Origin of the sequence: Tardiphaga sp. vice154 (assembly GCF_007018645.1) — a bacterium.
In the GTDB taxonomy this organism is placed as follows: domain Bacteria; phylum Pseudomonadota; class Alphaproteobacteria; order Rhizobiales; family Xanthobacteraceae; genus Tardiphaga.
This window is the reverse complement of record NZ_CP041399.1, coordinates 1,444,552-1,502,222: the sequence shown is the minus strand read 5'-3', so window position 1 is coordinate 1,502,222 and position 57,671 is coordinate 1,444,552. Positions and strand designations below refer to the sequence as shown.

General features: G+C 62.6%; 45 protein-coding genes, 1 tRNA gene and 1 pseudogene (2 of these 47 only partly in view). 29 read left to right on the top strand and 18 right to left on the bottom strand.

Annotated features, from left to right (window positions below; translation table 11 throughout):
* A protein-coding gene (locus tag FIU28_RS06950; protein ID WP_168202874.1) for a phasin family protein crosses the window boundary here: on the top strand, positions 1-132 show its 3' portion. It extends 117 nt beyond the left edge of the window; 132 of the gene's 249 nt are visible here — the last part of the coding sequence; the start codon falls outside the window, past its left edge; it ends in the stop codon at positions 130-132.
* Between the two features lie 108 nt (positions 133-240).
* Here FIU28_RS06950 and FIU28_RS06945 read toward each other — a convergent pair.
* The 8 genes and pseudogenes from FIU28_RS06945 to FIU28_RS06910 all read right to left on the bottom strand — a co-directional run.
* Positions 241-834 (bottom strand): annotated as a pseudogene (locus FIU28_RS06945) (hypothetical protein); the annotation flags it as partial.
* 36 nt (positions 835-870) lie between these two features.
* Entirely contained in the window at positions 871-4,179 is a 3,309-nt protein-coding gene (locus tag FIU28_RS06940) for a carboxyl transferase domain-containing protein (RefSeq protein ID WP_143572261.1), read from the bottom strand.
* 75 nt (positions 4,180-4,254) lie between these two features.
* Positions 4,255-5,970: an AMP-binding protein gene (locus FIU28_RS06935; RefSeq protein WP_143572260.1), complete on the bottom strand. Its 1,716-nt coding sequence runs from the start codon at positions 5,968-5,970 to the stop codon at positions 4,255-4,257.
* A 23-nt stretch (positions 5,971-5,993) separates the two neighbouring features.
* The gene (locus FIU28_RS06930) at positions 5,994-6,869 is read right to left on the bottom strand and encodes an ABC transporter permease (protein WP_143572259.1); all 876 of its coding nucleotides are present in this window, start codon (positions 6,867-6,869) and stop codon (positions 5,994-5,996) included.
* Positions 6,866-7,822, bottom strand: coding sequence for an ABC transporter permease (locus tag FIU28_RS06925; RefSeq protein WP_143572258.1), 957 nt, complete (start codon positions 7,820-7,822; stop codon positions 6,866-6,868). The genes FIU28_RS06930 and FIU28_RS06925 overlap by 4 nt, the downstream gene beginning before the upstream one ends.
* Before the next feature lie 61 nt (positions 7,823-7,883).
* Positions 7,884-9,437, bottom strand: coding sequence for an ABC transporter substrate-binding protein (locus FIU28_RS06920; protein WP_143572257.1), 1,554 nt, complete (start codon positions 9,435-9,437; stop codon positions 7,884-7,886).
* Positions 9,438-9,454: 17 nt separating this feature from the next.
* On the bottom strand, positions 9,455-10,495 hold the full coding sequence (locus tag FIU28_RS06915) for an ABC transporter ATP-binding protein (RefSeq protein WP_143572256.1): 1,041 nt from the start codon (positions 10,493-10,495) through the stop codon (positions 9,455-9,457).
* Positions 10,495-11,544 carry an ABC transporter ATP-binding protein gene (locus tag FIU28_RS06910; protein WP_143572255.1) on the bottom strand — a complete coding sequence of 350 codons (1,050 nt, stop codon included), beginning with the start codon at positions 11,542-11,544 and terminating at the stop codon, positions 10,495-10,497. Before FIU28_RS06910 ends, FIU28_RS06915 begins: the two co-directional genes overlap by 1 nt.
* A 329-nt stretch (positions 11,545-11,873) precedes the next feature.
* Between FIU28_RS06910 and FIU28_RS06905 the strand changes: the two genes are divergently transcribed.
* Complete coding sequence (locus FIU28_RS06905) at positions 11,874-12,662, top strand: GntR family transcriptional regulator (RefSeq protein ID WP_143572254.1); 789 nt, start codon at positions 11,874-11,876, stop codon at positions 12,660-12,662.
* An 8-nt stretch (positions 12,663-12,670) separates the two neighbouring features.
* On the opposite strand, the gene FIU28_RS26660 is transcribed toward FIU28_RS06905, so the two are convergent.
* Positions 12,671-13,306 carry a hypothetical protein gene (locus FIU28_RS26660; protein ID WP_210247756.1) on the bottom strand — a complete coding sequence of 212 codons (636 nt, stop codon included), beginning with the start codon at positions 13,304-13,306 and terminating at the stop codon, positions 12,671-12,673.
* On the opposite strand from FIU28_RS26660, the gene FIU28_RS06900 reads away from it, so the two are divergent.
* On the top strand, positions 13,296-14,615 hold the full coding sequence (locus tag FIU28_RS06900) for a site-specific DNA-methyltransferase (protein ID WP_143572253.1): 1,320 nt from the start codon (positions 13,296-13,298) through the stop codon (positions 14,613-14,615). The two genes, FIU28_RS26660 and FIU28_RS06900, sit on opposite strands and share 11 nt — an antisense overlap.
* A gap of 7 nt (positions 14,616-14,622) precedes the next feature.
* Complete coding sequence (locus FIU28_RS06895) at positions 14,623-15,381, top strand: DUF5681 domain-containing protein (RefSeq protein WP_143572252.1); 759 nt, start codon at positions 14,623-14,625, stop codon at positions 15,379-15,381.
* Positions 15,382-15,435: 54 nt separating this feature from the next.
* Here the strand turns inward: FIU28_RS06895 and FIU28_RS06890 are convergent, their stop codons facing one another.
* Positions 15,436-16,188 carry an HNH endonuclease gene (locus tag FIU28_RS06890; protein WP_143572251.1) on the bottom strand — a complete coding sequence of 251 codons (753 nt, stop codon included), beginning with the start codon at positions 16,186-16,188 and terminating at the stop codon, positions 15,436-15,438.
* 136 nt (positions 16,189-16,324) lie between these two features.
* Here FIU28_RS06890 and FIU28_RS06885 point away from each other — a divergent pair, with 136 nt between their 5' ends.
* The 11 genes from FIU28_RS06885 (at position 16,325) to FIU28_RS06835 (ending at position 29,136) form a co-directional block, all read left to right on the top strand.
* Complete coding sequence (locus FIU28_RS06885) at positions 16,325-16,570, top strand: helix-turn-helix domain-containing protein (protein WP_143572250.1); 246 nt, start codon at positions 16,325-16,327, stop codon at positions 16,568-16,570.
* A gap of 175 nt (positions 16,571-16,745) precedes the next feature.
* On the top strand, positions 16,746-16,967 hold the full coding sequence (locus FIU28_RS06880) for a hypothetical protein (RefSeq protein WP_143572249.1): 222 nt from the start codon (positions 16,746-16,748) through the stop codon (positions 16,965-16,967).
* An 85-nt stretch (positions 16,968-17,052) separates the two neighbouring features.
* Complete coding sequence (locus tag FIU28_RS06875; RefSeq protein ID WP_143572248.1) at positions 17,053-17,424, top strand: DUF3489 domain-containing protein; 372 nt, start codon at positions 17,053-17,055, stop codon at positions 17,422-17,424.
* Entirely contained in the window at positions 17,424-17,999 is a 576-nt protein-coding gene (locus FIU28_RS06870; protein ID WP_143572247.1) for a DUF2924 domain-containing protein, read from the top strand. The genes FIU28_RS06875 and FIU28_RS06870 overlap by 1 nt, the downstream gene beginning before the upstream one ends.
* Positions 17,989-19,545: a recombinase family protein gene (locus FIU28_RS06865; RefSeq protein ID WP_143572246.1), complete on the top strand. Its 1,557-nt coding sequence runs from the start codon at positions 17,989-17,991 to the stop codon at positions 19,543-19,545. Before FIU28_RS06870 ends, FIU28_RS06865 begins: the two co-directional genes overlap by 11 nt.
* Before the next feature lie 369 nt (positions 19,546-19,914).
* On the top strand, positions 19,915-20,328 hold the full coding sequence (locus FIU28_RS06860; protein ID WP_210245627.1) for a very short patch repair endonuclease: 414 nt from the start codon (positions 19,915-19,917) through the stop codon (positions 20,326-20,328).
* Positions 20,325-21,821, top strand: a complete 1,497-nt coding sequence (locus FIU28_RS06855; protein ID WP_143576075.1) for a DNA cytosine methyltransferase — start codon at positions 20,325-20,327, stop codon at positions 21,819-21,821. The genes FIU28_RS06860 and FIU28_RS06855 overlap by 4 nt, the downstream gene beginning before the upstream one ends.
* A gap of 2 nt (positions 21,822-21,823) precedes the next feature.
* Entirely contained in the window at positions 21,824-23,317 is a 1,494-nt protein-coding gene (locus FIU28_RS06850) for an ATP-binding protein (RefSeq protein WP_143572245.1), read from the top strand.
* Positions 23,314-26,088 carry a Z1 domain-containing protein gene (locus FIU28_RS06845; protein ID WP_143572244.1) on the top strand — a complete coding sequence of 925 codons (2,775 nt, stop codon included), beginning with the start codon at positions 23,314-23,316 and terminating at the stop codon, positions 26,086-26,088. Before FIU28_RS06850 ends, FIU28_RS06845 begins: the two co-directional genes overlap by 4 nt.
* Positions 26,088-27,065 (top strand): PD-(D/E)XK motif protein, encoded by a 978-nt coding sequence (locus FIU28_RS06840; RefSeq protein ID WP_168202873.1) that lies wholly within the window; start codon positions 26,088-26,090, stop codon positions 27,063-27,065. Before FIU28_RS06845 ends, FIU28_RS06840 begins: the two co-directional genes overlap by 1 nt.
* Positions 27,058-29,136 (top strand): AIPR family protein, encoded by a 2,079-nt coding sequence (locus FIU28_RS06835; protein WP_143572242.1) that lies wholly within the window; start codon positions 27,058-27,060, stop codon positions 29,134-29,136. Before FIU28_RS06840 ends, FIU28_RS06835 begins: the two co-directional genes overlap by 8 nt.
* Here the strand turns inward: FIU28_RS06835 and FIU28_RS06830 are convergent.
* Complete coding sequence (locus tag FIU28_RS06830; protein WP_210247755.1) at positions 29,079-30,350, bottom strand: restriction endonuclease; 1,272 nt, start codon at positions 30,348-30,350, stop codon at positions 29,079-29,081. The two genes, FIU28_RS06835 and FIU28_RS06830, sit on opposite strands and share 58 nt — an antisense overlap.
* A gap of 322 nt (positions 30,351-30,672) precedes the next feature.
* Positions 30,673-30,747: transfer RNA gene (locus FIU28_RS06825), tRNA-Gln, on the bottom strand.
* 201 nt (positions 30,748-30,948) lie between these two features.
* On the opposite strand from FIU28_RS06825, the gene FIU28_RS26330 reads away from it, so the two are divergent.
* The 3 genes from FIU28_RS26330 (at position 30,949) to FIU28_RS06805 (ending at position 35,319) form a co-directional block, all read left to right on the top strand.
* Positions 30,949-32,724, top strand: a complete 1,776-nt coding sequence (locus tag FIU28_RS26330) for an acyl-CoA dehydrogenase (RefSeq protein ID WP_168202872.1) — start codon at positions 30,949-30,951, stop codon at positions 32,722-32,724.
* A 34-nt stretch (positions 32,725-32,758) separates the two neighbouring features.
* Positions 32,759-33,520: a crotonase/enoyl-CoA hydratase family protein gene (locus FIU28_RS06810; protein WP_143572241.1), complete on the top strand. Its 762-nt coding sequence runs from the start codon at positions 32,759-32,761 to the stop codon at positions 33,518-33,520.
* Positions 33,521-33,669: 149 nt separating this feature from the next.
* On the top strand, positions 33,670-35,319 hold the full coding sequence (locus tag FIU28_RS06805; protein ID WP_143572240.1) for a bifunctional metallophosphatase/5'-nucleotidase: 1,650 nt from the start codon (positions 33,670-33,672) through the stop codon (positions 35,317-35,319).
* A gap of 101 nt (positions 35,320-35,420) precedes the next feature.
* Here the strand turns inward: FIU28_RS06805 and FIU28_RS06800 are convergent, their stop codons facing one another.
* Positions 35,421-37,838, bottom strand: a complete 2,418-nt coding sequence (locus FIU28_RS06800) for an EAL domain-containing protein (RefSeq protein ID WP_246660896.1) — start codon at positions 37,836-37,838, stop codon at positions 35,421-35,423.
* 409 nt (positions 37,839-38,247) lie between these two features.
* On the opposite strand from FIU28_RS06800, the gene FIU28_RS06795 reads away from it, so the two are divergent.
* The 8 genes from FIU28_RS06795 (at position 38,248) to FIU28_RS06760 (ending at position 47,168) form a co-directional block, all read left to right on the top strand.
* On the top strand, positions 38,248-39,174 hold the full coding sequence (locus tag FIU28_RS06795) for a histone deacetylase family protein (protein ID WP_143572238.1): 927 nt from the start codon (positions 38,248-38,250) through the stop codon (positions 39,172-39,174).
* Between the two features lie 61 nt (positions 39,175-39,235).
* Positions 39,236-39,487 carry an exodeoxyribonuclease VII small subunit gene (locus FIU28_RS06790; RefSeq protein ID WP_143572237.1) on the top strand — a complete coding sequence of 84 codons (252 nt, stop codon included), beginning with the start codon at positions 39,236-39,238 and terminating at the stop codon, positions 39,485-39,487.
* A 69-nt stretch (positions 39,488-39,556) separates the two neighbouring features.
* Positions 39,557-40,861 (top strand): hypothetical protein, encoded by a 1,305-nt coding sequence (locus FIU28_RS06785; protein WP_143572236.1) that lies wholly within the window; start codon positions 39,557-39,559, stop codon positions 40,859-40,861.
* Positions 40,862-41,215: 354 nt separating this feature from the next.
* Positions 41,216-43,141, top strand: coding sequence for a 1-deoxy-D-xylulose-5-phosphate synthase (gene dxs / locus FIU28_RS06780; protein ID WP_143572235.1), 1,926 nt, complete (start codon positions 41,216-41,218; stop codon positions 43,139-43,141).
* Positions 43,142-43,288: 147 nt separating this feature from the next.
* Complete coding sequence (locus tag FIU28_RS06775) at positions 43,289-43,843, top strand: nucleoside 2-deoxyribosyltransferase (RefSeq protein ID WP_143572234.1); 555 nt, start codon at positions 43,289-43,291, stop codon at positions 43,841-43,843.
* On the top strand, positions 43,840-44,595 hold the full coding sequence (locus tag FIU28_RS06770; protein ID WP_143572233.1) for a TlyA family RNA methyltransferase: 756 nt from the start codon (positions 43,840-43,842) through the stop codon (positions 44,593-44,595). Before FIU28_RS06775 ends, FIU28_RS06770 begins: the two co-directional genes overlap by 4 nt.
* A complete protein-coding gene (locus tag FIU28_RS06765) occupies positions 44,588-45,826 on the top strand; it encodes a class I SAM-dependent RNA methyltransferase (RefSeq protein WP_143572232.1) in 1,239 nt (412 codons plus the stop codon). Before FIU28_RS06770 ends, FIU28_RS06765 begins: the two co-directional genes overlap by 8 nt.
* A gap of 169 nt (positions 45,827-45,995) precedes the next feature.
* A complete protein-coding gene (locus FIU28_RS06760) occupies positions 45,996-47,168 on the top strand; it encodes an alpha/beta hydrolase (RefSeq protein ID WP_143572231.1) in 1,173 nt (390 codons plus the stop codon).
* On the opposite strand, the gene FIU28_RS06755 is transcribed toward FIU28_RS06760, so the two are convergent.
* The 3 genes from FIU28_RS06755 to FIU28_RS26325 form a co-directional block, all read right to left on the bottom strand.
* Complete coding sequence (locus tag FIU28_RS06755; protein WP_143572230.1) at positions 47,165-48,844, bottom strand: methyl-accepting chemotaxis protein; 1,680 nt, start codon at positions 48,842-48,844, stop codon at positions 47,165-47,167. The two genes, FIU28_RS06760 and FIU28_RS06755, sit on opposite strands and share 4 nt — an antisense overlap.
* Before the next feature lie 200 nt (positions 48,845-49,044).
* Complete coding sequence (locus tag FIU28_RS06750) at positions 49,045-51,069, bottom strand: methyl-accepting chemotaxis protein (RefSeq protein WP_143572229.1); 2,025 nt, start codon at positions 51,067-51,069, stop codon at positions 49,045-49,047.
* A gap of 92 nt (positions 51,070-51,161) precedes the next feature.
* Complete coding sequence (locus FIU28_RS26325) at positions 51,162-51,314, bottom strand: hypothetical protein (protein ID WP_168202809.1); 153 nt, start codon at positions 51,312-51,314, stop codon at positions 51,162-51,164.
* Positions 51,315-51,827: 513 nt separating this feature from the next.
* Between FIU28_RS26325 and hemN the strand changes: the two genes are divergently transcribed.
* The gene (gene hemN, locus FIU28_RS06745) at positions 51,828-53,177 is read left to right on the top strand and encodes an oxygen-independent coproporphyrinogen III oxidase (RefSeq protein WP_143572228.1); all 1,350 of its coding nucleotides are present in this window, start codon (positions 51,828-51,830) and stop codon (positions 53,175-53,177) included.
* Between the two features lie 97 nt (positions 53,178-53,274).
* On the top strand, positions 53,275-54,741 hold the full coding sequence (locus FIU28_RS06740; RefSeq protein ID WP_256365923.1) for an amidase: 1,467 nt from the start codon (positions 53,275-53,277) through the stop codon (positions 54,739-54,741).
* Between the two features lie 148 nt (positions 54,742-54,889).
* Here FIU28_RS06740 and FIU28_RS06735 read toward each other — a convergent pair whose 3' ends face one another.
* Positions 54,890-56,668 carry an acyl-CoA dehydrogenase family protein gene (locus FIU28_RS06735; RefSeq protein ID WP_143572227.1) on the bottom strand — a complete coding sequence of 593 codons (1,779 nt, stop codon included), beginning with the start codon at positions 56,666-56,668 and terminating at the stop codon, positions 54,890-54,892.
* A gap of 227 nt (positions 56,669-56,895) precedes the next feature.
* On the opposite strand from FIU28_RS06735, the gene FIU28_RS06730 reads away from it, so the two are divergent.
* Positions 56,896-57,378: a CinA family protein gene (locus FIU28_RS06730; RefSeq protein WP_143572226.1), complete on the top strand. Its 483-nt coding sequence runs from the start codon at positions 56,896-56,898 to the stop codon at positions 57,376-57,378.
* A 126-nt stretch (positions 57,379-57,504) separates the two neighbouring features.
* Here FIU28_RS06730 and FIU28_RS06725 read toward each other — a convergent pair whose 3' ends face one another.
* Positions 57,505-57,671 carry the end of an ABC transporter ATP-binding protein gene (locus tag FIU28_RS06725; RefSeq protein ID WP_143572225.1) on the bottom strand. It continues 817 nt past the right edge of the window, so 167 of the gene's 984 nt are visible here — the last part of the coding sequence; the start codon falls outside the window, past its right edge; it ends in the stop codon at positions 57,505-57,507.

Here is a 57,671-nt window from a genome sequence, read left to right as displayed (position 1 = left end):
AAGTCCCCGCAGACTTTTATGGAAGCGACTAGTGAATATACCAAGTCCGCATACGAAAATTTTGTCTCCGAAGCGACCAAGATTGGCGACCTTTACAAAGAGGCTTTCAAGCCGGTCGCCCCTAAAAGTTGAACAACTACCGACGGTGAACGAGAAACCCGCCTTTTTGGCGGATTTTTCTTTGACTACGTTTCTGTCTGACCGGATACGCTTCGGCTACACGTTTGCTCGATGGGTTGCGTAATAGGACGACGGCTCGGTGATGACCTTCAGCTTCTCGGACAGCGAGAACGGATATAAATCTCCCATGTGCTGATCGACATCCATTCGCACCACCTGCGGCGCGGTGGTCATGCCCACCGTGACGTCGCGCAGGATGACAGCGTCGGTCAGCGGCTTCAGCTCCGTCAGCCGGATATCGAGCGCCGACGGCGGCGCATCCAGCCCGACAGAGACGCTACCGCGCAACACCTCGGTGCCGTCGCGCTTCAGCATCCGGATCGCGCCATACTGCTTGCCGCTCGTCGGCTTCTCGACGGTAGCCTGAACCGCCTCGCCCTCATATACGACGCTTCGGTAGTGCGCCGAAATGCAGCCGGTCTCGAACCATTGCCGCCCCCACACCCGCTCGCACAGCGGCGCGAACTGGCTGAAATGCGTCGGCCCCTCGATGGTGCCGCCCTTGAAGCCAAGCTTCTGCGCCGTCGCATCGTCATGGATCGATGCATGGGAATCGTAGACTTGCGCGTTGAGCATCTGGCGCGGCCGACGCCACGGACCAATCAACGCGTCCGCCGTGTCTTCGATTTCCGTTTCGAATGCGTCTGATGTCATCACGGTTACTCCGTCAGGGTCGATCAAGCGTGTGTCTTACCAGGTATCGATGTTGGGCCGTTTGCGGCCCACTCGCTCCGGCGGCTTCGGTACGGAACGCAGGCCGGCCATCACCCAGCGTCGCGTCTCGGCGGGATCGATGACGTTGTCGATTTCGAAGACCGACGCGATCGACGTCGCCTTTCCGCTGGCATAGAGCTCGGCGACCTTCTTCTTGTAATAGGCCTCGCGCTCGACCGGATCGGCAATCGCCTCCATTTCCTTGCGGAAACCGAGCCGGACGTAGCCTTCCAGCCCCATGCCGCCGAACTCGCCGGTCGGCCACGCCGCAGTGAAGAACGAGGCATGGAAGCCGCCGCCGATCATCGACTGTGCGCCGAGGCCGTAGCCCTTGCGTAGCACGATGCCGAACAACGGCACCGTGATGCTGGCGCCGGTCACGAACATGCGCGCGACGTGACGCACGATCGCGGTCTTTTCGGCTTCGGGCCCCACCATGAAACCTGGCGTATCGCACAGCGAAACGATCGGAATGTCGAAGGCGTCGCAAAGCTGCAGGAAGCGCGCCGCCTTGTCGCCGGCATTGGCGTCGATGGCGCCGCCGAGATGCTTGGGGTTGTTCGCGATCAAACCGAACGGCTTGCCTTCGATCCGGATGAAGGCGGTCACCATGCCAATGCCGAACTCGCGACGGATCTCGAGCACGGAGCCTTCGTCGGCAATCAGGTCGATCACCGCGCGCATATCATAAACTCTCAGCCGGTTTTCCGGGATCGCGCGCCGCAGCAGCCTTTGATCGGGCGCGCGCCAGTCGGCAACCGGCCCCTGGAAATACGACAGGTATTTCTTGGCAACTTCCGTTGCCTCCTCCTCGTCCTCGACGAGAATATCGACAACACCGTTGGGCGACTGGAACGACACCGGCCCAACCTCAGCCGGATGATAGACGCCGAGGCCGCCGCCCTCGATCATGGCTGGCCCGCCCAAGCCGATCGACGCGTTCTTCGTGGCGATGATCACGTCGCAGCAACCGAGCATCGCGGCGTTGCCGGCGAAGCAATAGCCGGAGACCACGCCGATCACCGGGACCAGTCCGGAGAGTTTCGCGAATTGCACGAAGGACGGACCGTCAAGGCCGGTCAGGCCGAGCCGGTCTGTGTCGCCGGGACGGCCGCCGCCACCTTCGGCGTAGAACACCAGCGGCAGCCGCCATTGCTCGACCAGAGACAGCATGCGGTCGATCTTCTTATGATTCATGTGGCCCTGAGTGCCGGCCAGCACGGTGTAGTCATAGGAGATCACCATGCAGCGCGCGTCGTGCTCGCCGAATTGCGCGGTGTTGACCGTGGCGACGCCAGAGACCAGGCCGTCGGCCGGCGTGTTCTTGATGAGATCGTCGACCGCCCGTCGGCGGCGCTGGCCGGCGATCGCGAGGCTGCCATACTCCATGAAGGAGCCTTCGTCGACGAGTTGTGCGATGTTCTCGCGCGCGGTGCGCTGGTTGGTCTTGCGGCGGCGCTCGACCGATTGCGGACGGTTCTCGTCATAGGTATGAGCCTGGCGGGCCAACATCTCGGCGAGGTCCGGCCGGATATGATCGAGGTCGACCTCAGCCTCCTCGGCCGCCAGGTCGCCAGCAACGTCCTGCGGCTCGATGTAGAGAATGGCGTTGCCCTGCATCAGCGTGTCGCCATCGGCGGCGGCGATCAGCACCACGCGCCCGCCCTGCTGCGCGGTGACCAGATGCTCCATCTTCATCGATTCGATAATTGCCACTTGCTGACCGGGACGCACCACGTCGCCTTCGGCAACGGGGATTGACACGATCGTGCCCTGCAACGGCGCAGCTACCGCCACAGCGCCCTCGGGTGCCGCGCGCACAACGTCCGCAGACGCAGTGACCAGCGCGGGGGCACTTATCGCGGCGAACAACGGCGTGCCGGTGGCTTGAGCAGCGCCGACCAAAGCCGCCACGTTGCGATCGATGAAGCTGGTGCTGATCTGGTTGGCCTTGAAATCGGCATTACCCAGGATCGCCTGGATGAACGAGATATTCGTTGCAACCCCCTCGATGCGGAACTCGCGCAGCGTGCGCGCGCCCTTGGCGACGACGTCTGCCCACACGGAGGGCGTATGAACAATGACCTTGGCCAGCAGCGAGTCGAAAGCCGCACTCGTTTTGTAGCCGGCGTAACCGAACGTATCGACGCGCACTCCGGGACCCGACGGCGGTTCGAATACGGCGAGCGTGCCGCCGGTGGGCTGCGTCGCACCGGTCGCGTCCATCGTCTCCATGTTGATGCGCAATTGCATGGCGAAGCCGCGCGGGCTCGGCACCGCGGCCTGATCTAGGCCAAGCGATGCCAGCGTGGCGCCATCGGCCACCGCAAGTTGCGAACGCACCAGATCGATCGACAGCACTTCCTCGGTCACCGTATGCTCGACCTGCAGCCGCGGATTGGCCTCGATAAAGGCGAAGGCGCCATCGCCGTCGCCTGCTTCGTTATCGACCAGAAACTCGAACGTGCCGAGGCTGTCGTAACTCGCTTCCGCGGCCAATTTCTTGGCGGCATCCAGAATTCGGCCACGCAGCGCGTCGGAAAGCGACGGGCTCGGCGCCACCTCTACCAGCTTCTGGTGGCGGCGCTGCACGCTGCATTCGCGCTCCCAAAGATGACTGATGTGGCCGTGACGATCGCCGATGATCTGCACCTCGATGTGCCGCGCATCGCGGATCAGGCGCTCGACGTAGACGCCGTCGCTGCCGAACGCCGCCTTCGCCTCCGACTGGCAGCGCGCATAGGCGTCGTCGAGATCCGCCGCATTCTCGACCATCCGCATGCCGCGGCCGCCGCCGCCGGCCATCGCCTTGATCATGACCGCGCCCTTGCTGCCAAGCGAGGCAAAGAAGGCCTTGACCTCCTCCAGCGTCGAGGGGCCCGTGGTGCCCGCGATGATCGGCACACCGCAGCGCATGGCGAGGTCTTTAGCCGCGACCTTGTCGCCAAACAGTCGCAGTGCTGAAGGCGACGGGCCAACAAAGGTGATCCCCTCCTCGCCGCAACGACTCGCGAGTTCGGCGTTCTCACTGAGAAATCCATAGCCGGGATGCAGCGCGTCGCAGCCCATCGCCTTCGCCGCTTCGACGACGCCTTCAATATCGAGATAGGCCCGCGCACCGCGCCCGGGAACTTCCCTGGACTCATCGGCGATGCGCACATGCAGTGACATCGCATCATCGGCCGGATAGATCGCGACAGTCGCGAGGCCCGCATCGGCGGCGGCGCGCGCGATGCGAATAGCAATCTCGCCGCGATTGGCGATCAAGAGCTTGCGGAAGGGCATTGAATTCTCCGTGACAACAGACGCGGTCGGGGTAGCGGCATCCGCCGCTCCCCCGTGGGACATGGCGAGTTTCGACTAAAGGGGCGCGCTGGCGTCGAGTTCCTGCTTCTTCACCTTGCCGGTGGCGGTCATCGGCAGTGCTGTGATGAAGCGGACTTCCGGCACCTTGTAGACGGCCATCCGTTCGGCGCACCACGCCTGCACCTCTTCCGGGGTGATGGTACCGATCATCTCCGGCTTGAGCTGTATGAAGGCGACCGGCACCTGCCCCTTGCTGGTATCCTCGCGTCCGACAACGCCGGATCCGAGAACCTTGGGATGTTGCCCGAGCAGCGCCTCGATCTCCGGTGGAAATACGCTCATGCCCTTGACCTTCAGCATCTCCTTGCGGCGGCCCAGAAAGTGCAAGAACCCTTGGGGATCGATGGTGCCGATGTCGCCGGTGCGCAGCCAGCCATCGACCAGCGCCTCCGCGGTCGCCTCCGGCTTATTCCAGTAGCCCTTCAGCAGCGACGGCGTACGCACGCGAATTTCACCGTCGCTGCCAAGCGGCACGAGGTCGCCTGTCTCGAAGTCCGTGATCTTGAACTCCGCGCCCGGCACCGGCAAACCGACGAAGATCGGCCGCGAGGTCAGGTCATAATCGTCCCCCTGAAAGCCTACCGTGAACGTGTTCGAGGTATGGGTTTCGGTCATGCCCCACGATGATTCCGTAAGGATCGTTCCCGTGAGGTCCTTCCAGCGTTTACGGTAGTCGGGATTGAGCTTTTTCACGAACGAAACGACGCGCACCTGATTGAGCGACGACAAATCGAATTCCCCGAAACGCGGATGCTCCATCAGCTCGATGGCGCCGTCGACCGGCATCGCCGTGACGTTGACCTTGTAGCGATCAATCGCCGACAACGTGCCGACCGCGTCCCAGCGCGCCAACAGAACCAGAGTGGCGCCGGTGAACAACGGAAAAATCAGGCCGAGATTTTCGCCGGCAATCCAGAACTCCGGAAAGAACGACAGGAAGACACTGTCTTCGTTCGCAACGACGGAGATGCCGTGATTGGCCGCCGCGGTATAGACCATGTCGCCCTGGGTATGCACGCAGCCCTTCGGCATGCCGGTGGTGCCGCCGGTATAGTTCAGCGCGGCGACGTCATCGAGCGACGCCGGCGGCAGCGGCTTCGGCGCAGGCATGGCCGCCAGCGCGGGCAGCAGATCGGTGGCGCCAGGCACAGGGACGCGCGGCGCGCGCACCGATTCCGGCACCGGAATAGTGGGCGCCTCCGGAATCACCTCGGCAAGACTGGTGACGATTACATCACGCAGCTTGGTCTCGCCCCTGACCTGCGCGACCACTGACGCCAGATGGTCGAGCGCGACGATCACCTCGGCATCGGTATCGTTCAGTTCGTAGGCCAGTTCGAAGGCACGCGACAGCGGGCTGACCGGCACATGGATCGCACCGAGCTTCAGGATGCCAAAGAACACGATATGGAATTGCGGGCAGTTCGGCAGGAATACGGCGACGCGGTCGCCCTTGCCGACGCCCTTCTGCATCAGCAGCGCCGCAAACCGATCGCTCTGCGCATCCAGCTCGGCATAGGTGGTGACGTGGCCGTAAAAGATCACCGCGGGGTGATCGGGCCGCGTCTTTGCCCAAGCCCGCAGATATTCGGTCAGCGGGATCTCGCCATGCGGATATTGTGGCTTGCGCGGCGTTCGCTCGGGCCATGCCTTGTCCCACAGGTCATGCAGGGCAGCGAGATAGTCGGCTTCCTCGGTACTTGCGGTCATGACCGTCTTCCTTCTTGATTGGATCAGTTGCGCTTCATGGTGGGATCGAGCGCGACGCGCAGCGACTCCCCTAGCGTATTGAACGCCAGCGCCGTAACGAGGATGGCGATGCCCGGCGGATACATCTGTTCCGGTGCGATCTCCATGTTCTGATAGGCACGCGCGAGCATTGCGCCCCAGCTCGGGTCCGGTGACTGGATGCCGAGCCCGAGAAAGCTGAGGCTCGCCTCCGCCAGCAGCGCCGCGGCAAGCAGCAGCGTCACCTGCACGATCACCGGCTGGATCGCGTTCGGCAGAACGTGGCGCCACAGAATGCGCTTGGTCGATCCGCCGAAGCAGCGCGCGGCATCGACGTAAAGTTCGTTGCGCACCACCAGCGTGCGGGCGCGGACCAGCCGCGCCAATTGCGGAGCGAACACGATGCCGACCGAGATCATGCCGTTGGTGAGCCCGATGCCCAGCGCGCCGGTGACGGCGATGGCCAGCACGATCGCTGGAAACGACAGGAAGCTGTCGATGATGCGGCTGATCACGGTATCGACCCAGCCGCCGAGATAGCCGGCGAGGATGCCCACCGGCACGCCAATCAGAACGGCAATGATCACCGCGAGGAAGCTCGCATAGAGAGAAGCCATGCCACCATAGATCAGTCGGCTTAGCGTATCGCGGCCGAGATCGTCGGCGCCGAGCCAGTGCTCCGCCGACATCGGCGCCATCGCGGCGTCAAGGTCCTGCGCCGCAGGCGCATAGGGCGAGATCCACGGGCCGAGTAGCGAAATCAGCAACAACGTGACCAGCATAGCCAGGCTGAGCGCACCGCGAATGTCGTTAACGAGCCAGCCCGCAAAGCCGGAGAGACGCCCGGGCCGGCGCCCGGCGGGGATGCCGGTGTCGGTCATGAGGAGATCCTCGGATCGAGCACGCTATAAAGAATGTCGGTCAGGAGGTTGAGCGTGACGACGATCAGCACCATGGTGAACACCACGCCCTGAACGACGGGAAAATCCCTGTGCATGGCGGCGTTGACGATCAGCCCGCCCATGCCGGGAATCGCGAACACGGCCTCGACCACCACGGTCGCCGCAAGCATGCGGTTTGCCAGCAGGCTGACAACGGTGAGCAGGTTGACGCTCACGTTCTTCAAGCCGTGGCGCCACAGGATCGACGACGGCGGCAGACCCTTGGCATGCAGCGTCCGCACCTGCTGGGAAGAGAGGATCTCGACCAGCGAGGAGCGAAGCTGCCGCGCCACTTCAGCGACCCCGCCGGACGCCAGCGCCAACGCAGGCAGGATGGCGTGGCTGAGCGCAGCCCACGGATCCGTCATCAGCGATACCGCGCCGGTCGCCGGCAGCCAGTTCAGTTGCAGCGAAAAAAACGCAACCAGCAACATGCCGAGCCAAAAGTTCGGCACCGCGACGCCAAGTGACGCGATCGCCATCACGGCACCGTCGATCCACGAGCCCGGCTTGACTGCCGCGGCAATGCCGAGCGGAATCCCGATCACCAGCGCCGTCAGCAGTGCGAGCGACACGATCAACAGCGTGTGAGGCAGGCAGCGCTGGATCGAGGTCAGCACCGACTCGTTGGAGATCAACGAATGCGCCAGATCGCCATGCGCGGCTTTCCACAGCCACGATCCGTATTGCAGGAAGAACGGCTTGTTCAGACCGTAGAGCTCGCGGATCTCGGCGATGCGCTCGTCGGACGCATTGTCGCCGGCCAACGTCACGGCAACGTCACCCGGCACCAGCTTGAGCAGGCCGAACACGATGAAAGTCGACAATACGACTACGGGGATCGTCTGCAGCAGGCGCCGGCCGACGATGCGGAAACGTGCGGAATTCAACATGCAGATTTTACATCCGAATGAGGCGCCGCGAGATCGCGGCGCCCAGAGATTAACCGAGGATCTACCCGAGGGAGATGTTCTCGAACTTCGGCTTGCCGAGCAGGTTCGGCGAGAAGCCCTTGACCTTGGCCGACAAGGCATCAAGCTCGAACTGGAAGGCGAGCGGCGCCGACAGGGCGTTTTCAACCGTGAAACGCTGGATCTTGGCGAACACTTCGGCGCGTTTGGCGAGATCCTCGCTGATGCGGCTTTCTTGGATCAGTTTCGAAAGCTCCGGGTCACCGGTGCGCCCGGCATTGTAGTATGCGCCTTTGTCGAAGCTCAACCCGTAGGTCATGCTCGGGTCCGGACGACCGGTCCATGCCGACACAAGGAGGTCGAACTTCTTCTCGGTAGCGAAGAACTGCGCGCTGATTTCGGCGATCGTCCCTCGGGTGAACTTGAGACGGATGCCGGCCTTGCCGAGTTGGTCCTGGATCACCTCGCCGCGGCGCACGGAATCCTGATCCATGTAGCCGCCGATCGTCAGTTCGAGGCCGTCCTTGTATCCGGCCTCGGCGAGCAGTTCGCGCGCCTTGTCGGGATTGTGCGGATAGGTCCCCGCCACATCCTTGTTGAAGGCCCAGTGCGAACTCGGCAGCGTCATGCGGGCGGGCTCGCCCAGTCCGCTCAAGGTCGCCTTGACGAAGGCATCGCGGTCAAGCGCGAAATTGATCGCCTGGCGGACCTTGAGATTGTCGAGCGGCGAACGGCCATAGTTGAGGTAGAGCTGGATGCAGTACAGCGTCGGTGAACTTACGACGGAAAGGCTCTTTGCGCGTTCGATCACCGGCTTCAGCCGCGCCGGCAACTGGAACGCCATATCGTTCTGCCCGGCCACCACGGAGCGCAACGCCGTGGCGTTCTCGGGAATGATGTTGAACTCGATGCCATCGAGATAGGGCCGGCCCTTCTGCCAGTAATCCTCGTGACGTGTCACCACGATGATTTCGTTGTCGTTCCAACGAACGAATTTCCACGGGCCCGCGCCCACCGGCTTGCGATCGGTGTCGTTGCCGAGCGCCTTGATGTTGGTCGGCGACACCATCATGCCCGCACGATCGCTGAGGATCGCGGGCAGCGCGGTATCCGGGTTCTTCAGCTTCAGGGTGACCTGCAGCGGGCCGGTCACCTCGACCGCTTCGATGCTGGACACGTCGGGCTTGATATTTGAACGCTGGTCGGTGCGGCTACGGTCGAGGTTGAACTTGACCGCCTCGGCATCGAGCGGGGTTCCATCGTGAAATTTGATGCCGGCCGTGATGTCGAGCACCATGATCTTCGGATCGGGAAACGACCACTTCGCCATGCCGGGCTTCGGCTTCAGCGTCTCGTAATCCCAGATGACCAGCGTGTCATACATCGTCCACAGGATGCTGTGATCCGAACCGGCGCCGCCGGTCGCCGGATCGAGCGAGGACGGATTGGCGGGCGCTGCGACCTTCAACACGCCGCCCTTCTTGGCGTCCTGCGCCAGCGCCGGCAATCCAAGCGCGCCAGTCGCCGCGGCGCCGCCCATCAGCGCGAGAATATCGCGGCGACGCAACGTCGCGTTCCCGAGGTCGATCGTTCGCATGGTGTCTCCTCCCAGTTTTATGATGCGCGTTGCGCTTTTTGATTGTCGGGCGGCGGCCCGTCGGCCGTCGCAAAGTGGCAGGCCACACGATGACCCGGTTTCACCTCGCGCCAGGCGGGCATTTCCTCCGCGCAGCGCGGCTGCACCGAGGGGCAACGCGTACGGAAGCGACAGCCCGAGGGCGGCGAGACCGGGCTCGGAATCTCGCCTTCCAGGATAATGCGACGATCGACGCGCATGCTTGACGGCAGCGGGATCGGCTCGGCCGAAAGCAACGCCCGCGTATAGGGATGCAGCGGCCGCTCCACGACATCCTTCGCGTCGCCAAGCTCCATCAGCTTGCCGAGATAGGTAACGGCGATGCGGTCCGAGATATGCGAAACCACAGCAATGTCATGGGTAATGAAAACGTAGGTCAGCCCAAATTCGCGCTGTAGGTCGGCGAACAGGTTGAGCACGTCGCCGCGGATCGAAACGTCGAGGGCTGCCACAACCTCGTCGCAGACGATCACCTTCGGCCGCAGCGTCAGCACGCGCGCGATATTGACGCGCTGTTTCTGGCCACCGGATAACTGATGCGGATAGCGGTCCGCTACCTCGGGGGCGAGGCCGACGCGCTCCAGCACCTTGATGCCGCGGCGACGACGCGAAACATGGTCGCCGTCGCCCATGATCTCGAGCGGCTCGACCACACTGTCGATGATCGTCATGCGCGGATTGAGCGCCGCGTTCGGATCCTGAAAGATGATCTGGTAGTCGCGGCGATGTTTTCGAAATGCGCCGGTGCCGAGCGTCGCCGGATCGGTGCCGTCATGCAGGATATGGCCGTGCGTTGGCGGCAACAGCGATACCAGCGCGCGCCCGAGCGTGGTTTTTCCGGAACCGGACTCGCCGATCACGCCAAACGTCTCGCCGCTGCGTACCTCGAAATCCATCCCGTCGATGGCCTTGACCGTGTCGCGCCCGTCACGCGTCGGAAACAGGATGCGCAGGTCCCGCACCGCAAGAACCTCGCGGCGGTCCTTGACGACCGGGTTGTCATGCGTAAGCGACGACATCAGTTTACCGCCCCTGGCAATTCGAGTTCGGGCGCGCGCCAGCAACGTGCCGCACGATCCTCGTCGATATCGAGCAGGAGTTGCTCCTGCTCACAGCCTGCGATGGCATGCGGGCACCGCGACCGAAACCGGCAACCGGGGGGCATGGCGCTAGGCGACGGCACGCGGCCCGGGATCGACGCGAGGACGCCACGGCGCTGGCTGAGCCCCGGCAGCGAGCGCAGCAGGCCGGACGTATAGGGATGCCGCGGTCGCGTCAGCACGTCATCGACCGGCGCATCTTCCACGACCTCTCCAGCATACATCGTGATCATGCGGGTGCAGGTCTCGGCAACGACGCCCAGATCATGGGTGATGAAAACCAGCGCCGTTCCCGTCCGTTCGCTGAGCGAGCGCAACAGGTCGGTGATTTGGGCCTGCACGGTGACGTCGAGCGCCGTGGTGGGTTCGTCGGCGACAAGAAGCTTAGGCTTGCAGATCAGCGCCATGGCGATCATGACCCGCTGCAACATGCCGCCCGACATCTGGTGCGGATATTCGTCGCAGCGACGCTCCGGCGCGGGAATGCCGACTTCGCGCAGCGCGGCGATGGCACGCTCGCGCCCTTCCGCCCGGCTGACCGGGAAATGCGTACGGTAGGCTTCGCTGATCTGTTCGCCGACGGTGAAAACCGGATCCAGCGCGCTCATCGGCTCCTGGAAGATCATCGCGATGTCGCGACCGCGCACCGCGCGCAGTTGGCGCGGCGACAGCGTCGCAAGGTTGACGCCGTTGAACAGGATATCTCCCTCGATGCGGGCGGATGGTGGCAACAGTCGAAGCAGCGACAGGCCGGTCACCGTCTTGCCGCAGCCGCTTTCGCCTACAAGCCCAACGCGCTCTCCGGGTGCTATCGAGAAACTGACGTCTCGCGTGATCGACAGCGCATTTCGGCCCGTAGCAAAAGACAGCGAGAGATTACGTACCTCGAGGAGCGACACCGCGTTGACTGACGCCTGAGCTGCGTCAGCTGGCAGGGCGGTTAGAGCAATATCGGCAAGGCCTGTCATTGCGGCACGTCCAACCGGCGTCTTGCAACATCCATAAGGCGACAAGTGCGCAACAAGGCCATAAGCCGGCGCGCGGGGTTGGCCGCGGCGCTCCCGGTCAACGATGGGTTTGGCGACGCAAACGTCAGAGCTGACGTCATCTCCATGTTCACCTCCCTGGCGATTCCCGATCTTGTGCCGGGAACGTCGATCGCAGCCCGGCTTTGGCCGGAGTCTTGCGCGTCAGCCCAACGATGAAACGGCATGAACTGTCAATTGTCAACAATAGACTAATGCGCTAAAATGAACCATATGATGGATGAGCAGACATCAGCGACCGGGAGGAAGTCATGGACGCGACGCTCCGCACGCCATTGACGGGCCACGAGGAAGATCAGGCAAAGCGGTTTGAACCGCGCACGCTTCCCGATCAGGTCGCGGAAGAACTCGGTGCCGAAATCGTGTCAGGCCGGCGCAAAGCCGGCGATCGACTGGTCGAACTTGATCTGGCGCGCGACTTCGGCGTCAGTCGCGGGCCAATCCGCGAAGCCATCCGTATCCTCGAGCGCCGCCGCCTCGTCGATGTTCGTCCGCGCCGTGGCGCGTATATCCGGCCCTTGTCGCTGAAGTCGGTTGCCGACCTGTTCAATGTCCGGGCCGCGCTGTCGATGCTGGCGGTGCGCACGATGGCGACCTCGCCGGTCGAAAGCTTTGTCGACACGCTGGAGCGCCGTTGCGACGAACTGAAAGCAATGGTGGAGGTCAATGATCCTGTCGCCTTCGCGTATATTACGACGCGCGCCGTGAAAACGATCGCGCGCGGTTCGGGGAACGAGTTGCTGGTCGAGCTTCTCACCGATCTCGCAAATCAGACGGTCTGGGAAACCATCTGGAAGACGCCGCTGGATTATCAAACGGGTGACATCCGCCGCATGAGTGCCGACCTCATGGTCGCAACATTGAGGACCATACGGCAGCGCAAGCCGAACGCAGCCGTGACCCACCTCGGCCAACTCCTCGAAGGCGACCGAGACCGCGCGCTGGCCACACTGTCGTTGCTGCGCGGGGAGTCGTTCGATCTCACCGCAATCTCGCCGGTCGACGGACAAGAGCCCAAGCTCTCAGAAGCTGGCAGGTAAGAGCGAGATTAACTTGGGATTCTAAAGACGGACGAATGCACCAAGTTCGATGCAGCGTGCGGAGAGTTTTCTGGAAACAGATCCCGATGGCCGCTTGGCGCCGATACTGTTGAAAAAGTCGAAAATTGATCGACCTCAAAAATCTTGCCAAAACCCGCGTTCAGTCTCATCCGTCGTTGGACGCTGCTTCTGCCAACTCTCGATGACCCGTGATCGATTTTGCGGGATGCGATGCGGTCCCTCAGGTCACTATGAGCGAGGCACACCAGCGAGGCTAGGAAATTTCGAACCGGAGCGGAAAGCGACTTTTTCAACAATATCCGCCATGAGCCGCCGTTCCATATCGCTCCATTACGCGAATCTTTACTCACGCAAAGAGAGTAAAGATCATTCGTTGCACCTTTTAGAAAGAACTTGTATCGTAGGTTTGTAAGCCACAGTGCGATAGCCAACGGCTCCGCTGCTAACTCGCTTACCAGGTCTGCCGGCAATGCCGGGCCCCCTTCTAATTCGCGAGCGAAGCGCTCCGATAAAGAAGCCGTCGAGCCGCAATGCGTGGCGATGAATTCGGGCTGACTTTCACCCTTTGCAATTAACTCGCAGCGCAGAGCCTTCTGCGCCGAAGGAGCGGTTATGTCTGCCATCACCTATAAGGCTGAGACGTCAATTTTGGCATTGACCCTGAATGAGCGGAATGCCCGTACGCACTCCAAGAAGCAGCTGGGCCAGATTGCCCGCAGCATCGCCGAGTTCGGCTTCACGAACCCGATCATTGCCGACGAACACGGCGTCATCGTTGCCGGTCACGGAAGGCTGGAGGCTGCTCGGAGCCTTGGGCTGAGCGTTGTACCGGTCATCACCGTGACCGGTTTGTCGGATGCCCGCAAGCGGGCGCTTATGCTGGCGGATAACAAGATTGCCGAAAATGCCGGCTGGGATCGTCAGAAGCTGGCTTTTGAGATTCCCGAACTTAGCGCACAGCTCGAGATTGAGGGCAGCGATATCACGCTAACGGGTTTCGATATCCCCGAGATCGATCAGCTGATGGTCGACTTCGGCGGCCCCGAGCGCGACCCCGACGACGAATTTCACAATGTCATTTCGAAGCCGATTAGCCGGCTTGGCGATCTTTGGCTTCTCGGTCCTCACCGCTTGCTGTGCGGAAATGCCCGGAATGAGACGGATCTTGATCGCCTCATGGGTGGTGCGTGTGCGTCGATGGCCTTCCTGGATCCGCCCTATAACGTCTCGGTTGCCAGCGTTGTTGGCCGCGGGAAGACGAAGCATCGCGAATTCGCCGAGGCCTCCGGCGAGCAGACGCCCGCGGAATTTCGCGAGTTCTTGACCTCTTGCCTGTCCAACGCAGTGCGGGTCTCAAGCAACGGCTCTCTTCATTATGTGTGCATGGATTGGCGAAACCTCGCTGAACTGACGATGGTCGCGAATGGCATCTATGGTGCTCACATCAATACGGCGGTCTGGACCAAGACCAATGCCGGCCAGGGTAGTTTTTACCGCAGCCAGCATGAGGAAATCCTGGTCTTGCGGGTTGGCGATAAGGGGCACTTGAACAACGTTGAGCTGGGGCGCCATGGTCGTTCCCGCAGCAACGTTTGGCCGTATGCCGGCGTCAACACCTTCCGCAAGGGGCGCATGGACGATCTGCGCGATCACCCTACCGTTAAGCCCGTCGCACTGGTGAGCGACGCGATGCGGGACTGCACAAAGCGTCGCGATATTGTGCTCGATACGTTTTGTGGGTCAGGCACGACCATCCTGGCGGCCGAGCGCGTTGGCCGGCATGCCTATGGCCTGGAACTTGATCCCGCCTACGTCGACACGGCTATTCGCCGTTGGCAGGCAATTACTAAAAAAGATGCGGTCCACGCCGACACCGGCGTTACGTTCGACGAGTTGGCGCCCGAGCGGCTTGCCGCTCTCAACGTTCTGTGAGCGCGCCATGAAGAAGAAGGGCTCCAGAACGCCGCCGACATCCAGCGATTACGAAGTCGGTTATGGGAAACCGCCGAAGGACCATCAGTTCAAACCGGGAAAGTCACCGAATCCGAACGGTCGGCCAAAGGGCGCGAAGAACAAGGACCCTGCCCCGGACGACCTTGCGCAGATTTTTGAGGAAGAGGGCGCTCGGTTTATGGCAGTCAAAGACAATGGAAAGGAGACATCGATGCCGACGGCGCGCGTAATTGTTAGGAAACTGAACCGTCAGGCAGCGAGCGGTGATACGCGCGCTCAGAAAATTGCACTTGAAGGCCTGTCCCTTGCTCAGGAAAGGCGCGCGAAAAAGAAGGCGGAGCGCTTCGCGCTGGCTGTAGAATATAAGATGTCTTGGGAAAAGCGCTTCACGGAGGCTGGAACTCGCAGGTTAAAATTGCCGCCTGGGTGTCCTCACCCTGATACGATCGTGCTCGATTTCGAAAAGGAGGAGTATGCGTGCATTTCAACCACGCCGGACGAAGACGAATTGTTGTCTCTCATGCTCAGCCTGCTCAAATGGTGGCAGACGATGATGAATGACATTCTGGCCTCCGATACGAGTGACACCGATCTGCGTGATACCCACGAGGAGCTGAAGTTCGTCTGGAAGATGATTGGGACTATTTCGCGGTCTCTTGGTTTACCGTGGGACATCGATTTTCGATCAGAGGTCGACGACGACAGGATCAAGGCGCTGAAAACAAAGCTGCTCGGTAAGAAATAGACATGGCAAGTGATGCTGACATCAGCGGCGGCGCTTAAAGCGCCGCCGAATCTTCTATAACAGACCCGCATTTTTGCGGATCACCTCGATCAATGGTGCTGTCACGAAGCGCTTTGCTTCGGCCTCCAAAACTGTGCGCTTCCGAGCAGACGCACTTTTCGCCTTTAGAAACTTTGCCAGTGTATTTTCATTGTCGCGCGTGCATTTCAGCAGTTGCTTGTATATTTTCCCCCATTTTTCATATGGGGCAGAGCAAAGGCTAAGCATCAAATTTATATCTTCGGCATCTGGGAAACGCACAAGCCCTCGTGATTCGAACGAGGAAATTGCGCTAGTCATTTTCTTCCAGGTTTCGATCCGCTTGCGGGCTGAGGTCAACCAATACTCGCGGTCGCGCGTTGCGTCTACTTTGGCAAGGTCATTCTGGATGGCAACCATCACATTGTAGATCGCTCTATTGAAGTACCAGTCGGGGGCCGTGATATTCTTATGGCTGTTCAGTAGCGAGGCTTGCTGGGATGAAAGCTCTCCGTGTGTAAAGTAAAAGATTTCGGTCGGTGCGCCCTCGCTGAAAAGATATTGGCAGTCTGATCCATTGTTGAGCTTCTTGCAGTTGTAGAAAAATGAAGCGCAGACCAGATTTTCTAAGGTGTCCTTTCCACCTCGCGACTTCGGTTTGACATGATCGACCCAGTCGGCGTGCGAAAAAGGCGCCGTGCCATGATCGAGATACCAGACGGAAAGACCGGAAAACGAACAGATAGCTTTATCACGTGCGAATACAGCGGCTCTGAGTGCATCGTTCATTGTACGCCCAAGTTTGTGCCAGCCCAATTGCGTGGTCGACGCAGACAATAATGCTTGTGGGCCGCACTATCCAGTTTTGGGATAATCCTATTCTAGGATCAAATTTGCCGCCGCCGATTCTCGGCCCTGGCGGCGCATGCAGAAGTCCCTCAAATCGGCGGAATACGCCCGGCTTATCGCCATGCTTGTTGCTGTGCGGGAGAATGCCGGCGTTCGACAGCAGCCATTGGCCGCGAAGCTCGGGAAACCTCAGTCCTTCATCGCAAAATACGAGGGTGGAGAGCGCCGGATCGACCTGATCGAATTTATTGCCATTGCTCGGGCCCTGGACGCCGATCCTGTCAAGCTGCTTAAGGCCTTCGTGGCGGGCGAACCGACCTAGAAGGTGGCTGGCAGACCCAGGAAGTCGGTTCGCTAGCCGTGGGGATGGGTTCAGCGGCGTTTTCATCGATCATTTCATGATCGGGCGGAGCCAGTAAGAGCCACAAGATTGCTCGACAATCGCTCGACTTTCGGCGGCACCAGAGCGGTACTACGTCCAGTTCAGGGAGGACGCCATGGACCGCGCAGCAATCGACCCCGCCTTTAAATTCATCTTGAGCGAAATCGCCATTCGACTGGCCGATGCGGCCCGCATCGGCAGGGCCGCCGACATCTGCGCTGCCTCGGGCAGCGTCACGGAGGGCATCACTTTTTCCATGGAGATCGACCAGATGCTCTACGAGGCTGGCCGCCTACATGACGCCGCCTCGTTGATTAGCCGGCTCAGCCGAGAGTAAGCAGGTCTAGTTTGGCTCTCCTTGGCCCCGCCATCGCGGGGCTGTGTCGGTGGCAGCGGATGCTGTCGTCGAACAGGAGAGCAAGATGGCCACCACGGCAAATAAGAAATCAGCCCCCGCAAAACCGGCTCATGCGATAGCAAACCCCAGCCGTTCGGCCGCTAAGAAACCGGCATCGGCAAGCAAAGCCCGCCCGACCAAGCCCCCGTCTCCCTCCTCCGCTTCCCCAGCAAAACCGGCCGCCATCTCGTCCAAGCAGCAGAAGGTCCTGACCATGCTCGGCCAGCCGACGGGCAGCACCATCGCTGCGATCATGAAGGCCACTGATTGGCAGCCCCATTCCGTGCGCGGATTTCTGGCCGGGGTCGTGAAGAAGAAGCTGAATCTCAAGCTTTCATCGGAGATGGTTGACGAGGTCCGGGTCTACAAGATCGCCAAGCCGGTCGGTCAGCGGTGATGCCGGTGACCAACGCCAAACATCGCGATCCAGCAGTCGAGGCCGAGCTAGATCGGCTCCCGGCCGTGCCGATCATCCAGTTGCGCGGCCGTTACCGGGAGCTGTTCCGTACCGATCCGCCGCAGGCATACGGACCGGATCTGCTCCGACGCAGCATCGCCCAGCGCATTCAGGAGAGGGCATATGGCGGTCTTCCCCGCCCCGTCCAGCGGCAGCTCGACCAACTGATCAAGTCCTATGCCGCGAAGCCGACCGGCAAGCTCGTGCTGCCTCCACGCATCAAGGCAGGATCAACCCTCGTGCGCCAGTGGAAGGGCAAGAGCTACCGGGTGACCGTGTTGGCGGACGGCTTTGCCTTTGACGGCCAGATCTACGGCAATCTCTCGGAAGTCGCTCAGTTGATCACCGGCACCCGCTGGAACGGGCCGCGCTTCTTCGGTTTGCGGGTCAAGCAGGACGTCAAGGAACCGTCGGTGCGAAAGCCACCGCTCGGCGGCGGCAGTGACTACCGGAAGCGGAACGTGGAACTGGCAGAGGTGAAAATCCGCATCAAGAAGCGTCGCCATGGCCTCTAGCCCGATCAAGCCGCTCCGCTGCGCCATCTACACCCGGAAATCGACCGAGCACGGGCTGGACCTCGAATTCAACTCGCTCGATGCCCAGCGTGACTCCTGTGAGGCGTATATAAAGAGTCAGGCCTCGCAGGGGTGGCGGGCCCTCGCCGAGCGCTATGACGACCCCGCTTACTCGGGTGGCAATCTTGACCGCCCGGCACTTCAGCGACTGCTAAAGGACGTCGACGCCGGAAAGGTCGACGTCATTGTCGTCTACAAGATCGACCGGTTGACACGCTCGCTCGCTGACTTCGCCAAGCTGGTCGTGGCTTTCGATGCCAAGTCGATCTCGTTTGTGGCCGTGACGCAGCAGTTCAACACGACCTCTTCCATGGGACGGCTGACGCTGAACGTGCTGTTGTCTTTCGCCCAATTTGAGCGGGAGCTGTCGTCCGAGCGTGTCCGCGACAAGATCGCGGCGAGCCGGCGGAAGGGCAAATGGACCGGCGGCACAGTGCCGCTCGGCTACCGGGCCGTGAACAAGAAGCTGGTCATCGACAAGGATGAGGCCGAAACCGTCCGCACAATCTTCAAGCGCTATCTGGAGCTGGAGAGCTTCGCCAAACTGGTCGCGGACCTGAATGCCCGGGGCATCGTGACAAAGCGCCGGACCACCAGAGTCGCCAAGTACAACGGCGGCATTCCGTTCACCTACGGTCCGCTCGCTCACTTTCTCAAAAACAGGGTCTATGTCGGCGAGACCGGCCACAAGGACAAGTGGTTTCCAGGCGAGCATCAACCGATCGTCGACCGCAAGGTGTTCGACGCAGTCCAAGCGCTTCTTCGGTCCAACTCGATCCGCCGGAAAGCCAGCCAGACCGCCAGTGAAGCGCTCTTCATGGGAAAGCTGTATGACGACCGCGGTAACCGCATGACCCCAAGCTTCTCGGCGAAAAATGGGGTCCGGTATCGCTTTTACGTAAGCTCGGCTCTGTTGCGCGGCCGCAAGTCCGAGGTCGGATCTTTGGGCCGGGTCCCCGCCCAGGAAATCGAGGACTACGTACTTGCGGCATTACCGTCGCGAACGCCGACCAGCGCGATACCACAAGCAGATAGTCGCGCCGCCCTACAACTGGTCGACCGCATCATCGTCAGCCGCAGTGAGGTGCTGATCAAGATGGCGTCCCCGGATGACCTCCCGGCTGCCGGCCGTACTCCCGGAGATATTGCTCTGCCTTGGCAGAGCCGGACGACGGGCTCGTCATCTCTCATCGAGAACCACAACACCGACAACTGGAAACCGGACGAGAGCTTGATCCAATCGATGGTTCGGGCGCGTCACTGGCTACACACACTGCAGGACGGTGCTTACGACACCATCGAAAATCTCGCTGCGGCGCAAAACATCCACCCCAAGGTCGTTCGGCAGGAGCTTCGCTTGGCGTTTCTGTCGCCCAGCCTGGTTTCAGCTATCCTGGATGGGACCCAGCCCACCGATATCAAACGGCAGCATGCATGGAAGACGCTGCCTTTGGCATGGATAGACCAGCGGCCGTTGCTGAGATAGCTCGTCTATCGAATGTTATGGAACCTATTGATTTTGTCTCACGGCGTTTCTTCCTATTATGAAATAAGTTCCTAAGATGTACCCAACGTGTACCATCGGCGCGGCATATTAGTGCCCCGCAACGGGGCGAGTCTGCCTTTGCGGAAATCGCAAAAGCTTGACGTTCAGGCAAGGATTTTCGAGATTTCTCGTCAACTTTCCTTCATGAATACCATGAAGGAATATATTCTTTTCTCGCGTGAGCCGTCAGTTTCATAAGTTATCGATGCGAGAGCTTCCAGGAGCGATCAAGCGCGCCGGCAACTGTTATTGGCAACCTTGCCAAGCAATAGACCAGCTCATCTGCGATGCGACCAGGGATGTGATGTAGTGGCAGATATTGTGAGCCCGGCGCGCCGGTCCGAGATGATGAGCCGCATTCGCGGCAAAGGCACGAAGCCCGAACTGGTCGTGCGCAGCGCGGCACACCGGCTCGGCTTCCGCTTTCGCCTGCATGTCAGAAAGCTTCCCGGGTCGCCGGACCTGGTCTTCCCGGGCAGGAAGACCGCCCTGTTCGTCCATGGCTGTTTTTGGCACAGGCATGAAGGGTGCCCTTATTGCTATGTGCCTAAATCAAATATACAATTTTGGCACGAGAAGTTTGAGAAGAACGTGGCACGCGACAGAAGCGTGCAGGCGGGGCTGGAGGGAATGGGGTGGCGCGTCGCAATCATCTGGGAGTGTGAGACCACGGATTCTGACGGCCTTCACAAGAGGTTGAAGGAAATGCTGTGTCCCCGATGATTGCCGCAGATGCGCTACTGATTCGCCAGAGAAAGCTCTCCCGGTTGCGCTCGGGTGGAAGTCCGCGCGCGCTCGAGATCTGTTCCGGTTGCGGCGGCCTCTCCCTGGGCTTGCAGACCGCAGGATTTGAACTTGCTGCCCACATCGAGATCGATCCCGAAGCCGCAAAAAGCTACGCCCTCAACTTCGCCAATGGTCACGACGTGGCAGGCCCCTGGGCCGCTCCGCGAAACATGGAGACGGTATCGGCAGATGAGCTGGTAGCTGAACTTGAGCTGTCGACTGCTACGGCGGACTCGTTTGACGTCCTCGCCGCCGGTCTGCCCTGCCAAGCCTTTGCCCGTATCGGCCGGTCAAAGCTTCGCTCCATGTCCGGCGGTGAAGAGGACGCTTTCCAGAAGGACCCGCGCGCCGCGCTCTATCGCCGGTTTTTGAAATACGTTGAGGATACGCAACCGCTCGCGATCATCATCGAGAACGTTCCCGATATTCTCAATTTCGGCGGGCACAACGTTCCGGAGGAGATCTGCGAGCATCTGGAAGCTGCCGGGTATTCGACAGGATACACACTTCTCAACGCTGCCTACTTCGGTGTGCCGCAGATCAGAGAACGCCTGTTCATTGTAGCCCTCGCCCGCGTCACTGGAGAGAACCCTCGCTTCCCCGTGCCCACTCACTTCGCCGAGCTGCCGAGCGGTTATCAGGGGACCCGCCGGGTTGCTCTCAAACACGTCGATCAGACCAGCGGGCGCTTCCACCAGCTTCACCAACCGTCCGACACATTGAAGCCGGCTGTGGGGGCGAGGCAGGCTCTGGCAGACCTTCCCCGGATCACCGAGCATGTCAGCGAACCGCGAGTGATCCGCCGACGCAAGCTTACCGACACCCTGCCGTATCGCGAGAGCAAGAAAGCACTTTCGGAATACGCCGGCCTCATGCGGAGCTGGGATGGATTCGGCCGCGACGCCGGCACGGATGGTCATCTCGTTCGTCTGACGCCTCGCGACTTTCCAATTTTCGAAGCCATGGATCATGGTGCCGACTATCCGCTGGCGAGAAAGCTTGCCGAGGAGATGTTCGAGGAGGCCCTGCGTAAAAAGCGCCTCACCGGCGTTCACAAGAACTCTGCGGCCTATCGCGATCTCAGAAGTGCAATGGTCCCGCCTTACGATCCCGCAAAATTTCCGAACAAGTGGTGGAAGCTTGATCCGGCGAAGCCGTCGCGCACGCTGACGGCTCACATGGGCAAGGACACTTATTCGCATATCCATTATGACGGTCAGCAGTGCCGGACGGTGTCCGTGCGCGAAGCTGCACGGCTTCAGTCTTTTCCGGATGGTTTTGTCTTTTCAGGTGCCATGAATGCTGCCTTCCGGCAGATCGGAAATGCGGTGCCACCGCTGCTCGGCCTGGCTGTCGCCCGCGTCGTTCGTGAACAGCTGGATAGGGCAGCACAGTCTGCAGATCAGACTGATGATCGTCAGGTTGCCTAGAGATGGCAAAAGAGCGGCCCGTCGAGATCACTCCGTCGGCCGCAGCTCTTGTCGAGTCCCTCAGGGGTCTCGGCTACTCTCCGGAAACGGCGATCGCCGACCTGATTGACAACAGCATCGCGGCAGAGGCCGCGACCATTGAACTCGAAATCGAGTGGAATGACGGTCACCCGCAGGTCGCGCTGTTCGACAACGGCAACGGGATGGACCGTACGACGCTGGCCGAAGCGCTGCGCTTCGGCGGTACGGGTCCAGCCTCTACGCGAACGGCCAGCGATCTGGGCAGGTTCGGACTGGGACTGAAGACAGCGTCGCTGTCCCAGTGCCGCCAAATCACGATTATCAGCAGAACAGTGAGCAAGACATCGGCGCTGGTTCTGGACGTTGACGAAATAGCGAAACGCGGATGGTTCGCGACCGTTCCGGCAGTCATGCCAAAGCACCCCCTGGTCACCAAACTGGCCCAGCTTGAACATGGCACTGTCGTTCTGTGGGATCGAATGGATTCCCTGGGAGGCCTGTCGGGGCTTGCGAAAGAGACCTTCTACCTTCGCCTTGAGGATCTCCGCGCCCACCTTGGCATGGTTTTCCATCGGTTCATCGATGGTGATGCAACGAGACTTGCCATCATCTGCAACGGACGTGCGATAAAGGCCTGGGACCCGTTTCAGACCGGGCATCCTTCAACGCGCGAGCTGCCATCCGAACGGATTCGCCATGCGGGCTCCGCTTTCACCGTCAGACCCTATGTACTCCCGCACCGCGATCGATTTGCAAATGAAGCGGAATACGAGACTGCCGGAGGCCATGGCGGCTGGGCAGCTCGTCAGGGCTTCTACGTCTATCGCGGAAAGCGGATGCTCGTCGCCGGCAGCTGGCTCGGTCTCGGTGGTGTTCGTACGTGGACCCGCGATGAGGCGAGCCGTCTCGCGCGCATCGAGGTCGATCTTCCCACCGATCTGGACAGGGACTGGCGAATCGACGTTCGTAAATCCCAGGCGCGTCCGCCCGGCACGCTCCGGGCGCGGCTGACAGCCATCGGCGGTCGTTGCCGTCAGGAGGCCCGCGAGGTCTTTGCCTTCCGAGGTCAGGGCGCTCACGCGCGCGGGCTCCCGCACGCGGCGCCCACGGTCTGGCTGGCACTGAAAGGTCCGAAAGGCCTTCAGTACAGGATCAACCGCGAACATCCTCTGGTCGTAGCCTTTCGAAACAGCGCAGGCGGCGTCCGCCCTCTGAATGCCATGCTGTCGATCATCGAAAGAAGCGTACCGATTGAGCGTATCTGGCTTGACGTGTCCGAAACGGAAGCCACAGCGGTAACGCCAATGGATGCAAACGAGATCGCGCAGCTGAGTAATCAGCTTCTTGAACTTGGAAAGGCTCTGCCGGCATCCATGACCCCGGATCAGCGCGCAAACATGCTACTCGTCAGTCTTCCCGGTGACCTGACCGAGCTGAGAGCGGAACTCGTGCGGAGGATGAGGGAAGCGACATGACAGACATCGTTGAGGCACTCGCGCTCAGAGCAAGAAAAATCCTGCAGGTGCAAAAAGAATCCGGCGAGGTCATCAATCGGGAGGGCATTGCCAGAATTGTGGACCTGGATGCTCAGACATTCACGCTGATGACCAGGCAGGCCGTTACTTCCGAGCAGAAGGAGGCCGCTGAACGGATGCTCTGGACGATCTTCGTAACAGAGCAGGGTCCGGCGCTGGCGCTGCAGGACAAGGAGAGACCTGCCCCCTGGTATCTCGGGGCACGTCGGCAGCCCGGCCCGTTCATGCAGCGCTATCTCTACAAGCTGGAGGAAGACGGGTGGCCGGTCGAGTCGATCCAGCAACTGCAGGAGAGCACCGCCCGGATTCTGGAGGTCATGGATGATCCGAAGCGCCCGGGAAGCTGGGACTGGCGCGGGCTCGTCGTCGGCGATGTGCAGTCCGGAAAAACCGCCAGTTACGCGGGAGTCGTGAACCGTGCGGCAGATGCGGGCTACCGCATCATCATCGTACTTGCCGGCATGCACAAGATACTGCGTCTTCAGACCCAGAAGCGTTTTGACAAGGACTTTCTTGGCTACGACACGAATCCCAAGACTCGGGTGCCGAACCAGCCTCTGCGGATCATCGGGGTTGGCAACTTCAATCCGCAGCTGACCGTCGACAGCCTGACCATGGCTGATGCGAATGGCGACTTCAACCAACGCATGGCCGACCAGTTCAATTTTTCACCGGTCAGTCAGCCCTGCGTATTCATCGTCAAGAAGAATGCGAAGGTCCTGGAGAATCTTAATAGCTGGATCGCAGGACTTCCCGGGCCAGCAAAGGCAGCGCCGGTTCTTGTCATCGACGACGAGTCCGACCAGGCGTCGGTCGATACCGGCGATCAGCCCATTCTTGAGGATGGCACATTCGAGCAGGATTACGATCCGAAGCGCGTCAACGGAGAGATCAGGCGCCTGCTCATGTCATTCGATCGCAGGGTCTATGTGGGCTACACTGCAACACCTTTTGCAAACATCCTCATTCACGATGAGCGAACGGCAAATGACTACGGACCGGACCTCTTCCCGTCGACTTTCATCGTGTCGCTTACTCCACCGGACGACTACTTCGGACCTGCCGCGGTCTTCGGCACCAACGATGATGCGGACAATCCAGGCCTGCCTCTGGTCCGGCCCTTCGATCAGACATCGGAGGACTGGATACAGGACCCGCACGACAAGTATCTCAGACCGCGCTTCAATGGCCAGGATGTCATTCCGCCGAGTCTGGAGAATGCGGTCGACGCCTTCCTTCTGACCTGCGCCGCTCGCGCCGCGCGAGGACAGGAGACTGAACACAATTCGATGCTCGTTCATGTCTCACGTTTTGTCGATGTTCACACCGAGGTCCACCGTCAGGTCGAGAAGTATCTGCGCGAAACGCGTGCAATGATTTCCAACGGCGATCGCGAAACCATGCAGCGCCTCAAGGCGGTATGGGAATCAGACTATCTCCCGACGACGGAAGCAGTCAGGTCCACAGTTTACGGGCGGAACACGATGCCCGTGGCCTGGGATCAGGTCGTGGCGAAGATCGCTGAAAGCTCTGATAAGATCCAGGTTATTACGGCGAACGGCAAGACCAAGGCGGACATCGACTACGATGCCTACAAGGACGTCGGCTATTCGGTCATTGCGGTGGGTGGCGACAAACTCTCGCGCGGCCTTACCCTTGAAGGGCTTTCGGTCAGCTATTTCCTTCGTGTCTCTCGTCAGTACGACAGTCTCCTTCAGATGGGACGCTGGTTCGGCTACCGCCGTGGCTTTGCCGACCTGTGCCGTCTGTTTGCGACGCCCGACATGGAGGACTGGTTCCGCTACGTCGCGACGGCTCAGAAGGAATTGCGAGCGCAGTTCTTTGAAATGGCCCAGATGGACGCAACCCCGAAAGACTTTGGGCTCAAGATTGCTGTTCACGACATTCTGCAGGTGACTGCAAAAAACAAGCAGCGACATGCCGAGCTTCGACAGAGCAGCTACGCTGGTGAAGGCAAGGTGCAGACGGTCATGTTCCGCGACCGCGTGACTGTTGAACGCAACGCGGCGATTTCCGACGACTTTCTGTCACGCCTTGGTGCAGGCATCGACAACCCACGCCGACCAGGCGTGGGGAACACGAGAGCCGATGGCACGCTCTGGACCGGGGTAGCCGGCAGAGAAGTTGCCGAGTACCTGAAGAACCTGACCTTTCCGCCGGAGAGTGATCAGGTCGATGGAAAAAAGCTTTCCGTTTTCATCAATGGTCAGCTGGCCATGCAGCCCCCGGAACTGACGGACTGGACCGTCTTTCTCGCCACCGGCAGTGAAAAGGAGGTCGACCTTGGAGGCCGCCGGCGCAAGTGCGTGCTCCGTAATCGCAGGAAGTCGCGAAACGGCCAGCAGACGTCGGAAAATCGATTCATTATTGGTACGACTCTGAGCCCTCTGGATCAGGCGATCGATCTGACTGATGCCGAATTCGAAGAGGCTCTCTCGAGGACAAATGAGGAAAGGACTTCCCGGCCCGATTCCGAGACCAACATTCCGTCCGGCCGGTTCATTCGCAAGGTCCGGGGCGGCCGACCGCAGAACGGACTTCTGATCATCTATCCTATCGATCCGGACAAGGCTGAGGTCGAGACTACTGATCGCCCCGTCATCAGCGTCGTCGTCAGCTTCCCGGACAGCGATGCAGCAGATTCGCGCATCTACCTCATCAACAGTGTCGAGCAGCGCCAGGACTCATGATGAACTGGCTGCAAGCGCTCAATGATGCCTGGGACGAGCTGACGAAGACAGTGTCGCTGGCGCGTCAGTTCCGGACGAAGCTGATTTCGACGGAAATGCCACTGGATATTCTTGCCGGGATGCGCGCCAGTGACAATGCCCCTTGCCTGATGCTCCAGACTACCCTTGCCCCCGAGGCCTTGTTTGAACTTGGCGGGATGCGGCTGAGTACCATGCCGGACCAGTCCGGGCCGTTTCTCGTTCTGTCTCTGGAGGACAGCAGCAGACGCGACCTGTTTTCCACCATCTGCGCTGATGTCGTGTCTGCCGCTACGCGAGCCGTGATGGCGGATGCTCTAGAACAGTTTCTTGCTAGACTGGATGCCTGGAGACGGTTCCTTCGAGACAGGCGCGATGGCCTTTCGCGGCCGGAGACAATCGGTCTGATAGGCGAACTTCTTGTTCTGGAGCAGTTGCTCACTGCTGACCCGTACAGACTGGCGACGTGGCAGTCGCCCGATGACGGTCTGCATGACTTTGAGAGCGGTGGTCACGCACTTGAAGTAAAAGCGGGACTTGGCCCCTCGTCGTCGATTACGATCTCGGCGCTCGACCAGCTGGACACGACCGGTCTTCGGCGGCTTGACCTTCTCCACGTCAGGCTTGTGGAAGTCCCCGGTGCCCGATGCCTCCGGGACATTATCGGTGCGATCAGCAGCATCCTGCCGGATGATGCTTCGCGCCGTGCATTCGATAATGCACTTCTGCGCCGCGGTCTCATGCCGGATGACGATGCAGCCAGACTCACACCGAAAGTCCAGCAACGATCCATCGACGCCTATTCCATAACCGAAGTCTTTCCTCGTCTGAGCCGCGCGGCTCTGCCAATTGCCATTACCGAAGCAACATATACGCTTGAAGTTCGAGCCATCGCCGCCTTTGCCGCTGATGCGACCGCCGCTCTTGATGCGTTCGTCCAGGGAGGTGCCAGTGACTGACGACATCATTGCCAGATTTGCCGAAGAACTCGCCGGTGAGGTCGAAGACGCGCTGTCAGCTGATGCGCCGTTCTCCCAGGAAATATTCACGGAGCTGATCCTTGAGCGTCTTGAAGATGCCGGTCATCTGGTTGGCACCTTCCCGCTTTTTCAGCAGGGACGCGTCAGAAACGCGATATACCGTATTGATGGCTACGCATACGACGAAGAGCGTTCCAAACTTGAGCTCTTCACGACAATCTATCGTGAAGACCTTCCGCCGACCCGGGTACCCCAGGCCGAAGTGACGCGTGCCTTCGAGCGTGCCATCCGATTCGTAAACGCCTCAATCGAGGGGCTGGCCACCCAGCTCGAACCGTCGAACAGCGACGCGAGTGACCTTGCGAGGCTCATCGAGACTCAAGGACCTACGCTTGGAAGCGTCAGAATCATCCTGCTCACAAACGGTATTGTCGAGAAGACCACCGGATCGACCGACTGGCGGGATCGCAAGGTCGAGTTTGACACCTACGATATCGCACGGCTGCAGAGGATACTTGGCGACGGCGAGACACGTGCCGACATCGCCGTCGACCTGGAAGCTCTGACTGGGGGTCCGGTCGCCTGTCTGCACGTTCCCAGTCAGGCGGGCGAATATGACGCCTATCTCTCAGTGCTGCCCGGTGAGGCGCTGTCACGCATCTATGATCGCTACGGTGTGCGTCTGCTCGAACTGAACGTGCGCGCGTTCCTGGGTCTCCAGGGCCGAAAGAGTGTCAATGCAGAACTCAGACGCACCATCGCCGACCAGCCATCGATGTTCCTGGCCTACAATAACGGCATCGTCGCAACGGTTGATGACCTTGAAATCGTCAATGATCGAGCGGGGCGCCCCTCAATCAAGTCGCTCAAGGGCCTGCAGATCGTCAACGGCGGCCAGACGACCGCCTCGCTTCACCGGGCGCGTCGCAAGGACAGCCTCAACCTAGAAAATGTTGCCGTTCCCATCAAGATCATCAAGGTCGGCGGCGCCGACCTGAGCGAGATGGTGGCCTCCATCTCACGGGCGGCAAACCGGCAGAATACCGTCCAGCTCGCAGACTTCTCAGCCGGCGATCCCTGGCACCAGCTGATCGAGACGCTGGCAAACAACACGTGGCTCGATGATGGCAAGGGGCGCTGGTTCTACGAACGCGCCCGGGGTTCATACCTGGCAGCAGAGGCCAAGGCGGCCTATCGCAAGTCCGACCAGCAGACGTTCCGGGCACAGACACCCAAACAGCGACGGCTCAGCAAGCTTGATGTGGCCCGCTATCTGACGGCCTGGGATGGTCTGCCCTACCGGGTCTGTCTTGGTGGGCAGAAGAATTTTCAGCATTTCATGCAGCGGATGAAGGACAGCGCGCCCCCTCCGCCGGACACCGCCTGGTTCAAGCGACTTGTTGCGAAAGCCATTGTCTATCGCGCCGTCGAGAAGAAGATCCGGGCGATGAAGTTTCCAGCGTATGGCGCGCAGATCACGGCCTACGTGGTTTCCGGCCTTGCTCAGAAGACCGGGGGCCGGGTCGACTTTGACGGTCTGTGGTCCCGTCAGTCTGTCAGCGCCGAGCTTGAACGGCTGGTCGAGGCATGGGCTCCCCAGATCGATATGCTTCTGCGCCAGTCCGCCGGCCAGAAGAATCCAAGCGAGTGGTTCAAGAAGGAAGAATGCTGGCTCGATACAATGAACAAGCTGCCATCGCTTTCCGACCCGCTCCCGCCGGAGCTGTCTTTTGTAGAAGCAGCCGATGGCGACGAAACTGCGATCGCGCACCCTAGATCCCATTCCGTCGCCGACTATGAGCGGATCGAGCGGTGCATGACCGTCAACGCTGCAATTTGGCTTGAGGTTGCTGAGCGCGGCTACAAGGCTGGCGTGGTCCACTGGAAGGTTGCGGCTATCTGTAGAACGATCGCCAGCTACGCCGCCGGGGGGTGGGACAAGAAGCCATCCCCTAGACAGGCCAAGCCCGCGCTGGAGGCCTTTACCGCTTGTCAGAGCGCCGGCGTGATCGGAAGCACAGTGTCGGTGGAAGATGCGGCCATTTCCTGAGTGGCTGCAGGGAATTCCTCGGCGAGCCAAGTAGTGACTATCGCGGCGCTGCCTTTTCCGTTTCTGCGAAGCAGATCGACAATGTCCCCAGCTGAAACAACGACGATGGGATGCTGGTCTTCCTTGATTTCCTTATAGGCCTGAAGATCGACCCAGCTGGTTGTAACCAGAACACCGAACTGACGGTGTCTAAGCCGGGAAATCAGCCGCGACATCTCGCGGACGCCGACGGAGTTGCTTGGCGAATAGCATTTTGCCTCCAGCGCAAAATCAACGAGGATTCCGCTTGGCCCCGCGCCAACGCGCAATTGGCCCACGCCATCTCGTCCGCCGTCGCGAGAGGGCCGCGTGACGTCCAGCGACACGACGTCTGGCATCATGAAACGCGCTACAGCAGCAGCGCAATGTTCGAATGCATGCGGAGTATCCTTGAAATAGTCGCGTATCACCTGGACGATGGCTTCACCTTCCTTGTCTCTTGGCAGCTGTTCGCCCTTGCTGCGATACTCCAGCGAACGGGTCGCCATCAGCGCCTTTCGACGGCCGGTCTTTATCCACGTCTGCCATGCTTCCGGCGCAAGCTCATCCTCAGGCTTGCCCGCAATCAGGCTGTCTAGCCACGTCCGCGTAATTGTCGGTACGTTCAGCACCGTAAATCTTGCACGATAATTTTGGAAGCGCTGGCCGCCTGCCGTGCGCCAGATCGCAACAAGCTCCTCAGATGCATCGAGGTCGGATGCGCCGGGCACAGCAAGCCCCAAGAAAATCATGTCCCGCCAAGTGCCCGCGTTTGCAAAAAGAAAGGTAGGCGGCACCTCGCGCCTTCCTTCGACGCCGGAACGGGCCGCGTTAAATATCTTCTGAAGGATGAGATTGCCGTCGCGGCCGGTCTTGTGAAGTTCCTGGCCGGGCTTTTTGTTGTCACCGTAATAGGTGAACACGCCCGTCTCTCGATCGAGAGAATCCGGCCAGTCCGTGTCAGCCATGCTTGAAGTTAGGACAAGCATTTGGAGCTTGCCTGCCACGCTGCCGCGTTTGCGGAACCCGCCGAGGCTATCCATGCGAAGAAGACGTGGGAGCGGACCATCTCCCATATTGCCACGACGTCCTCCCTGATAGGTCGCATCAACGTATAGGTTGGACGTGGTCAGCTGATCGAATGTTACTGTTCTCACGCTTGCTGCCTCCGAAGCCATGCCACTGATGCTCATCATTCATTCGATCACAAGCTTTAGCTGGTAGCACTCCCGCCCTTGGGTGGCAGTGCGCAGCTGGATATGCCGAAACCCATGAGTGCTTCTCCAGAGATTGACAAAAATGTACTCCGGCCCCGCCTAGCAGTGCTGATCAAACCTAGTCTCTGCCTATTGTCTCCCGAAAACGGGAATTTCTTGGGTGTCAGCCGGAGACTTTCGGGATTTCGGCGGCCCTCGTAGCCCATTCCGCCACCCGGAGACCTTGCCGAAGGCAAGAAAACCCGCCAATTGCAGGCTTTTCTCGACTAATCGGGCGGTCTGGCCGAATGCCCGGACTGCCTGGCTGGGGCGGGAGGGATCGAACCTCCGCATGGGGGAATCAAAATCCCCTGCCTTACCGCTTGGCGACGCCCCAATAGACCTGCGGGAAGCCGGCGGAAGCGGGTCTTGCGCGAATTCCCTCCGGCCACGCCGGTCTATAGAGAGACGTACCCCTTTTCAACCACCCAGCCCGGTTGTTCCAGTGGCGAATTTCGCGCGCGGGCCGTTGAGAGCGGCCCCGTTTCGTGGGAAGACGTTCTGCAACGGCTCCCACCCCCGCAAGAGAGATCCGGCCATGACCTACCGTGCCCCCATTCATGACATGCTGCTCTCGCTGAACCATGGCGCCGGCCTGCAGGCTGCCGTAAGTGCCGGGCATTACAGCGATTTTGACGGCGACCTGGCGAGCGCCGTGTTCGAGGAGGCCGGGCGCTTCGCGACCGAGGTGCTGGCCCCGCTCAACCAGATCGGCGACAAAGAAGGCGTCAAGCTGCAAAACGGCGGGGTCACCACGGCGCCGGGCTGGAAAGACGCCTATACGCGCTGGACCGCGGCCGGCTGGAACGCGGTATCCGGCCCCGAGGCGTTCGGCGGCCAGGGCCTGCCGACGGCGATCAACGCGGTCTGCTCGGAGATCTGGTCGGCAGCGAACATGTCGTTCGGCCTGTGCCCGATGCTGACGCTGAGCGCGATCGAGGCGCTGCACGCCCATGGCAGCGACGAGCTGAAAAAGATCTATCTGGAAAAGCTGGTCAGCGGCGACTGGACCGGGACCATGCAGCTGACCGAGCCGCAGGCCGGCTCCGATGTCGGTGCGCTGCGCAGCCGCGCCGAACGCGCGCCGGACGGCAGCTACCGATTGTTCGGCACCAAGATCTACATCACCTATGGCGACCACGACATGACCGACAACATCGTGCATTTCGTGCTCGCGCGGCTGCCCGATGCGCCCGCGGGCACCAAGGGCATCTCGCTGTTCCTGGTGCCGAAATTCCTCGTCAACGAAGATGGCTCGCTCGGCGAACGCAACGACATCTACCCCTCCGGCATCGAGCACAAGCTCGGCATCCACGCCTCGCCGACCTGCACCATGACGATGGGCGACAAGGATGGCGCGGTGGGCTACCTGATCGGCGAAGAAAACCGCGGCATGGCGTGCATGTTCACGATGATGAACCAGGCCCGCATCGGCGTCGGCCTCGAAGGCGTCGGCATCGCCGATCGGGCCTACCAGCAGGCTTTGGCCTTCGCGCAAGAGCGCAAGCAGGGCCGCGCGCCCGGCAGCAAGGGCCACGACATGCAGCCGATCATCGTGCAGCCCGACGTCAAGCGCATGCTGATGCAGATGCGCAGCCTGACGGCCGCGGCGCGCAGCATCTGCTACGCCACCGCCGTGGCGCTCGACGTCGCCGCCCGCAGCACCGACCCGAAGGTACGGGCCGATGCCGCGGCGCGCGGCGCGCTGCTGACGCCGGTCGCGAAAGCCTTCTCCACCGACATCGGCATCGAGGTCGCCTCGCTCGGCGTACAGGTGCATGGCGGCATGGGCTTCATCGAGGACACCGGCGCCGCGCAGCATTATCGCGACGCCCGCATCGCCACGATCTATGAGGGCACCAACGGCATCCAGGCGATCGACCTGGTGACGCGAAAGCTCGGCGTGCATGGCGGCGCCTCGGTCTGGGCGCTGCTCGACGAACTCGCCGTCATCGTGTCGCGGGTCGAGGCCTCCAACGACCCCGCGTTCGGCACTACTGGCGCGAAGCTGCGCGACGCGCTGGGGTCGCTCGATCGCACCAGCAAATGGCTGCTCGAGCGGCTGGCCGCTGCACCCTCCGACGCGCTGGCCGGCGCCACGCCCTATCTGCGGCTGTTCGGCTCGGCGGTCGGCGGCTGCATGCTGGCCAATGAGGCGATGGCGGCAAAGGAGATCGGCGGCGATCCCGCGCGCTACGTCACGCTGGCACGGTTCTTTGCCGAAAACGTCGCGGTGCAGGCAGGCTCCCTGGAGCGCACGGTGATCGACAGCGCGGAATCGGTGACCTCCGCCGACGCCGTGCTGCTGGCCTGACCCCGAGTTGCTGCAACCGACACAAGGACGCGCCATGACCGGCCACCTCATCGTTACCGACGAAGATTTCACCCGCGTCATCACGCTGCGGCGGCCGGAAAAGAAAAACGCGATCACCCACGACATGTATCGCGCGATGACGGCCGCGATCGACTCGGCGCAGAACGATCCGGCGATCCGCTGCCTGATCATCACCGGCGGCTCCGGCGTCTTCACCGCCGGCAACGACCTCGAGGATTTCGTCGCCACCGCCACCACGGAGGCCGGCCCGTTCGGTTCGTCGCCGGCGATCAAGTTCCTGTATTCGCTGGCGCACAACACCAAGCCGATCATCGCCGCAGTGGACGGCATTGCGGTCGGCATCGGCACCACGCTGCTGTTTCACTGCGACTACGTTCTGGCGTCGTCCACCGCGACCTTCTCGACGCCGTTCATCCATCTGGGCCTGGTGCCGGAAGGCGCCTCCAGCCTTTTAATGCCGCGCACGATGGGCCATCAGCGCGCTTTCGCGATGCTGGTGATGGGCCGCAAGGCGAGCGCCGAAGACGCCCGCGAGGCCGGCTTCGTCAACGTCGTGGTGGCACCCGGCCATACCGAAGCCGAAGCGCACAAGGTCGCCCGCGAAATCGTGGCCCTGCCGGTCGAAGCCGTGGCGATCTCGCGCAAACTCATCAAGCTGCCGCCGGAAGACCTGACGCGCCGCATCGACCAGGAAGGCCACCTGTTCGGCGAGCGCATGAAATCCAAGGAAGCGATGTCGGCCTTCAGGGCATTCTTCTCGCGCAAGCGGGCGTGAGAGCGGCGTTGTTTACACCGGCCTCTCCCGTCGTCCCCGCGAAAGCGGGGACCCATAACCTCCGTTGGGGGTGGTTGAAAAAGATCGCATCCGTTCTGCCGCATCATCCCTGCACGGCGTATGGGTCCGTGCGTTCGCAGGGACGACTCGTGGAGAGCGCGTGTGTAGTAGCGCTCGCAGCGTTCGCGATCAGTTCGTCAGCCGCCTTCGCTCAATCCGCCCCCGTCGACGTCACCCTGCTCGCGATCAACGATTTCCACGGCAATCTGCGGCCGGCGCCCGGCGGCATCGTGATCGACGATCCCGCCGACAAGACGAAGAAGATCACCGTGCCGGCCGGCGGCGCCGAGCACATGGCGACGCTGGTCAAGCAATTGCGCGCCGGCAAGAAGAACTCGGTATTCGTCGCCGCCGGCGACCTGATCGGCGCCAGCCCGTTCCTCTCGGCGATGTTTCACGACGAGCCGACCATCGAGGCGCTGTCGATGATGGGGCTGGAGATCGCCTCGGTCGGCAACCACGAATTCGACGAAGGCCGCGCCGAGTTGCTGCGCATGCAGAATGGCGGCTGCCATCCGGTCGACGGCTGCCGTGGTCCGCATCCCTTCATGGGCGCGACGTTTCGCTATCTCGCGGCCAGCACCATCGAGACCGCGACCGGACGGACGCTGTTGCCGCCCTATGAGATCAAGATTTTCGACGGCATCCCGGTCGGCTTCATCGGGCTGACGCTGAAAGCCACGCCGACGCTGGTGTCGCCGCCCGGCGTTGCCGGACTGGAATTCCGCGACGAGGCGGACACCGTCAACGCGCTGGTGCCGGAGCTGAAGGCGCGCGGCGTCGCGGCGATCGTGGTGCTGATTCACGAAGGCGGTTATCCGACCGGCGACTACAATGAATGCCCGGGCATCTCCGGGCCGATCGTCGATATCGTCAGGAAGTTCGATCGCGCCGTCGATGTCGTGATAAGCGGCCATACCCACCGCGCCTATACCTGCGAGATCGACGGCCGCCTCGTCACCTCCGGCGACAAATACGGCACCGTCGTCACCGCGATCGACCTCAAGCTCGACCGCGCGACCGGCGACGTGGTCAGCGCCAAGGCCAATAACCTCATCGTGCACACCACGGCCTACGCGGCCGATCCCTCCCAGACCGCTTTGCTCGCAGCCTATGACAAGGTCGCCGCGCCGATCGCGGCGCGGCCGGCCGGATCGCTGACCGAAACGCTGACGCGCGTGCCGGACATGACCACCGGCGAAAGCCCGCTCGGCGATATCATCGCGGATGCCCATCTGGCGGCGACGAAGGCGGCCGGCGCGGTGATCGCCTTCACCAATCCCGGCGGCATTCGCGCCGACATCCTCCGCCGCGCGGACGGCGCGGTGAGCTACGGCGACGTGTTCGCGGCACAACCGTTCCGCAACCAGCTTGTCACGCTGACGCTGACAGGCGCGCAGATCAAGGCCGCGCTGGAACAGCAGTGGCTCGACCCGAAACGGCCACGAATCCTGCAGGTATCGATCGGGTTCTCCTACGTCTGGAACGCCGCCGCCGACACCGGGCACCGCGTGCTGCCGGATCGCATGATGCTAAACGGCCAGCGCATCGATCCCGCTGCGTCGTACCGCGTCACCATCAACCAGTTCCTGTCGGTCGGCGGCGACGGGTTCACGGCGCTGCAAGGCGGCACCGCGCCGGAGGTCGGCGTCTACGACGTCGATGCGCTCTATGCCTATTTCGGCGCGAACAGTCCGGTCGGTCCGCCGGCACCAGGACGGATTGGGCGGGTGCCGTAGCCCGGATGACAATCCGGGGGCGGCCTGTCCACGCGGGCGACTTTCCCGGATTGCGTCGCCGCGCCGCGAGCGGCACGGCAACTTCATCCGAGCTACGAATTTTACGCCACGTCGCGCCGGGCTTCGCGCCGTGTCCCAACGAAATCGGCCCGAATATCGAATGGCTCCGGCTTGCCGATCGCACAGCCTTGCGCATAGTCAACATCGAGTTCGCGCATCGCCTCTAGGATCTCCTGGCTCTCGACGAATTCCGCGATGGTGCGCTTGCCCATCACCTTGCCGATATGGCTGATCATCTCGACTATCGCGCGGTCGATCCGATCGACAAGCATATCCTTGACGAAGCCGCCGTCGATCTTGAGATAGTTCACCGGCAGATGCTTGAGATAGGCAAAGGACGACATGCCGCTTCCGAAATCGTCGAGCGAGAAGCGGCAGCCCAGCTGCTGCAGCGCGTGGATGAAGTGGTGCGCGTCCGCGAGATTGGCGATCGCGCTGGTCTCAGTGATCTCGAAGCAGATGATCGTGGGCGGAATCGAAAAGTAATCGAGCTGTTCACGCACGTAATCGAGGAAGCCCTCATCCCGGAACGTCGAGCCCGACAGGTTGATGGCGCAGGTTTCGATCGGCGTCGATGAGCACCCGGCGAACCGCGCCGCCAGAATAGCGAAGGCATTGCGGATCACCCAGCGGTCGATCAGGGGCATCAGGCCGTAGCGCTCCGCCGCGGGAATGAACTGACCCGGCGCCACCAGTTGACCTGTCTCGTCGCGCAGCCGGAGCAACACCTCGATATGCAAGCCCTGGTTCTCGGCTTCCTGCAGCGCGATGATCTTCTGCGCGTACAGGCAGAAGCGGTCCTCGTCGAGCGCCTCGTGAATCCGTTGCACCCAGGTCATCTCGCCGAAACGCTGCATCAGATCGGAATCGCTCGCGTGATGTAGCTGGACGCGGTTGCGGCCCTTTTCTTTCGCCAGGTAGCAGGCGACGTCGGCGGCCCGCAGCGCCTCGACCAGGGTTTCGTGCTCGGACAGGCACACCAGCCCGATGCTGACGGCGACGTTGAAGGCGCGTCCGTTCCACACGAAGTTCAGTTCCTCCACGGTATGGCGCAGCCGTTCGGCGGTGCTCATCGCGCGCTGCGCGTCGCTGTTCTGCAGCAGCACGGCAAACTCGTCGCCGCCCAGCCGCGCCACCAGATCGCCTTCGCGCAGATGCTTTTCCAGCACCCCGGAGACCTGCCGCAGCAACTGGTCGCCGGCGGCGTGACCGCAGGTATCGTTGACGACCTTGAACTGATCGAGATCGAGGAACATCAGCGCGTGCGGTCGCACCGCCGGATCGACCCGCGGCAACGCCATTTCGAGCTGGCGCTCGAACTCGCGGCGATTGGCCAGGCCGGTCAGCGCATCGTGCGAGGCCTGGAAGGCCAGCCGAGACAGATACTCCTGCTCGATAGTCATATCGTGCAGCACCAATACGGCGCCTGCCGTCCGCCCGTTGCATTGCAGTGGCGTGCCACCCCACGAGACGGGCAACGAGCTGCCATCGCGACGTATCAGCAGTTGCGGATGCCCGGCAGGCGTACTGGTGTTGCCTTCCAGGACTTTCGCGATTGTCGTCTGGCTGTCTTCGCCGCCATCTTGCTGCTTGTCGTGCATCCTGGCCTGGCTGACGATTTGGAACAGCGACGACAGTTGCCGGCCTCGCGCATGGTCCACATCGGTCGCCATCAGCCGCTCGGCGGCCGGATTCATATATTCGACGCAGCTACGCGCATCGATCGAGATCACGGCCTCGCCGATCGACGACAGCGTAATCTCGGCCCGCTCCTTTTCGGTCTTCAGCGCCAGTTCGGATCCGAGCCGCTGGATCAGCAAATAGCGGGCGCGCCAGGTTCCGAGCAGGATCAGCAGTGCTGCGGTCAGCAGGTTGACAATCAGCAGCAGCCTCTGGATCGCACGCGATCCCACGCCGAGCCGTTCCGAGAACGCCACGGCCAGCGGCGTCGCCCTTTCACTGATACTGTCGATCTGTGATCTGCGACTGGCCAGCCATATCGGTCCGACTCGCCCGGCCTGCCGATCCCGATGGATCGAATCGGCAGTATCCACGAGTTTCTGGATGACCGCAGCGGTGTCACGCCAGCTTTGGATCGCCGGGGCGAGATAGCTGGTGTCGCTGAAGCGACGGAACAGCCAGATCATGCCAGGAATGTCCTCGGCATGGTTGCCGCCCTGCAACAAGCCCTGAAAGGCGAGCTTGGGATCGGGTACCGGCTGCTCCAGCGCAAGGCGTGCGTTGCGCCCCCCGAGCGGAACCGCGATGGCCGATTGATAGCGACGATAGTAGTTGTCTTCTCCGGTCTCGGCATAACGGCTGAGCGAATAGATCGCATCAGCCTGTGCCTTCGACCACAGGCTTTCACCGACCACATAGGCGCGGACCGACGACAACGTCTCCATGCTGATGCCCGCAACAAACGCCTGGAACAGCACGATTACCGTGAACAGCCACACTGTTCGAAAGAGGCCGGGCGGGGCCCTGAGTGTTCTCCATAGCTGCAACATCGTCGTTCGGTACCTGGTGGTGTCGGCACCGTCCGAGAGGCGGAGCTTCGGCAGGATTTCACGTCTCGATCGCAAACGCGTTTAACGAGGCTTCATTTTCGCGTTTCTGTGATATCGCGCTGAATGTAGAATGAAGAACCACATTACGGCCGTTGATGTGCCGAGTGACTATGCTGACCGCGGTCCCCCTGCCGTGAATAGAACGGCATATCCGCTTGACGCGCGGGACGCGGACGCTTTTTCTGAAAAGGGTCAGGGAAGACCACCCCCCCTTGCGTTGCCACCCTTTCGGAACCCGCCAATACCAATTAGGCTGAGACGCAGCCCCATCAGCGCATCCCGCGCCCGGATTTTCCGAATGACACTCCTGCTCTCGCACCTTGCATGTCTCGATCACGAGACGCCGCCCGGCCATCCCGAACGCCCCGACCGGCTGCGCGCCGTGGCCACCGTGCTGGGCGAGGCACGCTTCGAGAGGCTGGTGCGCGGCGAAGCCCCGATCGGCGATCTCGACACTGTCACGCTGTGCCATGATGGCCATTACGTCGATGAATTGCGCCACATGGCCCCCGCCAGCGGCCTGGTCTATATCGACGGCGACACCTCGATGTCGCCGGGCACCTGGGAAGCCGTGATGCGCGGCGTCGGCGGTGCGGTCGCAGCGACAGACGCTGTGATGAAGGGCGAGACCGCCAACGCCTTTGTCGCCACGCGGCCGCCCGGCCATCACGCCGAAATCAACAAGCCGATGGGCTTCTGCTTTTTCGATAATGCTGCGATTGCGGCCCGTTATGCCCAGCGGACCTACGGCATCGCGCGCGCCGCGGTGGTCGATTTCGACGTCCATCATGGCAACGGCACCCAGGACATCTTCTGGGCGGACCCCACAGTGATGTATTGCTCGACGCACCAGATGCCGCTGTTTCCGGGTACCGGGGCCGCCGGCGAGCGCGGCGAGCACGACACCGTCGTGAATGCGCCGCTGCATGACGGCGACGGCGGCGCCAGGTTTCGCGCCGCGTTCGAGAACCTGATCCTGCCGCAGTTGCAGAAATTCTCGCCGGAACTGATCGTCATCTCCGCCGGCTTCGACGCGCATAAACGCGATCCGCTCGCCTCGCTGAACCTCGACGCCGAGGATTTTGCGTGGGTGACGCAGCGGTTGATGGACGTGGCCGACAAGTCCGCCGGGGGCCGGATTGTCTCGGTGCTGGAGGGCGGTTATGATTTGCTGGGCCTCAAGGAATCGGTGGCGGCCCATGTCACCGCGCTGATGGGCGCGTAACCGGCACCACATCGGCTGACCTCCCCCTTCGAATGGCGCGTGAAGCGCCCAGGAATGCGATATGGCTGAACCGACCCATGCCGATGTCAGGAAATTGACGTTCGAGCGCGCCATCGAGGAGCTCGAAACCATCGTCAAGCGGCTCGAGGACGGCAAGGTGCCGCTGGAGGAATCCGTGGCCATCTATGAACGCGGCGAAGCCCTGAAGCGCCGCTGCGATGAGCTGTTGCGGCAGGCCGAGGCCCGGGTGGACAAGATCACCACGGATTCCAGCGGTCAGGTGACCGGCACCGAGCCGCTCGACGTCCAGTAACGCGCCGATTTAACGCTTGGTGCACCCTTCGGGCTGCTATAGTCCTGACGTCAGACCCGGGGTACCAGTGTGCGCGTCGATCACCGTCATGTCATCTATGTGCAGGGGTACGACCCGCGGGGCCTCTCGCAATATTACCGTATGTTTCGCACCGAACTGCGCAAGTTCGGGCATTTATACGACCTCGCCACCACGGTCAGCCGGCCGAATCGGCCGCCGGACGGCGAATTCGCTGCCGAATCCGCGTCCTGGTGCATCGAGACCACCGGCCAGGGCTGGCATACCCGTACCGATTACGAGTTCCTGCGCTGGGAAGACCTGATTCAGCGCGATCTCGCCTGGCCGGTCTGGAAGACGCTGGCCTATGCGATCGCGATCTACTGGCGGCTGGTTTTTTCCGGCACAATGGGCCGCTTCTGGGCGGCGCATTGGCGGTTCGCCACCTTCATCTCCTATCCCCACATCCTGCTGCTCAACGAGGCGATCTGGTGTGCCGCGGTGGCCTGGGGCTTCGGCTGGGGGCTGCAATGGCTGGGAATCCACAGTTTCCTCGCCGCAATGGCGGCCACAGCGCTGTTCGTCGCCGCGCTCGGTACGCTGCTAAAGGCCACCGAGCAGCGCAGCTACCTGCTCTATCTGATGTCCGACACCATCTTCACCTGGCAGTTCTCGCACGGCCAGCGGCCGGAGTGGGACGCCCGCATCGACCGCTTCGCGCAGCATCTGGTCGAGGTCGCCCAATCGAGCGCGGCGCAGGAGATCGTGCTGGTCGGACATTCCTCCGGTTCATTTCTTGGCTCTGAAATCCTTGCCCGCGCGCTCGAGCTGGATCCCGATCTCGGCCGCCACGGCCCCCGAATTGTGCTGCTGACGCTGGGCGGCAACATGCCGATCGTCGGTTTCCATGCCGCCGCGACCGGCTTCCGCGACCATCTGCGCCTGCTGGCGACGGAACCCTCTATCGAGTGGATCGACGTGCAATCGCGTAAGGACGTGATGAACTTCTTCCCGTTCGATCCGGTCACCGGTCACCGCATCGACGCCGGGCCGAACCGCCGGAACCCGACCATCGTGCCGGTCCGGTTCCGCGAGATTGTCCAGCCAGACCACTACAACCGGTTCCGCTGGAAGTTCTTCCGGGTTCATTTCCAGTTCGTGATGGCCAATGAGCGGCCCCATACCTATGATTTCTACATGATCGTCTGCGGCCCGGTGTTGCTGACGGAGCGCTTCAGCCAGCCGGAGGCGGCGCTTGCACTGGTCACGGGCGCCCCGTCGACGCGGCGGAGCGCCTGGGACCAGCTGGGTCTGGACGCCGAAGCGAGGCCTGACTTTCCCGTCCGGCGGAACACCGAGGCCTGCCGGCATGGTTGAGCGCGCAGTGTTGCGCAATTGCCCACATTAGGTGCTGCGCTGCCGAAACAACCCGCGCGGCAGTTGGCTTTAGCCGTCGCTTTGGTGTAAAGGGACTGGGACTATGCGCTGGCGCTCGCGCTTCGATGCCGGCCATTAACGTTGATAAGCGCTTCATTCATCTGGCAAAAATGTTCAGACGGAGGGGGCCGCCAAGCGTGATAGATATCACAGTGAAACTACGGGGCCCATTACAAGGCCTCGAAACAGGCTTCCCGGTTCCGGAAGCTGCGAATGTCCCGACGATGGCTGCGCGAACCGCCGGCCGTCCCGGATGCCAGGCGCAGTCCCGGACGTGTAAAATTGGATAGTACCGTGACCGATTTTAGTAAGACACCGTTGCTCGACACCATCAAGACGCCGGAAGATCTCCGCAAGCTGAAGGTCGAGCAGGTTCGACAGGTCGCCGACGAACTTCGTCAGGAGACCATCGACGCGGTGTCAGTTACCGGCGGCCACTTCGGCGCAGGGCTCGGCGTCGTCGAATTGACGACCGCTTTGCACTACGTCTTCGATACGCCGCGCGACCGGCTGATCTGGGACGTCGGCCACCAGGCCTATCCGCACAAGATTCTGACCGGTCGCCGCGATCGCATTCGCACGCTGCGCACCCCCGGCGGCCTGTCCGGCTTCACCAAGCGCAGCGAGAGCGACTACGACCCGTTCGGCGCGGCGCATTCCTCGACCTCGATTTCCGCCGGCCTCGGCATGGCAGTTGCCCGTGACCTGTCCGGCGGCAAGAACAATGTTATCGCCGTGATCGGTGACGGCGCGATGTCAGCCGGCATGGCCTATGAGGCGATGAACAACGCCGGCGCGATGAATTCCCGCCTGATCGTCATCCTCAACGACAATGATATGTCGATCGCCCCGCCGGTCGGCGCGATGTCGGCCTATCTGTCGCGGATGTATTCCGGCAAGACCTACCGCTCGCTGCGCGATGCCGCCAAGCAGCTCGGCAAGCATCTGCCGAAGGTAATCGCCGACCGCGCCGAGCGGGTCGAGGAATATTCCCGCGCCTTCATGGCCGGCGGCGGTACGCTGTTCGAGGAACTCGGCTTCTACTATGTCGGTCCGATCGACGGCCACAACCTCGACCATTTGCTGCCGGTGCTGCAGAACGTCCGCGACATGGGGACCGGTCCGATTCTGGTCCACGTCGTCACGCAAAAAGGCAAGGGCTACGGCCCGGCCGAGGCCGCCGCCGACAAATATCATGCGGTGGTCAAGTTCGACATCGCCACCGGCGCGCAGTCCAAATCCAAGCCGAATGCGCCGTCCTATCAGAACGTGTTCGGCGCCTCGCTGGTCAAGGAAGCCGAAAAGGACGACAAGATCGTCGCCATCACTGCGGCGATGCCGTCGGGTACCGGCGTCGACATCTTCAACAAGGCCTTCCCGGACCGCACCTTCGACGTCGGCATCGCCGAGCAGCATGCGGTCACCTTCGCCGCCGGTCTGGCCACCGAAGGCTACAAGCCGTTCGTCGCGATCTACTCGACCTTCCTGCAGCGCGGCTACGACCAGATCGTCCATGACGTGGCGATCCAGAACCTGCCGGTGCGCTTCGCCATCGATCGCGCCGGTCTGGTCGGCGCCGACGGCGCGACCCATGCCGGCTCGTTCGACAACGCCTATCTGGGTTGCCTGCCGAACATGGTGATCATGGCCGCTGCCGACGAGGCCGAACTGGTCCACATGGTCGCCACCCAGGTCGCCATCAACGACGCGCCAAGCGCGCTGCGCTATCCCCGCGGCGAAGGACGCGGCATCGAGATGCCGGAAGTCGGCGTCGCGCTCGAAATCGGCAAGGGCCGCATCATCCGCGAGGGCAGCAAGATCGCGCTTCTGTCGTTCGGCACCCGTCTCGCCGAATGCGAGAAGGCCGCCGACGAACTCGCCGCCCATGGCCTGTCCACCACGATCGCCGATGCGCGCTTCATGAAGCCGCTCGACCAGGACATGATCCTCAAACTGGCGCTCGACCACGAGATCTTGCTGACCATCGAAGAAGGTTCGATCGGCGGTTTCGGCAGCCACGTGATGCAGTTGCTGGCCGAACACGGCATGCTCGATGGCAACGTACGGATGCGCTCATTGGTGCTGCCCGACACTTTCCAGGACCATGATTCGCCGGCCGCGATGTACGGTCGCGCCGGTCTCGATGCCAAGGGTATCGTCCGGAAGGTGTTCGAGACCCTCGGCAAGGATTTCACCGCCGAGACGGTGAAGCTGGCGTAAGAAAGATACTGTCGTTCCGGGGCGCGAGAGCGAAGCTCGAGCAAACCCGGAACCCCGAGATGGGACGATGAACATCTCGGGATTCCGGGCCTGCGCCATCCGGCTTCGCCGTCTGTCACATCCCGGAATGACAGTGAGGCGTTCTTCATGAAAATCTATCTGGCAGGCCCCGATGTCTTCCTGCCCGACGCCATCGACATCGGCCGCCGCAAGGTCGATCTCTGCCGGCACTACGGCGTCACCGGCCTCTACCCGCTCGACAACAGCGTCGATCTCGCGGCGCCCGACGCCTCGCTCCAGATTTTCCGCGGCAACGAGGCCATGATGAACCAGGCCGACGCGATCATCGCCAACCTCACCCCGTTCCGCGGCCCCGGCGCCGATGCCGGCACGGTGTATGAACTCGGCTATATGGCCGGCCGCGGCAAAAACTGCTTCGCCTATTGCAACGATCCCGCTTTGTATGTCGATCGCGTACGACGGCTGACGGATGTCACCGCGCAGCATGGCCGCCTCGTGGACGCCGACGGACTGACCGTGGAAGACTTCGGCCACACCGACAATCTGATGATGATTCATGCGCTCGAATTGCATGGCGCACCAATGGTGCTGCCGCGCCAGACGCCGGCCGATCGCTGGCATGACCTTGCCGGCTTCGAGGACTGCCTGCGCCTCGCCACCAGCACGAAGCTCCAAGCATGACGAGGCGCCCGATCAACCAGCCGACCGCGCGAAAACGCGCCGACATGCTGCTGGTCGACCGCGGCCTGTTCGAAAGCCGCGCCCGCGCGCAGGCGGCCATCGAGGCCGGCCTGGTCTTCGCCGACGACAAGCTCGTCGCAAAAGCCTCGGAGAGCATTGCCGAAGACGCGGTGATCCAGGCCGAGCCGGCGCATCCCTTCGTGTCGCGCGGCGGCGTCAAACTGTCCGGCGCGCTGGAGCGTTACCCGATCGAGATCGAGGACCATGTCTGCCTCGACGTCGGCGCGTCTACCGGCGGCTTCACCGAAGTGATGCTGGCCAACGGTGCCAGCCTTGTCTTCGCCATCGATGTCGGCCGCAGCCAGTTGCATCCGTCATTGCATGGCCATCCGAAGATCGTCTCATTGGAAGAGACCGACATCCGCGCCTACGAAAACAAGCGCCTGCCGGCGCGGCCGGACGTGGTAGTGATCGACGTCAGCTTCATCTCGCTGAAGGCGGTACTGCCGGTGGCGCTGCAGCTTTCGGCCTCGCCGATGCACCTCCTGGCGTTGATCAAGCCGCAATTCGAAGCGCCCGGCAAACACGGCAAGCGCGGCATCATCAAGGACGCTGCCGTCCACCAGGCGGTGTGCGACGACATCGCTTCATTCGTGGCGACACAAGGCTGTACCGACATTGACATCTTCCCCTCCTCCATCGCTGGCGGCGACGGCAATCTCGAATTCTTCCTCGGCGCCCGCCGTGGGTGAACGCCTGACCATCGACCATGTCGGACAGCGCGGCGACGGCGTCGCCTACGTCGAGGGCGCAACGGTGTTCGTGCCGTATACGCTGGCCGGCGAGATCGTCGAGGCGAGCGCCGTCCCCGGCCATGCCGAGCGCCGCAAGTTCGAACATGTCGAGACCGCCAGCGCCGAGCGGATCGAGCCGTTCTGTCCCTATTTCGGCCGCTGCGGCGGCTGCGCCATCCAGCATTGGCAGCCCGCCCCCTATCAGGCCTGGAAGCGCCAGATCGTGGTCGACACGCTGGCGCATGCCCGCATCGAGTGCCCGGTCGATCCGATCATCGACGCCCACGGTGCCGGCCGCCGCCGCATCACCGCGCATGCCCGCCGCGGCGGCGACAACGAGATCCGCACCGGCTTTTCCGCCGCCGCCAGCCACGCCATCATTGCGATCGAACACTGCCCGATCCTCGATCCCGGCCTGAACGGCGCACTCGACGTCGCCCGCGCGGTGGCGCTGCTGCTGAAGCCGACCGACAAGCCGCTCGACATCCAGATCACCGCGGCCAGCAACGGCCTCGACGTCGATGTCCGCGGCACCGGCCCGCTGCCGACGCCGCTGATCGCCAAACTCTCGCAACTTGCCGAGCACTTCAAGCTGGCGCGCCTCACGCGCCACGGCGAACTGGTGCTGATGCGAACGACGCCGATGATCACGGTCGGCAAGGCGCAGGTCGTGTTGCCGCCTGGCTCGTTCCTGCAGGCGACGGCGGCCGGCGAGGAAGTTCTGGCCGAGCTGGTCATGAAGGCCTGCAAGGGCTCGAAGACGATCGTCGATCTGTTCTGCGGCGTCGGCCCGTTCGCGCTGCGGCTTGCCGCGAAGTCGCGCGTCATGGCCTATGATTCCGACGAAGGCGCGATCCTGTCGCTGCAACAGGCGGTGAAGGAAACTTCCGGCCTCAAGCCGATCACCGCTCTGGTGCGCGACCTCTATTACCGCCCGCTGGTGGCGCAGGAGCTCCGCGATGTCGATTGCGTCGTGTTCGATCCGCCGCGCCAGGGCGCGCAGGGACAGGCCGAGAAGCTGGCCGCGAGCAAGGTCAGGACCGTGGTGTCGGTGTCCTGTAACGTGCAGAGCTTTGTACGCGACGCGAAAATCCTGATCGACGGCGGCTACAAGATCGACAGCGTCACGCCGGTCGATCAGTTCCGTCATACGCCGCATGTCGAGCTCGTGGCGCGGTTCAGGCGGTAGATGCTCGTAGGGTGGGCAAAGCCGCGGCGCGCAACGCGCGGCGCGGCGTGCCCACCATTTGGCGGTTGGGTGGTGGGCACGGCGCAAGGGCGCCTTTGCCCACCCTACGATCGCCGCGCGCAACCGTGCTAATGTTGCTCCAACAACAAGAATCACACGGGAGCGAAACTTGGACGCCATCTCCGCCGATATTCTGCCGCCCGGTATTCGCTCGCGCTTTGTCGATGATATCAACGGCCTGCGCCTGCATGTGCTGGAGGCCGGCTTCGAGAGCGCCGGCCGCCCTTGCGTGCTGCTGCTGCATGGCTTTCCCGAACTGGCTTACAGTTGGCGCAAGGTGATGCCGGTGCTGGCGGCGGCGGGCTATCACGTGCTGGCGCCGGACCAGCGCGGCTACGGTCGCACCACGGGGTGGGAGGCCGGTTATGACGGCGACCTGCGCCCGTTTCGGCTGCTCAATCTGGTGCGCGATGCGCTCGGGCTGATATCGGCCTTCGGGTATCGCCATGTCGAGGCGGTCGTCGGGCACGATTTCGGCTCGTCGGTCGCGGCATGGTGCGCGCTGGTTCGGCCGGATGTGTTCCGCAAGGTCGCGTTGATGAGCGCCCCGTTTGCCGGGCCGCCGCCGCTGCCGTTCGACACCGCCGGCCGACCCGCGGCGGCAGCCGTGGACGATCCGATCCATCGCGAGCTTGCGGCCTTGCCGCGACCGCGCGAGCACTATCAATGGTACTATTCCACGCGCAAGGCCAATGCCGACATGCAACATGCGCCGCAGGGCGTGCATGATTTTCTGCGCGGCTACTATCATCACAAGAGCGCGGACTGGACCGGCAACACGCCGCTTCCGCTGCAAGCCTGGACCGCCAGTGAACTGGCGAAGCTGCCGACCTATTACGTGATGGACCTCGGCCGGACGATGGCCGAAACGGTCGCGGCCGAAATGCCGTCGGCGCAGCAGATAGCGGCGAATGGCTGGCTGCCGGAGCGTGAGCTGGCCTTCTATGCCAGTGAATATGCCCGCACCGGATTCCAGGGCGGGCTGCAATGGTATCGCTGCGGCACGTCGGGCGCTTTCACGGCGGAACAGCAGACCTGGTCGGGCCGAACCATCGACGTGCCGTGCTGCTTCATTTCCGGCCGACAGGACTGGGGTATCTACCAGCGCCCCGGCGCGATCGAGGCGATGCAGAGCACGGCCTGCACCGACCTGCGCGGCGTGCATCTGATCGATGGCGCCGGCCACTGGGTGCAGCAGGAGCAGCCGGCCGAAGTGAGCCGACTGCTGCTGTCCTTCATTGGCGCGGCCGAAACGGCGACCGTGCCGGCGGCGGGCGTTTAGGCCGCCCGCACGGTATTCAGGAACTTGCCAACTTCCGCCTTCAGCCGGTCGCCGTCGCGCGACAAGGTCTTCGCCGCCGACAGCACCTGCGTCGAGGCCGAGCCGGTCTCGGTGGCGCCGCGCTGCACGTCGGTGATATTCGCGCTGACCTGCTGCGTGCCCTGCGCGGCCTGTTGCACATTACGCGAGATTTCCTGCGTCGCGGCGCCCTGCTCCTCGACCGCCGCGGCGATGGTGGAAGCAATCTCGGCCATCTGGGAAATGGTGACGCCGATTTCCTTGATCGCAGTCACCGACTCGCCGGTCGCTGCCTGCATGCCGTTGATCTGCACGCTGATCTCGCCGGTGGCCTTGGCGGTCTGTTCGGCCAGCGCCTTGACCTCGGAGGCCACCACGGCAAAGCCCCGACCCGCCTCGCCGGCGCGTGCGGCTTCGATCGTGGCATTGAGCGCCAGCAGGTTGGTCTGACCCGCGATGTTGTTGATCAGTTCGACGACGTCGCCGATCCGGCTGGCTGCCGCGGCCAGCACGGCGATCCGCTCATTGGTCTTTTCGGCCTGCGACACCGCTTCGCCGGCGATGCGGGAGGAGTCCTGAACCTGACGGCTGATCTCGTTCACCGACGACGCCATCTCCTCGGTGGCGGAGGCCACCGACTGCACATTGGTGGAGGCCTCTTCCGACGCCGCGGCAACCGCCGTGGTGATATGTTGCGAACGCTCGGCCGTGGCGGTCAGCGTGCCGGCCGAGGCTTCCAGCTCGGTCGCGGCCGACGACACGGTCTCGATGATTTCGCCGACGGCGGCTTCGAACGTATCGGCAAGCTGGTACATGTCGCGCTTGCGCTGCTCGGCGGCGATCTCTTCCTGCCGGCCCTGGGCCTCGGCCTCCTCGCGCGCCTTGCGCTCGGCATTGGAGCGTATCACTACGACATTCCTCGCCATGTCGCCGACCTCGTCGCCGCGGCTGGCGCCGGGGACGACCATATCGAGATCGCCGCCGGCCATCTTGCCGAGCGCGTTGTTGAGGGCGGTCAGGCCGCCGACGATGCGGAAGATCACGAACAGGATGGCGGCCACGCTGAAAGCGAACGCAACGCTGCTCAGCACGACCAGCATATACCACGCCTGATTGTAGGTGGCCGCTGCCGACGAAGTCGCAGCCTCTGCGCCGGCGTTGTTGAACTCGATGTCGGCGTCGAGCGCGGTCAGTGCCTCTTCGAACAGCGACCGCGTCGTCGTGCTATCGACATAAGGGGGTTGGCCGGCACTTCTGGCCTTGTCGATGTCAAAGCCCTTGCGCTGGTTTTCGAGATATGCGGCCCAGCGGGCGGTGAAATTCTCCCATAGCTTGCGCTCCTCGGGGCCGCTGATCAAAGGCTCATAGACTTTGACCAGCCGCTGGAAAGCCGCGAGTCGCTCGTCAAGAGTCACACGGAGCTTGTCCGAGGACTCCCGATCGGCGTAGCCGAGCCGGAACTCGGCAAGTCGCGCTCGCGTGACCGAATATTTGATCTGGCCGAGGACCTTCACCGAAGGCAGCCAGTTGGTTGAGATGTCTTCGGTGCTCGCATTGACCAGCTTGAGCTTCGAGGTCGCCACCAGCCCCTGCCCCGCAACGAACATCAGCAAGAGGGAAACGACCGCGATCAGGGACAATTTGACGGTCAGGCGCATCGAGACGCTCCTTTGCAGGTTTGGGGGGCAGTCCAGGAATTTTCGGTACGGTTGTAGACATAGCGCGTTGACGAAACCTGTAGAACGGCATCCGTAAGAATACGTGCTGCTCCGCCCGGGCCTGACTGGCACACAAACAGCAAAAAGAGCGCGGGACTACGCCCGCGCCCGATCCGATGGGGGGCGTCGGTGTCCGCCGACTACGCTGCGCGCACCGTATTCAGGAAGCGGCTGACTTCCGACTTCAGCCGCTCGCTGTCATGCGACAAGAGCTGCGCCGCCGACAGCACCTGCGCCGAGGCCGAGCCGGTCTCCGACGCGCCGCGTTGCACGTCACCGATGTTCGAACTGACCTGGGTGGTTCCGTGCGCGGCCTGCTGCACGTTGCGGGAGATTTCCTGGGTCGCCGCGCCCTGTTCTTCCACCGCAGCCGCGATGGTCGAGGCGATCTCCGACATGCGGCCGATGGTGTCGCCGATCTGCTTGATCGCGGCCACCGACTCCTGGGTCGCGTTCTGGATGCCGGAGATCTGCATGCTGATCTCGCCGGTGGCCTTGGCGGTCTGCTCGGCCAGCGCCTTTACTTCCGACGCCACCACGGCAAAGCCGCGACCGGCCTCGCCGGCGCGCGCCGCCTCGATGGTGGCGTTGAGTGCCAGCAGATTGGTCTGGCCGGCGATGTTGTTGATCAGTTCGACGACGTCGCCGATCCGGCTAGCCGCCTTGGCCAGTTCGCCGACGCGGTCGTTGGTGGTGCGCGCCTGATCCACCGCCTCATTGGCGATGCGCGAGGATTCCTGCACCTGACGGCTGATCTCATTGACCGAGGAGGCCATTTCTTCCGTCGCAGAAGCGACGGACTGCACATTGGCCGAAGCTTCTTCGGAAGCCGCAGCCACCACCGAGGTCTGTTGCTGGGCGCGCACGGCCGTGGACGAAAGCGTATTGGCGGAGGCTTCGAGTTCGGTCGAGGCCGACGACACGGTCTGGATGATTTTCCCGACGGCGCCTTCGAAATCATTCGCCAGTTTCGTCATCTCGGCCTTGCGCTGCGCGGCGCCTCTGGTGTCCTGGAGCCGCTGGGCATCTGCCTCGGCGCGCGCCGACAGCTCGGCATTCTCGCGGATCACGGTGATCGTCTTGGCCATGTCGCCGACTTCGTCACCGCGATCTGCACCGGGGATGACCACTTCGGTCTCCCCCTTCGCAATCCTGCCCATGGCATCATTGAGCCGCGTCATCGGCCTGGCGACGCCAAAGAAGGCAAACAGCACGGAACCGATGATCGACAGCACGACCAGAAGCGACAATGCGAGGTTGATACGGCTGGCTTGCAGCGTCTCCACCGCCGTCAATTCTTTCGCGTCGGCCACCGTCTTTCGCGCAACCACCAGCGACGCGGTGATGAGTTCCGAACCGCGATTGGCGGCGGGCAGCGCCCGGCTCTCAATCAATTTGGTCGAGTTCTCGTCGATCTTTATCAACTGGATCGACGTCGCGATTAACGCTTTCATGATGGGCGCGAGTGTTTCGATTTCACGACGGGTTGCCGGATCGCCGGCCAATGCGCTGCCGCGCGCCAGGATCTCGGCGATCTTCGCCTCGCCGCCGGAAATCAATGTCGCAAGTCCCTGCTCTCCCGCTGTGGCGAGCCGCCAACCGGCAATGGCATTGAACATCGCGCTGGCCTGCTGCAGATCGCGCTCGATACCGAGGCGGTTGGAATCCTGTTTCACCGCCGCGGATGCGAACAACGCATCAAGTTGTGCATTCCAGCTTGTCGTTTGAGCGTTGCCGGCAGCGAGCAAATCCAGTTTCGTGCGTCCCATCTTCGCCAGTTCATCGACGGCCAGGCTGTAGTCGGTGGCCAGCGACTTGATCATCTCGAACCGCGACCTGTTTTCCGGGTTCAAAGTCAGACCGATCGCGGTATCCAGCGGCTTCTCATACAAGGCTTTGGCCGCAGGGATATCCGTCTGGCCTTGGTCGATCTCGGCCACATTCTTCGCATAACGAATGTCCTTGCCGATCAACTGAAGTCGCCGAAATCCGATCGCGGCCGTGAGCACCTGCTCGGAGATGGTCTGCTGGGTATCCCTGCGCTGATTGACATCGGCAAGCGAGCTTTCCGCACTCCTCTGGCTGGCGACGCCGCCGATCGACAATATGATGCCGAAAAGGCCGGCGAGACCGAGCTTGTATCCAATGCGGTTTAACTTGCTCATTTCACTACCTTTGATGTGAACTTTGGGTATTCAGCATCTGACACCTGGTCGGGAAAGCGCTTCCCCGACCCGGTGCCAGATGCGTGGATCGATTACGCCGCGCGAACCGAATTCAGGAACCTGCCGACTTCAGCCTTCAGCCGCTCGCTGTCCTGCGACAAAAGCTGCGCCGCCGACAGCACCTGTGCCGAGGCGACGATCAGACCAATTTTGAAATTGATCTTGAAATTGTTCAGCCAGGACATGGGCGCTCCAGTAGTTTGGTAGCGCTAATCAAGCGCGCGAAGTGCAAACCGATTCGCGGAAAATGCCGGAACCCAGAACCACTTAGCTACGGTAAGCGATAACAGGGCTCGTAAAGTTATCGGACCGTACAACTACGGGACTGGCGTCCGTGCCTGCTGGCCAACCCGCTATGTTCGCCACCGTGCAAGTCGTTGCGGCCGTGAACGTTTGAACGACGGCCATCGCCGCCCGATGTCCTGTGCGACGGCCCAAGCCAGGTCTGCCGACCACGCCGGCATTAACCTTGGCCAAACGCTGCGTGTCGGGAACGGCGAGATGCCATAGCGGAGTTCGGGTCCGGCGGGCTAACCCGCACCGCACAGCCCACCGGGCAGCGATCCCGGCCGGCTGTACCGGACCAATGCCAGCCGGCAGGCCCGGGACAGGCTTGATTTAGATCATCCTGCCCGCGGCTGCGCCCGGTATCCTGCTCCAAAAGCCGACCGTGCGGAGGCGCATCCGCGGAGCCACAGATGACCGTTTCCTTGATCGATGAGGCGCTGGTAATGCGCCGCGCAGCGCCGCTGCCGCGCTACACCAGCTATCCCACGGCCAATCATTTCGTCCCGACGGCCCCCGCAGATTATCGCGCATGGCTGGGCGCGCTTGAGGACAATGCGGCACTGTCGCTGTACCTGCATATTCCGTTCTGCAACGACCTGTGCTGGTATTGCGCCTGCAGCACCAAGGCGACCCACCGCTACGAACCCGTGGCGCGCTACCTCGACACGGTGGAAGCGGAGATCGCGACGGTCGCCGGGCTGCTTCCGAGCGGGCACCGCGTCATGCATCTGCACTGGGGCGGCGGTTCGCCGGACATCCTGTCGGCCGCCGACATTACGCGGCTGGGCCAGACGTTCCGGCACAATTTCCGGTTTGACCCCGCGGCGGAATTTGCCATCGAAATCGATCCCCGGCTGATGACCGTGGCCAAGGCCGACGCCATGGTCGGCGCCGGCGTCAACCGGATCTCGATCGGCGTGCAGGATTTCGATCCCGTCGTGCAGGCCGCGATCGGCCGCCTGCAGGGGTTCGACATCACCCGGACCACGGTGGACATGTTCCGCGATCGCGGCGTGACCTCGGTCAATTTCGATCTGGTGTACGGGCTGCCGCACCAGACCCTGGAGAGCCTGTCGCGCACCATCGAGCAGGTGCTGGAACTTTCGCCCGACCGGATCGCGATGTTCGGCTACGCGCACCTGCCGGGCCGGGCGTCCAACCAGAAGCTGATCGACGAGGCGGCACTGCCCGGGGCCATCGAGCGGTTCGCGATGGCGCGTCAGGTCACGACCATGCTCGAAGCGGCCGGCTACCAGCAACTCGGCCTCGACCATTTCGCGCGCCGCGAAGACAGCCTGTCGACGCAGCCGCTCAACCGGAATTTCCAGGGCTACACCACCGACAGCACGGAAGCCCTGATCGGACTCGGCGCCTCGGCGATCGGCAAGCTGCCGCAAGGCTACGTGCAGAACGCCGTCGCGGTCGCCGACTACGCCAAACGCGTCGCTGCGAACGGACTGGCCACCGCGCGCGGCCGGGCGCTGGCGCCCGACGACCGGCTGCGCGCTTACGTGATCGAACGCCTGATGTGCGACTTCGAATTTTCCGGCACGGCCGTCCGGCAGATGTTCGGCGATACCGCGAGTGGTGTGCTGCAGGAAGCCGACGCGATCGTGTCGGACGATTCCGACGGCTTCATCGAGCCCACCGCGACCGGCTTCCGGCTGACCGCGCGCGGTCGCCCGTTCGTGCGCAACATCTGCGCCCGGTTTGACGCCTATCTCAATCCGGTGGCCGGCAAGCATTCGCTGTCGGTCTAAGACATGGGTGCCGACGGTGCCGACATGGCGCTACGCTTGCGCCGGGCGGCCGGACTTTGCACTCTCGTGACGATTCATCCGTCATCAGGAGTTTGCCTTGACCGCGTCCCTGTCCGTTTTCGCGACCGCCACCGAGATGTCCGAGGCCTTGAAGGCCCGGCAGGTTTCCGCCGTTGAGCTGGCGCAGGACGCCATCGCGCAGATCGAGAAGCATGACGGCCAGGTCAACGCCGTCTGCGTGCGGGATTTCGAACGCGGGCTCGACGCCGCCCATGCGGCCGACGCAGCCCTAGCGCGCGGCGAGAGCTGGCCGCTGCTCGGCATTCCCATGACGGTGAAGGAATCCTTCAACGTCGCCGGCCTGCCAACCACCTGGGGCTTTCCGGCGCAGAAGGATTTTGTCGCTGCGGAAGACGCGCTGGCGATCACCCGGGTGAAAGACGCCGGCGGCGTCATCCTCGGCAAGACCAACGTGCCGATCGGGCTCGGCGACTGGCAGAGCTACAATGACATCTACGGCACCACCGGCAATCCGTTCGACCTCGGCCGCACCCCGGGCGGCTCGTCCGGCGGCTCCTCGGCGGCGCTGGCGGCGGGCTATGGCGCGCTATCGCTCGGCTCCGACATCGGTGGCTCGCTGCGCGTGCCCGGCCATTATTGCGGCATCTACGCCCACAAGCCGACCCTGCATCTGGCGGCGTCGCGCGGTCATGTCCCGCCACCATTCCCGCCGCTGCCGCCGACCCGCGATCTCTCGGTGATCGGCCCGATGGCGCGCTGCGCTGCCGATCTGACGCTGACGCTCGACGTCATCGCCGGCCCCGATCCCTGGCACGAGGGCGTCGGCTACCGGCTCGCTCTGCCGCCCGCGCGACACGCCGCGCTGAAGGATTTTCGCGTGCTGGTGCTCGACACCCATCCCCTGATCGGGACCGCGGCCAGCGTGCGCGGCGCGGTCGAGACGCTGGCGGCGAATTTGACCAAAGCGGGCGCGTCCGTGTCCCGCGCGAGCCCGCTGCTGCCTGACCTGACCGACGGCGCGCGGCTGTATATGCGGATGCTGATCGCGCTGCTCGAGGCATCCTCGCCGGCCGATGTCTATGCCGCAACGCAAGAGCGCGCCGCCAAACTCGACCCCGCCGACACCAGCCTCGCCGCCGAACGGTTGCGCGGCGCCGTGCTGACGCATCGCGACTGGCTGGCCGCGGACGCCGGCCGCAACCGGCTGCGCGCCCAGTGGCGCGCGCTGTTCGCGCAATTCGACGCCGTGATCTGTCCAGTGATGCCGACCCCGGCCTATCCGCACGATCACGAGCCGAACCAGAACAAGCGCGTCATCGACATCGACGGCCAGGCCTATCCTTACGTCGATCAGCTGATCTGGCCGGGCATCGCGACCCTGCCCGGCCTGCCCGCGACGGCGATCCCGGTGGCGATGTCAGCGGACGGCCTGCCGATCGGAATGCAGATCATCGGCCCTTGGCTGGAAGACCGCACGCCGCTGAAGCTGGCCGAATTGATCGAGCAGGCATTCGGCGGCTTCGTTGCGCCGAAGGGGTTTTGATCTACGTTCCCCGGATGCTGCGCACTGGCCCGCACTTGCGGGCTGGTGCGCCGCTGATCCGGGGTCCCGGTGTGGTAGATTGCCAGACCGGGATCCCGGATCTGCGCAGCAGCGTTTCACGCTGCAGCGCGTCCGGGAAACGGCTTCGCTAATTCGCTACCACCAGCCGCCCCGCCTCCGCCATGCTCACGTCGCGTTCACTCAACAGATGCTCCACGATCTCCCGCTGGGTATCGCTCTCGATCACCGCAAACGGGTCCGGCGCGTTCAGCCGGTGATCGATCACCAGACGCGACAGCAGCAGACGCCGGGCGTCGCCGCGCGTCGCATGGATACGGTGCGCTTCCCACGCCAGCGTCACTGCGCTTGCGACGTGGTACAGCGAACTGGTCGCGCGCCGCGCATCGGCCTCATGGGCATCGTGCGCCGCGACCTCGCGCGCAAAGCCGATGGCGCGGTCGACGAGGCCATGCAGCCGGTCGCGCCAGGCCAGCGGCACGCTCGAACTATCCTCCAGCCGCGCATGCAGATCCGCCGACAGCGCCGCCTCGGCGCCGTGGCGGCCGACGGCGCGCTTCAGCGCATCGAGCGCCACGATATTGCCGGTACCTTCCCAGATCGACCCGAGATGCGCGTCGCGCAGCAGCCGCGCGGTGGCAAATTCCTCGATGTAGCCGATGCCGCCGCGCATCTCCATCGCATCGCCGCAGACCTTTCGCGCGTCGCGCGTGGCGCGGAATTTCAGCGTCGGCGTGAGGATGCGCAAAAGCGCCGCGGCGTCCTGGCTGCCGGCTTCGGCACGGTCCAGCGCATCCGCGGTAAGGAAGCTCATCGACAGCGCCTGCTCGGTTGGCAGCATGATCTTCATCAGCTGGCGCCGCGCCAGCGGCATGTCGATGATGCGGCGGCCGAACACCACGCGACCGCGCGCCACCGCCATCGCGTCATGATAGGCCCGGCGCATCAGCGCCGTCGATTTGACGCCGTTCGACAGACGCGATGAATTCACCATCTCGGCCATCTGCACGAAGCCGCGATCGAGCCGGCCGACCGCATAGGCGATCGCGCCCTCCAGTTTAATTTCGCCGGAGGCCATCGAGCGGGTGCCGAGCTTGTCCTTGAGGCGCACGATCCGGTAGTGATTTTGCGAGCCGTCCGCGAGGTGCCGCGGCATCAGGAACAGGCCGACGCCGCGCGTGCCCGGCACCGCGCCCTCGGGCCGCGCCAGCAGCATCACGATCTCGGCGTCGGCATTGGAGCAAAACCATTTCTCGCCGGTCAGGCGCCAGTGGTCGCCTTCCTGCACGGCGGTGGTCGTCAGCGTGCCGACGTCGGAGCCGCCCTCCTTCTCGGTCATGAACTGGCCACCCTGCGTCAGCTTGCCGATGTCGGTCTGCGTCAGCCCGTCGAGATATTTTGCCTGCAAGGCGGCGTCGCCGAATTTCGACAGCAATTTGGCCGCGCCGTCGGTGACGTTGATCGGGCACCCCATGCCGAATTCAGCCTGGTTGAACAGGAAGGTGAAAGCGTGCTTCGCCGTGACCGGATAGGTCTGCGGCCACCCCAGAATGCCCTTGCGGTGCGACATCGCGTGGATGCCGAATTCGCCGAACGCGGCGCGCTCCAGTTCGCGATAGGCCGGATGATATTCGATGCGCTGCGCGTCGCGGCCGAACCGGTCGCGCTGGTGCAGCACCGGCCCATGCCGGTCGGCCATCCGCCCGGCCTCGTCGAGCGGGCCGCCAACCAGGGCGCCGAGCCGGTCGAGATGCGGCGCGATATGGTCGAGCAGATCTTTTGGCAAATGAATGCGCAGCAGATCCGCCAGCGCCGGATCGGCGCGATAGAAATTCATGCCGGACGTATCCGGCGCGATCAGGCTGGCATTGGCAGCGGTTTCGGTGGCGATCTGGACCCGGGCGTTCATGACGACCTCTTGTTTGTTCTCGTGGCGTTTCCATCTGCATCTTGCGCTGCAAGCGGTGCCAAATAAAGGGGCGGGAGAGCCCCGCAGAGAAATTCCGCGTCATGAAGGGACGTCGCGCAGTCCATTACCGTCAGCGCGTTCGGAAGCTTTCTCGTGGCGCAACAGGCGCTAGGCGCCCGCTGTCGAACCATCCCCGCACAAGGGGAGTAGAAGGAAGAAGGATTTACATGAAAGACCTCATCCCGCTCGCGGAGCAGATCGCCGCCAGACTGATCGCACGCAAGCAGACCATCGCGGTGGCGGAATCCTCCACCGGCGGGCTGATCTCGGCGGCGTTGCTCGCCGTGCCCGGCGCGTCGGCGTATTTTCAGGGCGGCGGCGTGATCTACACCCGCGATGCCCGCCGCATCCTGATGGATATTCCGGATGATGCCATGAAAGGTCTTCGCTCGGCATCGGAGCCCTATGCGCAATTGCTGGCAAAGCAGATCCGCGAGCGATTTTCCTGCGATTGGGGATTGTCGGAGACCGGCGCAACGGGTCCCACCGGCAACCGCTACGGCGACGCCGCCGGCCACAGCTGCATGGCGGTGGCGGGTCCGCGGAGCGAGGTGATGACGCTGGAGACCGGCAGCAATGACCGCGCCGGCAACATGCAGGCGTTCGCGCACACGGCGCTGACGTTTCTGCTGAAGAATTTGTCCGTGTAGATTAGCGCAGCCCTCACCGCCGTCATTGCGAGGAGCCCTTGCGACGAATCAATCCAGCTATTGCCGCGCTTGCGGCTTCTGGATTGCCGCGTCGCTTCGCTCCTCGCAATGACGGCGGAGAGACCGTTATACCGCCTCCGCCACAGCCGCCGGCTCCGCGAGAATGCACCGCGCGACGCGGTTGCCTTCCATGAGGACGTTCGGCGGTGGCGCTCCGACGCAGCGCGGCTGCGCGAAATTGCAACGCGGCGCGAACGAGCAGTTCACCGGCGCCTTGTCGAGCGAGGGCGGCG

Coding starts and splice junctions, on each gene's coding strand:
- FIU28_RS06940 (WP_143572261.1), bottom strand. CDS start 4,179: ATGCCCTTCCGCAAGCTCTTGATCGCCAATCGCGGCGAGATTGCTATT.
- FIU28_RS06935 (WP_143572260.1), bottom strand. CDS start 5,970: ATGACCGCAAGTACCGAGGAAGCCGACTATCTCGCTGCCCTGCATGAC.
- FIU28_RS06930 (WP_143572259.1), bottom strand. CDS start 6,869: ATGACCGACACCGGCATCCCCGCCGGGCGCCGGCCCGGGCGTCTCTCC.
- FIU28_RS06925 (WP_143572258.1), bottom strand. CDS start 7,822: ATGTTGAATTCCGCACGTTTCCGCATCGTCGGCCGGCGCCTGCTGCAG.
- FIU28_RS06920 (WP_143572257.1), bottom strand. CDS start 9,437: ATGCGAACGATCGACCTCGGGAACGCGACGTTGCGTCGCCGCGATATT.
- FIU28_RS06915 (WP_143572256.1), bottom strand. CDS start 10,495: ATGTCGTCGCTTACGCATGACAACCCGGTCGTCAAGGACCGCCGCGAG.
- FIU28_RS06910 (WP_143572255.1), bottom strand. CDS start 11,544: ATGACAGGCCTTGCCGATATTGCTCTAACCGCCCTGCCAGCTGACGCA.
- FIU28_RS06905 (WP_143572254.1), top strand. CDS start 11,874: ATGGACGCGACGCTCCGCACGCCATTGACGGGCCACGAGGAAGATCAG.
- FIU28_RS06900 (WP_143572253.1), top strand. CDS start 13,296: ATGTCTGCCATCACCTATAAGGCTGAGACGTCAATTTTGGCATTGACC.
- FIU28_RS26660 (WP_210247756.1), bottom strand. CDS start 13,306: ATGGCAGACATAACCGCTCCTTCGGCGCAGAAGGCTCTGCGCTGCGAG.
- FIU28_RS06895 (WP_143572252.1), top strand. CDS start 14,623: ATGAAGAAGAAGGGCTCCAGAACGCCGCCGACATCCAGCGATTACGAA.
- FIU28_RS06890 (WP_143572251.1), bottom strand. CDS start 16,188: ATGAACGATGCACTCAGAGCCGCTGTATTCGCACGTGATAAAGCTATC.
- FIU28_RS06885 (WP_143572250.1), top strand. CDS start 16,325: ATGCAGAAGTCCCTCAAATCGGCGGAATACGCCCGGCTTATCGCCATG.
- FIU28_RS06880 (WP_143572249.1), top strand. CDS start 16,746: ATGGACCGCGCAGCAATCGACCCCGCCTTTAAATTCATCTTGAGCGAA.
- FIU28_RS06875 (WP_143572248.1), top strand. CDS start 17,053: ATGGCCACCACGGCAAATAAGAAATCAGCCCCCGCAAAACCGGCTCAT.
- FIU28_RS06870 (WP_143572247.1), top strand. CDS start 17,424: ATGCCGGTGACCAACGCCAAACATCGCGATCCAGCAGTCGAGGCCGAG.
- FIU28_RS06865 (WP_143572246.1), top strand. CDS start 17,989: ATGGCCTCTAGCCCGATCAAGCCGCTCCGCTGCGCCATCTACACCCGG.
- FIU28_RS06855 (WP_143576075.1), top strand. CDS start 20,325: ATGATTGCCGCAGATGCGCTACTGATTCGCCAGAGAAAGCTCTCCCGG.
- FIU28_RS06850 (WP_143572245.1), top strand. CDS start 21,824: ATGGCAAAAGAGCGGCCCGTCGAGATCACTCCGTCGGCCGCAGCTCTT.
- FIU28_RS06845 (WP_143572244.1), top strand. CDS start 23,314: ATGACAGACATCGTTGAGGCACTCGCGCTCAGAGCAAGAAAAATCCTG.
- FIU28_RS06840 (WP_168202873.1), top strand. CDS start 26,088: ATGAACTGGCTGCAAGCGCTCAATGATGCCTGGGACGAGCTGACGAAG.
- FIU28_RS06830 (WP_210247755.1), bottom strand. CDS start 30,350: ATGATGAGCATCAGTGGCATGGCTTCGGAGGCAGCAAGCGTGAGAACA.
- FIU28_RS26330 (WP_168202872.1), top strand. CDS start 30,949: ATGACCTACCGTGCCCCCATTCATGACATGCTGCTCTCGCTGAACCAT.
- FIU28_RS06810 (WP_143572241.1), top strand. CDS start 32,759: ATGACCGGCCACCTCATCGTTACCGACGAAGATTTCACCCGCGTCATC.
- FIU28_RS06795 (WP_143572238.1), top strand. CDS start 38,248: ATGACACTCCTGCTCTCGCACCTTGCATGTCTCGATCACGAGACGCCG.
- FIU28_RS06790 (WP_143572237.1), top strand. CDS start 39,236: ATGGCTGAACCGACCCATGCCGATGTCAGGAAATTGACGTTCGAGCGC.
- FIU28_RS06775 (WP_143572234.1), top strand. CDS start 43,289: ATGAAAATCTATCTGGCAGGCCCCGATGTCTTCCTGCCCGACGCCATC.
- FIU28_RS06770 (WP_143572233.1), top strand. CDS start 43,840: ATGACGAGGCGCCCGATCAACCAGCCGACCGCGCGAAAACGCGCCGAC.
- FIU28_RS06755 (WP_143572230.1), bottom strand. CDS start 48,844: ATGCGCCTGACCGTCAAATTGTCCCTGATCGCGGTCGTTTCCCTCTTG.
- FIU28_RS06750 (WP_143572229.1), bottom strand. CDS start 51,069: ATGAGCAAGTTAAACCGCATTGGATACAAGCTCGGTCTCGCCGGCCTT.
- FIU28_RS26325 (WP_168202809.1), bottom strand. CDS start 51,314: ATGTCCTGGCTGAACAATTTCAAGATCAATTTCAAAATTGGTCTGATC.
- hemN (WP_143572228.1), top strand. CDS start 51,828: ATGACCGTTTCCTTGATCGATGAGGCGCTGGTAATGCGCCGCGCAGCG.
- FIU28_RS06735 (WP_143572227.1), bottom strand. CDS start 56,668: ATGAACGCCCGGGTCCAGATCGCCACCGAAACCGCTGCCAATGCCAGC.
- FIU28_RS06730 (WP_143572226.1), top strand. CDS start 56,896: ATGAAAGACCTCATCCCGCTCGCGGAGCAGATCGCCGCCAGACTGATC.